This window comes from Amycolatopsis sp. NPDC031561, from assembly GCF_055580625.1.
Genome location: NZ_JBVILA010000009.1, coordinates 170,685 through 224,272 on the forward strand (window position 1 = coordinate 170,685; position 53,588 = coordinate 224,272).

At 68.7% G+C, this 53,588-nt stretch carries 56 protein-coding genes; 28 read left to right on the top strand and 28 right to left on the bottom strand.

The features are described from left to right. Positions 1–78: 78 nt before the first annotated feature. On the bottom strand, positions 79–1,005 hold the full coding sequence (locus ACZ5IK_RS20545) for a hypothetical protein (protein WP_465489099.1): 927 nt from the start codon (positions 1,003–1,005) through the stop codon (positions 79–81). 200 nt (positions 1,006–1,205) lie between these two features. Between ACZ5IK_RS20545 and ACZ5IK_RS20550 the strand changes: the two genes are divergently transcribed. Then, complete coding sequence (locus ACZ5IK_RS20550; protein WP_465489100.1) at positions 1,206–1,406, top strand: PspC domain-containing protein; 201 nt, start codon at positions 1,206–1,208, stop codon at positions 1,404–1,406. A gap of 22 nt (positions 1,407–1,428) precedes the next feature. Here the strand turns inward: ACZ5IK_RS20550 and ACZ5IK_RS20555 are convergent, their stop codons facing one another. The 6 genes from ACZ5IK_RS20555 to ACZ5IK_RS20580 all read right to left on the bottom strand — a co-directional run bounded on the left by ACZ5IK_RS20555 (position 1,429) and on the right by ACZ5IK_RS20580 (position 7,715). Beyond that, the gene (locus tag ACZ5IK_RS20555) at positions 1,429–2,607 is read right to left on the bottom strand and encodes an ABC transporter ATP-binding protein (protein WP_465489101.1); all 1,179 of its coding nucleotides are present in this window, start codon (positions 2,605–2,607) and stop codon (positions 1,429–1,431) included. Positions 2,608–2,610: 3 nt separating this feature from the next. Next, the gene (locus ACZ5IK_RS20560) at positions 2,611–3,453 is read right to left on the bottom strand and encodes a carbohydrate ABC transporter permease (RefSeq protein WP_465489102.1); all 843 of its coding nucleotides are present in this window, start codon (positions 3,451–3,453) and stop codon (positions 2,611–2,613) included. Beyond that, on the bottom strand, positions 3,453–4,403 hold the full coding sequence (locus ACZ5IK_RS20565) for a carbohydrate ABC transporter permease (protein ID WP_465489103.1): 951 nt from the start codon (positions 4,401–4,403) through the stop codon (positions 3,453–3,455). Before ACZ5IK_RS20565 ends, ACZ5IK_RS20560 begins: the two co-directional genes overlap by 1 nt. Further along, entirely contained in the window at positions 4,400–5,722 is a 1,323-nt protein-coding gene (locus ACZ5IK_RS20570; RefSeq protein ID WP_465489104.1) for an ABC transporter substrate-binding protein, read from the bottom strand. The genes ACZ5IK_RS20565 and ACZ5IK_RS20570 overlap by 4 nt, the downstream gene beginning before the upstream one ends. Before the next feature lie 226 nt (positions 5,723–5,948). Further along, entirely contained in the window at positions 5,949–6,458 is a 510-nt protein-coding gene (locus tag ACZ5IK_RS20575; RefSeq protein ID WP_465489105.1) for a YflT domain-containing protein, read from the bottom strand. A 60-nt stretch (positions 6,459–6,518) separates the two neighbouring features. Next, positions 6,519–7,715, bottom strand: a complete 1,197-nt coding sequence (locus ACZ5IK_RS20580) for an acyl-CoA dehydrogenase family protein (protein ID WP_410605431.1) — start codon at positions 7,713–7,715, stop codon at positions 6,519–6,521. A gap of 158 nt (positions 7,716–7,873) precedes the next feature. Here ACZ5IK_RS20580 and ACZ5IK_RS20585 point away from each other — a divergent pair, with 158 nt between their 5' ends. Genes ACZ5IK_RS20585 through ACZ5IK_RS20595 form a run of 3 tightly spaced genes read left to right on the top strand, consistent with a single transcriptional unit; the run spans position 7,874 to position 9,311 of the window. Beyond that, entirely contained in the window at positions 7,874–8,191 is a 318-nt protein-coding gene (locus ACZ5IK_RS20585) for a DUF4190 domain-containing protein (RefSeq protein ID WP_410663124.1), read from the top strand. Positions 8,192–8,224: 33 nt separating this feature from the next. Next, complete coding sequence (locus ACZ5IK_RS20590) at positions 8,225–8,599, top strand: DUF4190 domain-containing protein (RefSeq protein WP_465489106.1); 375 nt, start codon at positions 8,225–8,227, stop codon at positions 8,597–8,599. Positions 8,600–8,648: 49 nt separating this feature from the next. After that, positions 8,649–9,311, top strand: a complete 663-nt coding sequence (locus ACZ5IK_RS20595; RefSeq protein ID WP_465489107.1) for a DUF4190 domain-containing protein — start codon at positions 8,649–8,651, stop codon at positions 9,309–9,311. Between the two features lie 55 nt (positions 9,312–9,366). On the opposite strand, the gene ACZ5IK_RS20600 is transcribed toward ACZ5IK_RS20595, so the two are convergent. Further along, the gene (locus ACZ5IK_RS20600; RefSeq protein ID WP_465489108.1) at positions 9,367–10,290 is read right to left on the bottom strand and encodes a hypothetical protein; all 924 of its coding nucleotides are present in this window, start codon (positions 10,288–10,290) and stop codon (positions 9,367–9,369) included. 240 nt (positions 10,291–10,530) lie between these two features. Next, positions 10,531–11,376 (bottom strand): slipin family protein, encoded by an 846-nt coding sequence (locus tag ACZ5IK_RS20605; protein WP_465489109.1) that lies wholly within the window; start codon positions 11,374–11,376, stop codon positions 10,531–10,533. 90 nt (positions 11,377–11,466) lie between these two features. Between ACZ5IK_RS20605 and ACZ5IK_RS20610 the strand changes: the two genes are divergently transcribed. The 4 genes from ACZ5IK_RS20610 to ACZ5IK_RS20625 are packed head-to-tail and all read left to right on the top strand — an operon-like array spanning position 11,467 to position 15,387. After that, positions 11,467–12,378 carry an aminoglycoside phosphotransferase family protein gene (locus tag ACZ5IK_RS20610; protein WP_465489110.1) on the top strand — a complete coding sequence of 304 codons (912 nt, stop codon included), beginning with the start codon at positions 11,467–11,469 and terminating at the stop codon, positions 12,376–12,378. A gap of 44 nt (positions 12,379–12,422) precedes the next feature. Then, entirely contained in the window at positions 12,423–13,730 is a 1,308-nt protein-coding gene (locus tag ACZ5IK_RS20615; protein WP_101612483.1) for a magnesium transporter MgtE N-terminal domain-containing protein, read from the top strand. Then, positions 13,723–14,232, top strand: a complete 510-nt coding sequence (locus ACZ5IK_RS20620) for a DUF1003 domain-containing protein (RefSeq protein ID WP_465489111.1) — start codon at positions 13,723–13,725, stop codon at positions 14,230–14,232. The genes ACZ5IK_RS20615 and ACZ5IK_RS20620 overlap by 8 nt, the downstream gene beginning before the upstream one ends. Positions 14,233–14,241: 9 nt before the next feature. Then, positions 14,242–15,387 carry an Mrp/NBP35 family ATP-binding protein gene (locus tag ACZ5IK_RS20625; protein ID WP_465489112.1) on the top strand — a complete coding sequence of 382 codons (1,146 nt, stop codon included), beginning with the start codon at positions 14,242–14,244 and terminating at the stop codon, positions 15,385–15,387. Positions 15,388–15,471: 84 nt separating this feature from the next. On the opposite strand, the gene tatB is transcribed toward ACZ5IK_RS20625, so the two are convergent. Then, a complete protein-coding gene (gene tatB / locus ACZ5IK_RS20630; protein WP_465489113.1) occupies positions 15,472–15,891 on the bottom strand; it encodes a Sec-independent protein translocase protein TatB in 420 nt (139 codons plus the stop codon). 55 nt (positions 15,892–15,946) lie between these two features. Next, positions 15,947–17,488: a S1C family serine protease gene (locus ACZ5IK_RS20635; protein WP_465489114.1), complete on the bottom strand. Its 1,542-nt coding sequence runs from the start codon at positions 17,486–17,488 to the stop codon at positions 15,947–15,949. A 160-nt stretch (positions 17,489–17,648) separates the two neighbouring features. Between ACZ5IK_RS20635 and ACZ5IK_RS20640 the strand changes: the two genes are divergently transcribed. Continuing rightward, entirely contained in the window at positions 17,649–18,305 is a 657-nt protein-coding gene (locus ACZ5IK_RS20640) for an LppU/SCO3897 family protein (RefSeq protein ID WP_465489115.1), read from the top strand. A gap of 9 nt (positions 18,306–18,314) precedes the next feature. Here the strand turns inward: ACZ5IK_RS20640 and ACZ5IK_RS20645 are convergent, their stop codons facing one another. Continuing rightward, entirely contained in the window at positions 18,315–18,992 is a 678-nt protein-coding gene (locus ACZ5IK_RS20645) for an anti-sigma factor family protein (protein ID WP_101612478.1), read from the bottom strand. Then, a complete protein-coding gene (gene sigE, locus ACZ5IK_RS20650; RefSeq protein WP_410663119.1) occupies positions 18,989–19,609 on the bottom strand; it encodes an RNA polymerase sigma factor SigE in 621 nt (206 codons plus the stop codon). Before sigE ends, ACZ5IK_RS20645 begins: the two co-directional genes overlap by 4 nt. A 178-nt stretch (positions 19,610–19,787) precedes the next feature. On the opposite strand from sigE, the gene ACZ5IK_RS20655 reads away from it, so the two are divergent. Beyond that, positions 19,788–20,438 carry an O-methyltransferase gene (locus ACZ5IK_RS20655; RefSeq protein WP_465489116.1) on the top strand — a complete coding sequence of 217 codons (651 nt, stop codon included), beginning with the start codon at positions 19,788–19,790 and terminating at the stop codon, positions 20,436–20,438. A 13-nt stretch (positions 20,439–20,451) separates the two neighbouring features. Here the strand turns inward: ACZ5IK_RS20655 and ACZ5IK_RS20660 are convergent, their stop codons facing one another. After that, entirely contained in the window at positions 20,452–21,696 is a 1,245-nt protein-coding gene (locus ACZ5IK_RS20660; RefSeq protein ID WP_465489192.1) for an MFS transporter, read from the bottom strand. A 104-nt stretch (positions 21,697–21,800) separates the two neighbouring features. Here ACZ5IK_RS20660 and ACZ5IK_RS20665 point away from each other — a divergent pair, with 104 nt between their 5' ends. Next, positions 21,801–22,685, top strand: a complete 885-nt coding sequence (locus tag ACZ5IK_RS20665) for a LysR family transcriptional regulator (RefSeq protein WP_465489193.1) — start codon at positions 21,801–21,803, stop codon at positions 22,683–22,685. 69 nt (positions 22,686–22,754) lie between these two features. Next, positions 22,755–23,366, top strand: a complete 612-nt coding sequence (locus tag ACZ5IK_RS20670) for a phosphatase PAP2 family protein (RefSeq protein WP_465489117.1) — start codon at positions 22,755–22,757, stop codon at positions 23,364–23,366. Between the two features lie 150 nt (positions 23,367–23,516). On the opposite strand, the gene ACZ5IK_RS20675 is transcribed toward ACZ5IK_RS20670, so the two are convergent. Together ACZ5IK_RS20675 and ACZ5IK_RS20680 are read right to left on the bottom strand one after the other, a co-directional pair. Next, positions 23,517–24,992 carry a leucyl aminopeptidase family protein gene (locus ACZ5IK_RS20675; protein WP_465489118.1) on the bottom strand — a complete coding sequence of 492 codons (1,476 nt, stop codon included), beginning with the start codon at positions 24,990–24,992 and terminating at the stop codon, positions 23,517–23,519. Positions 24,993–25,083: 91 nt separating this feature from the next. After that, complete coding sequence (locus ACZ5IK_RS20680; RefSeq protein ID WP_005155393.1) at positions 25,084–25,251, bottom strand: DUF3117 domain-containing protein; 168 nt, start codon at positions 25,249–25,251, stop codon at positions 25,084–25,086. 196 nt (positions 25,252–25,447) lie between these two features. On the opposite strand from ACZ5IK_RS20680, the gene ACZ5IK_RS20685 reads away from it, so the two are divergent. Continuing rightward, positions 25,448–26,242, top strand: coding sequence for an enoyl-CoA hydratase/isomerase family protein (locus tag ACZ5IK_RS20685; RefSeq protein WP_465489119.1), 795 nt, complete (start codon positions 25,448–25,450; stop codon positions 26,240–26,242). 108 nt (positions 26,243–26,350) lie between these two features. Then, entirely contained in the window at positions 26,351–26,839 is a 489-nt protein-coding gene (locus ACZ5IK_RS20690) for a DUF6585 family protein (RefSeq protein ID WP_465489120.1), read from the top strand. Here the strand turns inward: ACZ5IK_RS20690 and ACZ5IK_RS20695 are convergent. From ACZ5IK_RS20695 to ACZ5IK_RS20725, 7 genes are read right to left on the bottom strand one after another with little or no spacing between them, the layout of a single operon-like run. After that, the gene (locus ACZ5IK_RS20695; RefSeq protein WP_465489121.1) at positions 26,836–27,405 is read right to left on the bottom strand and encodes a DNA-3-methyladenine glycosylase I; all 570 of its coding nucleotides are present in this window, start codon (positions 27,403–27,405) and stop codon (positions 26,836–26,838) included. The two genes, ACZ5IK_RS20690 and ACZ5IK_RS20695, sit on opposite strands and share 4 nt — an antisense overlap. Further along, a complete protein-coding gene (locus ACZ5IK_RS20700) occupies positions 27,398–27,847 on the bottom strand; it encodes an SRPBCC family protein (protein ID WP_101612469.1) in 450 nt (149 codons plus the stop codon). The genes ACZ5IK_RS20695 and ACZ5IK_RS20700 overlap by 8 nt, the downstream gene beginning before the upstream one ends. Continuing rightward, the gene (locus ACZ5IK_RS20705; RefSeq protein WP_101612468.1) at positions 27,844–28,146 is read right to left on the bottom strand and encodes a DivIVA domain-containing protein; all 303 of its coding nucleotides are present in this window, start codon (positions 28,144–28,146) and stop codon (positions 27,844–27,846) included. Before ACZ5IK_RS20705 ends, ACZ5IK_RS20700 begins: the two co-directional genes overlap by 4 nt. Then, positions 28,143–28,817, bottom strand: a complete 675-nt coding sequence (locus ACZ5IK_RS20710; protein ID WP_101612467.1) for a permease prefix domain 1-containing protein — start codon at positions 28,815–28,817, stop codon at positions 28,143–28,145. Before ACZ5IK_RS20710 ends, ACZ5IK_RS20705 begins: the two co-directional genes overlap by 4 nt. Next, positions 28,814–29,470: a permease prefix domain 1-containing protein gene (locus ACZ5IK_RS20715; protein WP_465489122.1), complete on the bottom strand. Its 657-nt coding sequence runs from the start codon at positions 29,468–29,470 to the stop codon at positions 28,814–28,816. The genes ACZ5IK_RS20710 and ACZ5IK_RS20715 overlap by 4 nt, the downstream gene beginning before the upstream one ends. Then, entirely contained in the window at positions 29,467–30,129 is a 663-nt protein-coding gene (locus ACZ5IK_RS20720) for a permease prefix domain 1-containing protein (RefSeq protein ID WP_465489123.1), read from the bottom strand. Before ACZ5IK_RS20720 ends, ACZ5IK_RS20715 begins: the two co-directional genes overlap by 4 nt. After that, the gene (locus ACZ5IK_RS20725) at positions 30,126–30,452 is read right to left on the bottom strand and encodes a helix-turn-helix transcriptional regulator (protein WP_005155407.1); all 327 of its coding nucleotides are present in this window, start codon (positions 30,450–30,452) and stop codon (positions 30,126–30,128) included. The genes ACZ5IK_RS20720 and ACZ5IK_RS20725 overlap by 4 nt, the downstream gene beginning before the upstream one ends. 140 nt (positions 30,453–30,592) lie before the next feature. Between ACZ5IK_RS20725 and ACZ5IK_RS20730 the strand changes: the two genes are divergently transcribed. Genes ACZ5IK_RS20730 through cydC form a run of 4 tightly spaced genes read left to right on the top strand, consistent with a single transcriptional unit; the run spans position 30,593 to position 35,886 of the window. Next, positions 30,593–31,771, top strand: a complete 1,179-nt coding sequence (locus ACZ5IK_RS20730) for a cytochrome ubiquinol oxidase subunit I (protein WP_465489124.1) — start codon at positions 30,593–30,595, stop codon at positions 31,769–31,771. 3 nt (positions 31,772–31,774) lie between these two features. Next, entirely contained in the window at positions 31,775–32,767 is a 993-nt protein-coding gene (locus tag ACZ5IK_RS20735) for a cytochrome d ubiquinol oxidase subunit II (RefSeq protein WP_465489125.1), read from the top strand. 9 nt (positions 32,768–32,776) lie between these two features. Next, positions 32,777–34,336, top strand: coding sequence for a thiol reductant ABC exporter subunit CydD (gene cydD / locus ACZ5IK_RS20740; protein WP_465489126.1), 1,560 nt, complete (start codon positions 32,777–32,779; stop codon positions 34,334–34,336). Positions 34,337–34,347: 11 nt separating this feature from the next. Continuing rightward, positions 34,348–35,886, top strand: coding sequence for a thiol reductant ABC exporter subunit CydC (gene cydC / locus ACZ5IK_RS20745; RefSeq protein WP_465489127.1), 1,539 nt, complete (start codon positions 34,348–34,350; stop codon positions 35,884–35,886). Here the strand turns inward: cydC and ACZ5IK_RS20750 are convergent. Continuing rightward, positions 35,872–36,777, bottom strand: a complete 906-nt coding sequence (locus tag ACZ5IK_RS20750) for a glucosyl-3-phosphoglycerate synthase (protein ID WP_465489128.1) — start codon at positions 36,775–36,777, stop codon at positions 35,872–35,874. The genes cydC and ACZ5IK_RS20750 overlap by 15 nt on opposite strands. A gap of 51 nt (positions 36,778–36,828) precedes the next feature. On the opposite strand from ACZ5IK_RS20750, the gene ACZ5IK_RS20755 reads away from it, so the two are divergent. Further along, complete coding sequence (locus tag ACZ5IK_RS20755; RefSeq protein WP_465489129.1) at positions 36,829–37,503, top strand: lysophospholipid acyltransferase family protein; 675 nt, start codon at positions 36,829–36,831, stop codon at positions 37,501–37,503. A gap of 410 nt (positions 37,504–37,913) precedes the next feature. Here ACZ5IK_RS20755 and ACZ5IK_RS20760 read toward each other — a convergent pair whose 3' ends face one another. The 3 genes from ACZ5IK_RS20760 to ACZ5IK_RS20770 form a co-directional block, all read right to left on the bottom strand. After that, a complete protein-coding gene (locus ACZ5IK_RS20760) occupies positions 37,914–38,492 on the bottom strand; it encodes an LOG family protein (protein WP_465489130.1) in 579 nt (192 codons plus the stop codon). Beyond that, entirely contained in the window at positions 38,492–39,277 is a 786-nt protein-coding gene (locus ACZ5IK_RS20765; protein ID WP_465489131.1) for an LOG family protein, read from the bottom strand. Before ACZ5IK_RS20765 ends, ACZ5IK_RS20760 begins: the two co-directional genes overlap by 1 nt. A 113-nt stretch (positions 39,278–39,390) precedes the next feature. Continuing rightward, positions 39,391–41,253, bottom strand: coding sequence for a glycoside hydrolase family 9 protein (locus tag ACZ5IK_RS20770; RefSeq protein ID WP_465489132.1), 1,863 nt, complete (start codon positions 41,251–41,253; stop codon positions 39,391–39,393). A gap of 142 nt (positions 41,254–41,395) precedes the next feature. On the opposite strand from ACZ5IK_RS20770, the gene ACZ5IK_RS20775 reads away from it, so the two are divergent. The 7 genes from ACZ5IK_RS20775 to ACZ5IK_RS20805 all read left to right on the top strand — a co-directional run bounded on the left by ACZ5IK_RS20775 (position 41,396) and on the right by ACZ5IK_RS20805 (position 50,747). Next, complete coding sequence (locus ACZ5IK_RS20775) at positions 41,396–41,599, top strand: DUF397 domain-containing protein (RefSeq protein WP_465489133.1); 204 nt, start codon at positions 41,396–41,398, stop codon at positions 41,597–41,599. Between the two features lie 38 nt (positions 41,600–41,637). Beyond that, entirely contained in the window at positions 41,638–42,960 is a 1,323-nt protein-coding gene (locus ACZ5IK_RS20780) for a helix-turn-helix domain-containing protein (protein ID WP_465489134.1), read from the top strand. Between the two features lie 278 nt (positions 42,961–43,238). Continuing rightward, on the top strand, positions 43,239–45,503 hold the full coding sequence (locus ACZ5IK_RS20785; protein ID WP_465489135.1) for a M4 family metallopeptidase: 2,265 nt from the start codon (positions 43,239–43,241) through the stop codon (positions 45,501–45,503). A gap of 86 nt (positions 45,504–45,589) precedes the next feature. Continuing rightward, positions 45,590–47,188 (top strand): M20/M25/M40 family metallo-hydrolase, encoded by a 1,599-nt coding sequence (locus ACZ5IK_RS20790; protein WP_465489136.1) that lies wholly within the window; start codon positions 45,590–45,592, stop codon positions 47,186–47,188. 203 nt (positions 47,189–47,391) lie between these two features. Beyond that, entirely contained in the window at positions 47,392–48,447 is a 1,056-nt protein-coding gene (locus ACZ5IK_RS20795) for a chitinase (protein WP_465489137.1), read from the top strand. Positions 48,448–48,606: 159 nt separating this feature from the next. Further along, a complete protein-coding gene (locus tag ACZ5IK_RS20800; protein ID WP_465489138.1) occupies positions 48,607–49,860 on the top strand; it encodes a helix-turn-helix domain-containing protein in 1,254 nt (417 codons plus the stop codon). Further along, entirely contained in the window at positions 49,857–50,747 is an 891-nt protein-coding gene (locus ACZ5IK_RS20805) for an aminoglycoside phosphotransferase family protein (RefSeq protein WP_465489139.1), read from the top strand. Before ACZ5IK_RS20800 ends, ACZ5IK_RS20805 begins: the two co-directional genes overlap by 4 nt. On the opposite strand, the gene dapE is transcribed toward ACZ5IK_RS20805, so the two are convergent. After that, positions 50,740–51,813: a succinyl-diaminopimelate desuccinylase gene (gene dapE / locus ACZ5IK_RS20810; protein ID WP_465489140.1), complete on the bottom strand. Its 1,074-nt coding sequence runs from the start codon at positions 51,811–51,813 to the stop codon at positions 50,740–50,742. The genes ACZ5IK_RS20805 and dapE overlap by 8 nt on opposite strands. A gap of 49 nt (positions 51,814–51,862) precedes the next feature. Here dapE and ACZ5IK_RS20815 point away from each other — a divergent pair, with 49 nt between their 5' ends. Together ACZ5IK_RS20815 and dapD are read left to right on the top strand one after the other, a co-directional pair. Further along, a complete protein-coding gene (locus ACZ5IK_RS20815) occupies positions 51,863–52,252 on the top strand; it encodes a hypothetical protein (RefSeq protein ID WP_465489141.1) in 390 nt (129 codons plus the stop codon). A gap of 28 nt (positions 52,253–52,280) precedes the next feature. Continuing rightward, positions 52,281–53,267, top strand: coding sequence for a 2,3,4,5-tetrahydropyridine-2,6-dicarboxylate N-succinyltransferase (gene dapD / locus ACZ5IK_RS20820; RefSeq protein WP_465489142.1), 987 nt, complete (start codon positions 52,281–52,283; stop codon positions 53,265–53,267). Positions 53,268–53,588: the final 321 nt, after the last annotated feature.

A 53,588-nucleotide genomic window follows, 5' to 3' on the forward strand; every position in this document is an offset into this window, starting at 1 on the left:
AGTGGGGTTGACCCGCGTTTTTTCTTTGGTTTGGGGGGGGGAAATGGAAAAGGACCGCAACGAGAGGACGAAACGCGGTCAGGGGAGCTTCGGGAACACCGCCACCGCGGCTTCCCGCGCCGCGGCGCACGTGGCGTCTCCCTCCGCCCCGTCGACGCCGACCACCGAGAGCATCGCCTGCTCGACCCGCTCCGGGGTACCCGGGATCGGCCGGTGCGTGGTCACCTGACAGAACGCGCCCGACGTGACGACCTGGGCCTGCCGTCCGCCCAGCGCCTCCGTCGCGCCCGGCGTGGTGTCCGCCCCCACCGACAGCGAGAAGCTGACCTTGCCGCGGATGCAGCTGTGCCCGGACAGCGCCGGGGCGGGTTTGGTCTCCGGCCCCGCGGCGGCGTCGAGTTCGTGCTGGTCGAGCGTCGCGCAGGGGGCGACGCGGCCCCACGAGCGCTGGTCGAGGTTCAGCCGCCCGACCTTCCGCGCGGTGATCGTCCCCGACGCGCTGCCGATCGTGGCGTCGGCGACCCGGCAGCGGTCGGCCTGATTGGCCGGGGCCGTGTTGTCGGAGGTGACGGCGACGGACAGCCGGATCCCGTCGGCGAAGGTCAGCAGCCGCGTACAGGTGGTGTCCTCGTTGAACGTCGACTGCTGGACGCTGACGCCTTCCGGCAACGGGCCGGCGTAGTCGTAGGGCTGGTTGTTCGGATCCTGCCCGGAAGTGATCGGGCCGGTGGTCACCGTGTAGCGATTGGCGCCCTCGACGAATTCGAGACGGCAGAACTCGAAAGAGGTCAGCGGCGGTTTGACGGCGTTTCCGCCGCCGATCACCTTTTTCTGGTCGACCAGGCTGCAGTAATCGAGGGACGAGTAGTCCCCGAGCGCTTCGGCGGCGGTCAGGGCCTCGTCGCCGGCCGTGGTCGGCGACGACGTCACCGCCGGTTCCGGCGCGGCACAGGCCGCGGCGAGGAACAGGCCACCGAGAACTGCGATCAGACTCTTCGGGCGCACCGGAGCAGTATCGTCAAAAGAGCCCGGAACACCACCCCTTACGGGCGAAGAACACAGGGTCCGCCGGGTTTCCGCAGGTGGTCACCTCACGGCGATTTCACGCCCTTAGGGGTCTGTTTCGTTCCGCGGTGGGATGCGGGAGCGGCGTCGCGCGACGAAAATGGGTTTCACACACCGCGACGACCGAGAGGGAAGAACCCGTGACCAACCCCGTAGCCGCCCGCCTGACCCGACCGCGCCAGGGCCGCATGATCGGCGGCGTCTGCGCCGGTCTCGCCAAACGCTTCGGCACCACGCCGGGCAAGGTCCGTCTGCTCGCCGTGCTGTCCTGCCTGCTGCCCGGCCCGCAGTTCATCGTCTACCTCGTGCTGTGGCTCGCCCTGCCCGAGAGCGACTACTGATCCCGGGCAGGACGAACCGGGGTCACTCGGCGTAGGTCAGGTTCTTGCCGCTGGCCCCGTCGAACAGCTTGATCTTGTCCGCGTCGAACCACAGCTCGACGTTCTGGTTCTCCGCGGCCGAGGACGCCGCCGAGAGGCGGGCCACGATCTGCGACTCGGAGCCGGGAACGTCCGAGGATCCGCTGTCGGCGGCCAGATCCGCGAGGTCGGACGACGACGCGGCCTCACCCTCGACCGAGAAGTGCGCGAACTTCTCGGAACCCATCGACTCGAGGACGTCCACGTGGGCGGTGAACGTCGCGCCCTGACGGGCGGACGCGTCCACCAGTGCGGCGTCCTCGAAGTGCTCCGGCCTGATGCCGACGATGACCTCACGCGGCGCGTCGGCGGCCTCGACCAGCTGCCGCACCCGGTCGGTGAGCGGGATGTCGCCCAGCGCGCTGCGGGCGACCCCGTTCTCCAGCGTCGCCGCGACGAAGTTCATCGACGGGCTGCCGATGAACCCGGCCACGAACAGGTTCGCCGGGTTGTCGTAGAGGAACTGCGGTGACCCGATCTGCTGCACGAAGCCCCCGCGCAGCACGACGACCCGGTCGCCGAGGGTCATGGCCTCGGTCTGGTCGTGCGTGACGTAGAGCGTCGTCGTGCCCAACTGCTTCTGGATCTTCGACACCGAGGTCCGCATCTGGCCGCGGAGCTTCGCGTCCAGGTTGGACAGTGGCTCGTCCATCAGGAACGCCTTGGGGTTACGGACGATCGCGCGTCCCATCGCGACCCGCTGGCGCTGCCCGCCGGAGAGGTTCGCCGGTTTGCGGTCGAGGTGCCCTGTCAGGTCGAGGATCTTCGCGGCCTCTTCGACCTTCGCGCGCACGGTCTTGTCGTCGACCTTGGCCAGCCGCAACGGGAACGCCATGTTCTCCCGCACGCTCATGTGCGGATACAGGGCGTAGGACTGGAACACCATCGCGATGTCGCGGTCCTTCGGCGCCTTTTCGTTGACGCGCTTGCCGTCGATGCGCAGTTCGCCGGAGGAGATGTCCTCCAGGCCGGCGACCATGTTCAGCGTCGTGGACTTGCCGCAGCCGGACGGGCCGACCAGGATGATGAACTCGCCGTCGGCGATGGTGATGTCCACTTCGGACACTGCGAGGGCGCCGTCGGGGTACTTCTTGGAGACTTTTTCGAGAACGATTTCAGCCATGGGTCAGCCCTTCACCGCACCGGACGTCAGCCCCGCCACGATGCGACGCTGGAACAACAACACGAACAGGATGATCGGGACGGTGATCACCACGGCGGCCGCGGAGATCGTCCCGGTGGGGTCTTCGAACTGCGAGGACCCGGTGAAGAACGACAGCGCCGCCGGGACCGTCCGCGAGGACTCGGTCGAGGTCAGCGAGATCGCGAACAGGAAGTCGTTCCAGCAGAAGATGAACACCAGGATCGCGGTGGTGAACACCCCCGGTGCCGCCAGGGGCGCGATCACCTTCCGGAACGCCTGCGCCGGGGTCGCGCCGTCCATCTTCGCCGCTTTTTCCAGCTCCCACGGGATTTCCCGGAAGAACGCGGAAAGCGTGTAGATCGACAGCGGCAGCGCGAACGTGATGTAGGGCAGGATCAGTCCCGGCCAGGTGTCGAACAGGCCCAGCTCACGTTCGATGTTGAACAGCGGCGTCACCAGCGACACCTGCGGGAACATCGCGATCAGCAGCGACATCCCGACCAGCAGCTGCTTGCCGGGGAAGTCGAGCCGCGCGATCGCGTACGCCGCCATCGTGCCGAGGACGACCGCGATCACCGTCGCGATGATCGCGATCCCGATCGAGTTCACCAGTGCCCGGATGAACTCCGTGGTCTCGAAGATGTCCGCGTAGTTCTGCCACGTCCATTCCTTCGGGATGAAGGACCCGTCGTCCAGGGTTTCCTTGGTCTTGAACGAAAGGGACACCACCCACAGCACCGGGAACAGCGCGAAAACCAGGACCAGGAGGTCTACCAGGCCCCACTTGAGTTTGCGGCCGGGAGTGACCGCTCCACCCATCACCATCAGCGCTTACCCCCGTTGTCACTACCAGGTGCGGCCGTGCCGAACACCTTGATGAAGATGAACGCGATGATCGCCACCGTGATGAAGATCAGCACCGCCATCGTCGACCCGATCCCGAGGTTCAACCCCTTGACCAGGTTGTTGTAGGTCTGCATCGACACCGACGACGTGTCCTGCGCGCCGTTGGTGAGCACGAAGATGTTGTCGAAGATGCGGAACGCGTCCAGGGTGCGGAACAGCAGCGCCACCAGGATCGCGGGCTTCATCACCGGCAGCATCACCTTGGTGAACCGCTGCCACGCGGTCGCGCCGTCCATCGACGCGGCCTTGAGGAGGTCGTCCGGCACCAGCGCCAGCCCCGCCATCAGCAGCAGTGCCATGAACGGCGTCGTCTTCCACACCTCGGCCAGCACGATGATCGCCAGCGAGGGCCAATACTCGGTCAGCGGCGCGGTGTCGGGGAAGAACAGATTCGCCAGGTAGCCCGTGTCCGGCGTCCAGGCGTAGTACCAGGAGAACGCCGCGACCACCGTCACGATGCCGTACGGGATCAGGGCGACCGTCCGCACGAGGCCCCGTCCGACCAGCGTCCGGTGCATGATCAGCGCCAGGCCCATGCCCAGCACGAACTCGATCACCACCGAAACGATGGTCAAACCCATCGTCGTCCCGAACGCCGTCCACCAGTAACCGTTGGACAGCACCGCGACGTAGTTGTCGAACCCGACGAACTCCTGCTGCGCCGGGAACCGGAGGTCGTAGCGCTGCAGCGAAAGCCAGATCGAGTAGATGATCGGATACCCGGTGACGGCGATCATCACGAACGCCGCCGGGGCGCACAGCCAGAGACCGAGCCTGCGCTCGGCCTTCTTTCCTTCACTGAGAACGGGTTTCGCCTTCTTGCCCGGCTCGCTCTTGGTCGCCGAGCCTGCGGTTTCCTGCACGGTCACGGGATCACTCCCTTCGACTGGAGCGCGTCGGCGAGTTGTTCTTTCAGCTTCTCCGCCGTCTTCTGCGGATCGATTTCAGAAGGCGGGGAAAGGATCTTCGACAGCACCGTCGAAGCGTTCTGGTACGCGGGCGTCAGCGGGCGCACCGCGGCGTTCTTGAGCGCGTCCAGGATCGTCTCCCGCATCGGGTACTTCGTGTCCATGCTCGGGTTGTCGTCGCTCACCCCGGCGGTCGCGTCGAGCGGGACCGTGTCGGTGTAAAGCGATTCGAGCGTCGGCGGGACACCGTCCTTGAGCGCGGAGAACTTCTGGTTCTTCTCGTTGCGCAGGCACAGCGCGACCTCGTAGGCCTCGGCCTTGTGCTTCGAAGTCGAGCTGACCGCCAGGTTGTAGCCACCGATCGTGGTCTTGGCCGGCTTGCCCGCTTCGAACTGCGGATAGGTGGTCCACTTGAAGTGCTGCAGTTCGCCCTTCTTCTCCTTGGCGTAGGAGGCGTAGACGAACGGCCAGTTCAGTTCGAAGGCGGCGTTGCCGCGCTGGAAGGACTGGCGGACCTCGTCCTCCTTCGAGTTGGTGAGCGACGCGTCGGTGATCCCGGCCGTGGTGACCTTCTTGAGCATCTCCAGCGCCTTGATCGCGCCCGCGTCCATCACGACCGATTTTCCGTCGTCGGACAGGATCTTGCCGCCCGCCGACTCGACGAGCGTGTTGTAGATGACCACGAGGCCTTCGTACTGGGCGCCGGTGAACACCACGTTCGCCGGTTTGCCCTGTGCCTTGAGCGCCTGGGCCTGCTGGATCATCTCGTCCCAGGTCTTCGGCGGATTCGGGGTCAGCCTGTCGTCGTACCAGAGCAGCTGGACGTTGGTGTTCTTGGTCGCCGCGTAGAGTTTTCCGTTCCACGTGGCGGTTTCGAGCGGCCCCGGCAGCACACCGGCGGTCGCCTCGGCCTTCGCTTCGCCCGTCCACTCGTCGGCCCAGCCCGCCTCGGCGAACTCGGAGACCCACGTGACGTCCAACCCCAGTACGTCGAGTGAATCGTCGCCGGCGGCCAGCCGGCGGACCATCTGTTCCCGCTGGCCGTCGGCCGGGCGCGGGAGCTTGTTGTAGACGACCTCGTACCGCCCGTTCGAGGCCTTGGTGCATTCGTCCACAACGGACTGGAAGTTGTCTTCGGGCGCGTAGTAGACGTTGATCTTGAGTCCGGCATCCGACCCACAGCCCGCCAGCAGGCCGACCGTCAGCGCTGTCGCGCCGAGTAGCGAGCCGGTGCGGCCTGGTGAGCGGCCCCTCCGGCTCGCGCTCATCCTCTTCCCCATGAGGCCTCCTCACCCGCGCACGGCCGGGGATTCGGCGGCACTAGGACGCGTTGAAGAAGCCGCGCGCCAGCACCCCGACGTGCTAGTGCTCGGGCGGGCCCCGCTGGAGTACGTGACCGCCCGACTGGTGTTGTGCAACCTATTCCGGGCGATCTACGCCCGCAAGCAGTATCGGTAACGATTCAGCGGATCGCACGACGAACAGGTGAACCAGTACCGCCGAATGTCACCGATGCGGTCGCAGCGCGAGCTGAGCGAGGAGCTCCCGGCCCCGTTCGGCCGAACGCGGCTGGCAGAGAACGTCGTAGCGGTTGGCGACCAGTTGGCTCGCCGACGAGAAGTCGCGGCGGGACATGCTGTAGCTGATGGCCGCGAAGACCGTCCACGCCAGAATCCCGAGCAGGAGCCCGCCGATCACCGGCTGCCAGGCGAAACCCTGGTTGTTGAACATGCCCAGCAGCAGGCCGATGATCAGGCCGAACCACGCGCCCGACACCGCGCCGGTGCCCAGCACCCGGCCCCAGCTCAGCCTGCCGAGAACACGCTCGACGAGCATCAGGTCGACACCGACGATCGTCACGTCGGTGACCCCGAATTCCTTCTCCGCGAGAAAATCGACGGCGTGCTGCGCTTCGCCGTACGTCGCGTAGGAGCCGATCGGCCAGCCTGAAGGCGGTGTCGGCAGCCTGGGCAACCCACCCGCGGCCCGGCCGCCTCCGCCAAAGGGAGCACTCACGTAATCACCTCTCGCCCGTCCGGGTCCATCTTCTCAAGGACGGGCGAAAGGCGCGAACGTTCAGGAGCGTGACTTGTATTCGCGGAGCAGGCCACGGCTGATGATGGTCTTCTGGATCTCGCTGGTGCCCTCGCCGATGAGCAGGAACGGCGCCTCGCGCATCAGGCGCTCGATCTCGTACTCCTTGGAGTAGCCGTAGCCGCCGTGGATGCGGAACGAGTCCTGGGTGACCTCGGCGCAGTACTCGCTCGCGATCAGCTTGGCCATCCCGGCCTCGACGTCGTTGCGCTCGCCGGAGTCCTTGAGGCGGGCGGCGTTGACCATCATCAGGTGCGCGGCCTCGACCTTGGTGGCCATCTCGGCGAGTTTGAACGCCACCGCCTGGTGCTCGGCGATCGCCTTGCCGAAGGTCTTGCGCTGCTGGGCGTATTCCACCGCCAGCTCGAACGCGCGGATCGCGATGCCGCAGGCGCGCGCGGCGACGTTGACGCGGCCGACCTCGACACCGTCCATCATGTACGCGAAGCCCTTGCCCGGCGCTTCGCCGAGGACCTTGTCGGCACCGATCTTGAAGCCGTCGAAAACGGCTTCGGTGGTGTCGACGCCCTTGTAGCCCATCTTGTCGATCTTGCCGGGGATGGTGAGGCCGGGAGCGACCTCGCCGAAGCCCTCGGGCTTCTCGACCAGGAACGTGGTCAGGTTCTGGTGGGCCTTCTCGGCACCCTCGTCGGTCTTGACGAGCAGCGCGATCAGGTTGGAGCTGCCGCCGTTGGTGAGCCACATCTTCGAGCCGTCGATGACATAACCGTCGTCGGTCTTGCGGGCGCGGGTCTTGATCGCGGCGACGTCGGAGCCGAGATCCGGCTCGGACATCGAGAACGAGCCGCGGACCTCACCGGTCGCCATGCGGGGCAGGAAGTGCTGCTTCTGCTCCGGCGTCCCGTGGCGGGAGATCATGTGCGCCACGATGAAGTGCGTGTTGATGACGCCGGAAACGCTCATCCAGCCGCGCGCGATCTCCTCGACCACGAGCGCGTAGGTCAGCAGTGATTCGCCGAGGCCGCCGTACTCCTCCGGGATGGTGAGCCCGAACAGGCCCATCTCCTTCATCCCCTCGACGATGTCGGTGGGATAGGTGTCGGAGTGCTCGAGTTCCTGCGCGCGCGGGATGACCTCCTTGTCCACGAACTGGCGGACCGTGGCCAGGATTTCGGACTGCACGTCGGTCAAGCCGGCGGTCTGGGCGAGGCGAGCCATCGCTGCTCCCTAAATTCGCGCGCACCGGGCTCCCGGCGCTGGGTTACCGGTGAGTATGACGCCTGTCCGGGGACCTCGCTATGAGCGCAGTCACGCGTACGCCATCCGTGACCATGGCACTACAGTGACAGGCCGATCACAGTCCGAGGGGGACGAAGATGACTCAGCAGCCTTTTGGTGGATTCCCACCGCAACAGCAGTACGGCTTTCCGAACCAGCCTCCGGCACAGAGCAAGGACTCCGGCCTGGCGATCGCCGCCCTGATCTTTTCACTCTTCGGGCTGATCGGGCTGGTGTCCGTGATCCCGGGGATCGTCCTGGGTCACGTCGCCTTCGCGAAGGCCAGGCGTGGCGAAGCGGGCGGCAAGGGCATGGCGCTGGCCGCGTTCGTCGTCGGCTACCTGATGATCATCCTGTACGCCATCGCGATCCCGGTCGTCCTGAGTATCGCCGCGAAACACGGGGCTTTCCGCTAGCGATACCGTCCTGAGCCGACGAGGGGATCCCGCATGACCAATCCGCACGACCCGTACGGGCAACAACAGCCTTCCGGGCAGTTCCAGCAGCCGTACAGCCTCCAGCCGTACCAGCCTTCGCAGCAGTTCTACGTCCAGCAGACCTACGTGCGACCGCCGGACCAGGGCATGGCGGTGGCGTCGCTGGTGTGCTCGCTGATCGGGCTGATCATGTGCTTCCCGGCGATCCTGGGGATCATCTTCGGGCACATCGCGCTCTCGAAGGCCAAACGCGGCGAAGCGGGCGGCAAGGGCATGGCGCAGGCCGGGATGATCATCGGCTACGTCGTCACCGGGCTGTGGCTGATCCCGGTCGTCCTGTGGTTCGTTTTCGTGGTGTTCGCGATCGGTGCCGCGGGCGTCTCGTGACCCGTGCCCGGATACGGTGGGGTCCCGCACGAACCAGGGGGCCAACCGGATGAGCAGCAGTTCCGACCCGCAGGACACGCCGTCGACGTCGTCCTACACCGACTCGAACACTTACTCGGATCCGACGTCCGCGTCGGAAACGGTGTCGAACCCGTCGCCCGCGGAACCGCAGCGGTTCGAACCGCCCGCGCCGTTCACACCGCCTCCGCCGTTCGAGCCGCCCGCGCCTTTCGGTGCGCCTGCTGACCCTGCCGCTGGTGCTTCTGATGCCGTTGCTTCTGATGCCACCGAGTCTCAGCCGTTCGGGCAGGCCATCGACCCGCTGACCGCCGAGCCCGTTCCGCCCGCCTTCGCGACTCCGGACGCGACGGCTCTTCCGGCCTACCCGTCCGCGCCTCAGCCGATGGCGTACCCGCCGCAGCCGTACGTCCAGCCGTACAACCCCTACGCGGGAACAGCGGCGCCGCGTTCGCAGGACAACGGGATGGCGATCGCCGGACTGGTGTGCTCGCTCGTCGGGATCTGCTCGTGCGTGACCGTGATCGTCGGGCTGATCCTGGGGCACATCGGGCTGGCGAAGGCGAACCGCGGCGAAGCGGGCGGGCGCGGTATGGCGCTCGCGGCGGTGATCATCGGCTACGTGGTGCTCGCGCTGTACGTCGGGTTCTTCGGGACGTTGATCATCTTGGGTGTCAACGGCGAGCTGGATTAGCATCTCGTGAGTGGTAAGGACGGTTAGAACCGTCCTTACCACTCACGAGTCCTGGTCAGCAGAGGTCGGCTGTGGTCGCCGCGTTCTCGAGCGAATGCAGGGAAACGTACCGCTGCCGCTGCACGAAGGCCGAGCCCCGACCAGTGCCGCCATGCGGCAGCGCCGCACGCAACTGCCGGTGGCCAGGATGTCCCGGACCGGTCAGCAGGAAGACCTGATAGCGACCATCTGTCCAAGTCGCGTCGGACGCTTGGATGACCTTGGCGATCTTACGGTCGAACCGATCATCCGAGACATTGAGCCGTGCCGCTTCTTCCGGGGACCACTCGACATTGTCCCGGCGGTGAAGCACGACGGGAACATCGAGCTTCACTTCACGGTCCGCGTAGAGCGCCACACGCTCGATCGGCCGAAACGCCCGCCCGGACTGGCACACATAGGCGGCACAGCTCTCATACAGCGGCCAAGCGTGTTTCGCGGCCACGACGACAGTGTCGTCGATCGTGACCGGTCGTTGCGCATAGACGGTCATCAATCCGCTGCATCGCTTCAGCCACCGCGCGGCGTCCGCGTCGATGTACGCGGCCAGGTCGAAGATCTGCCGAAGTTCGAACGGGATGTCGACGTTGATAGTCGAGTCGTGGTGCGCGAGCCGGTTCCGGAACTTACGGACCCGCTCGACCGCGACGGCGACCTGCTTACGCTTCCCCGACGAGTTCGGAAAGGCGCGATGAAGGCAGTCTCGCCAGAGCTCCTCGTACTTCGGACCGAGCAACCCGGACCAGAAGCCGAAGCTCAAACCGGCGATGATCTGATGCCGAGTTTCTTTCCGCTGTGGGAGGAGCCGCTCCCGCGCTGTGGCAACGGCCGCCGCGACGTGCTCTCCTCCCGGAGTGGGCAGCAAGAACCACGGAATGCCGCACTGCTCCTCGCGGAAGTGCTCCCGAAGGCACCGATCCAGAGCGTTACGAAGCAGCATCTCAAGGTGCCGACGACCTCGAAAGCGGCCGAGGAAGTTCGTGCACTTCACTCGTACAGTCGCAGAGCCGCGACCTTGTCTCCCGAAGCCCCTTCGAGGTAGGGAGCCATCCGGGGTTCGGACAGCAGGTTCCAGACCACGGACTCTTCGGTCTCGACAGACGGCACCCGAGAATGCTACCGTCAGTGACGAACGCCCCAGTGTCGCCTCTGATGCAAGCGCCTGGGGCTTCTTTATGTCTCAGGCGCGCGGAGCCGCGTCGTCCGGTGCACGAGGTGCAGGCGCCACTTGTCCATTGGCCTCCTCTGCCGGAGGAGCCGAAGCGGGATCCTTCTTGGGTGTGTTCGCGTCGAGGAAGCGCAGCAGTTCCACCGGGAACGGCAGGACCAGCGTCGAGTTCTTCTCCGCCGAGACCTGCACGACTGTCTCCAGCAGCCGCAGCTGCATCGCCGCCGGAGTGTCGGCCATGGTCGCGGCCGCCTGCGAAAGCTTGTACGACGCCTGCAGCTCACCATCGGCCGAGATGACCCGCGCGCGCCGCTCGCGTTCGGCTTCGGCCTGGCGTGACATCGAGCGTTTCATCGATTCCGGCAGCGCGACGTCCTTGATCTCGACCCGGTCGATGTGGATGCCCCAGTCCAGCGCCGGGCTGTCGATCATCAGCTCCAGGCCCTCGTTGAGCCGTTCGCGGTTGGACAGCAGGTCGTCCAGCTCGCTCTTGCCGATGATGGACCGCAGCGACGTCTGCGCGACCTGGCCGACGGCCGAGCGGTAGTCCTGCACGTTCACCGCGGCCAGTACCGGGTCGACCACCTTGAAGTACACGACCGCGTCGACCCGCACGCTGACGTTGTCGCGGGTGATGCCGTCCTGCGCGGGGATCGGCATCGTGATGATCTGCATGTTGACCTTCTGCAGCCTGTCCGCGAACGGGATCAGCAGCGCGAGACCGGGCTCCCGGATCGTCGCGCGCACCCGGCCGAACCGGTAGACGAGGCCGCGTTCGTACTGCTTCACCACGCGGAGGCTCGTCGCGAGCCAAGCACCGCCCGCGACGGCGATCGTACTGAGAATCTCCACCACCATGACTGCTCCCGGGGTTGTGTTCTCCCTGTTGACGGTACGCCCGGTGGGTCACGGGCGAAACACGGTGGACACGCCTGCCAAGGTGGGTTCGTGACCGGTTTCAAGATCCCGCCCAAGTTCCTCGACCGCGCCGCCGGCCTCGGCCCCGGAGCCGCCGAATGGCTCGACTCCCTCCCGTTCCTCGCCGAGAAGTACACAGCCAAGTGGAATCTCGAACTCGACGGCGAGGCCATGCACGGCTTCGTCGGCGTCGCCCAGCCCGTGCGCCGGGCGGACGGCTCCCCCGCGATCCTCAAGCTCGGCTGGCCGCACGAGGAATCCGACGACGAACCCCTGGCACTGTCCACTTGGGCCGGTCAGGGCGCGGTCCTGATGTACGACAACGTTCCTGAGGACGGCGTGCTGCTTCTGGAGCGCCTCGACGCCACCCGGTCGCTCGAAACGGAGCCGATCCAGGAGGCCGTCGAGACCATCGGCGCGATGGCGCGACGGCTGGCCGTCCCTGCTCCCGAAGCGCTGCAGCGGTCCCTTCACAAGGAGGCCGCGGAGCTGGTCGCCGAACTCCCGGAGTCCTGGAGCGAGCTGGGCGAACCATTCGACCGGAAGTACATCGACGCGGCGGTCGAGATCTGCGCGGACCTCGGTCCCACGGCCGGCGAGCTGATGGTGAACGAGGATCTGCACTTCGAGAACGTCCTGGCGGGTGAGCGCGAACCCTGGCTGGTGATCGACCCGAAGCCGCTTTCGGGCGACCTCGAGTTCGGTGCGATCTCGATCCTCTGGAACCGTGCTGACGAGTCCACAATGGACGACAAGATCGCGTGGTTCACCAAGGCGGCCGGGGTGGACGCCGAACGCACACGCGCGTGGACTCTCGTCCGTGCGGTGGAGAACTGGATCTGGCTCCACGAAGACCTCGCCGAGGGCGCCTCGCCCGAATCCCTCGCGGAAGACCCGGCCTACGCCGCCGTCCCCGGAATCGCCGCCTGGGCATTGCGGTGATCACACGAATCGTCTCCCGGCCCGGGAGCCGATAACCTTCGGGCATGGCCGCCTTGAACAGGGTATTCGCAGCTCAGCTGGCCGGTTTGCCGGTTTTCGGACCCGATGGTGAATCGATCGGCAAGGTGCGGGACCTGGTGGCGGGTCTCCGGCTCGACCAGCAGCCGCCGCGGATCCTGGGCATCGTGGTCGAGCTGACGACGAGGCGCCGGGTGTTCGTCCCGATGTTGCGCGTGACCTCGATCGAGCCGACCGCCATCACGCTCGCCACCGGTTCGGTCAACATGCGACGGTTCCACCAGCGGCCCAACGAGGTGCTGGTGGTCGGGCAGCTGTTCGACGCGTACGCCACGCTCGCGGGCTCGGACACCCGGGTCACGGTCGTCGACGCCGCCATGGAGCCGACGCGGACCCGGGACTGGGTGCTCGCGAAACTCGCGATCCGCGAGCGGTCGAGCAGGCTCGGCCTCGGCAGGCGCCGCGCGCCGATGCAGGTGCTGCCGTGGTCGGAGGTGTCCGGCCTCGGGCTCACCGACCTGACCGGCCAGACCCAGGGCGCGGCGCAGCTGCTGATGCTGTTCGACACCATGCGCGCGGCGGACGTGGCCGCCACCGTGCGGGACCTGCCGCTGAAACGGCGGCACGAGGTCGCCGACGCGATGGACGACGAGCACCTCGCCGACCTCCTCGAGGAGCTCCCCGACGACGACCAGAAGGAACTGCTGTCCTACCTCGCCGAGGAACGGGCCGCCGACATCCTCGAGACGATGAACCCCGACGACGCCGCCGACCTGCTGGCCGAGCTGGCGCCCGCCGAACAGAGCCGCTTCCTGGAACTGATGGAACCCGAGGAGTCGGCGCCGGTGAAGCGGCTGCTGAAGTACTCCTCCGACACCGCGGGCGGGCTGATGACGCCCGAGCCGGTGGTGCTGACGCCGGACGCCACTGTCGCGGAGGCGCTCGCGCACATCCGCAACGCCGACCTCCCGGTGGCGCTGGCGAGCATGGTGTTCGTCTGCCGTCCGCCGACGGAAACGCCGACCGGGCGTTTCGTCGGCGTCGTCCACTTCCAGCGTCTGCTGCGCGAACCGCCCGCGGAGATGGTGGCGAGCGCCGTCGACAGCCAGTTGCCCGCGCTGCGGCCGAACGCCACCTTGTCCGAGGTCACCCGCTACTTCGCCGCCTATAACCTCACCTGCGGGCCGGTGGTGGACGCCGAAGACCACCTGCTCGGCGCGGTCACCGTCGACGACGTGCTCGACCATCTGCTCCCGGAGGACTGGCGCGAAACCGGGCTGCACGACATCACCGGCGATATCACTGTCGACACAGAGGAGGCCGAACGTGCCTGAGCTGACGTCCGGGCGGCGGCTGGACCAGCCCCGCGGCCAAGGCCGGTTCAGGCTGAACATGGATCCGGACACCTTCGGCAGGCTCACCGAACGGGTCGCGCGGTTCCTCGGCACCGGCAAGTACCTGTTCTGGCAGACCCTGACCGTCATCGTCTGGATCGTGCTGAACCTGGTGGCGGTCTCACTTCAGTGGGACCCGTATCCGTTCATCCTGCTGAACCTGGCGTTCTCGACACAGGCCGCGTACGCCGCACCGCTCATCCTCCTGGCGCAGAACCGGCAGGACGACCGCGACCGCGTCTCGCTGGAGGAAGACCGGAATCGGGCCGAGCAGACCAAGGCGGACACCGAATACCTCGCCAGGGAGCTCGCGTCACTGCGGATCGCGGTCGGCGAGGTCGCCACGCGCGACTTCCTGCGGAGCGAGCTCGACCGCCTCCGGGAGGATCTTGATGCCAAGCCCCGCAAGGGCAAACCCGACCGTGCCGCTACCGGTACGTAACATGGAGGCGTGACCAGTACGCAGCAACTCCCCAGCGTCGACGATGTCCGCACCGCGCTGAAGGCCGTGTACGACCCGGAGATCAAAAAACCGATCACCGACCTCGGCATGGTCAAGGGCGTGGAGGTGGGCTCGGACGGTGTGGTCACCGTCGGGATCTACCTGACGGTCGCCGGTTGCCCGTTGAAGGCGACGCTGACCAAGGACACCACCGATGCCGTCGCGAAGCTCCCCGGCGTCAGCGACGTCAAGGTCGAGCTCGACGTCATGAACGACGAGCAACGTACGGAACTGCGAAAATCGTTGCGCGGTGACGCCACCGAACCCGTGATCCCGTTCGCGCAGCCGGGTTCGCTGACGCGGGTCTACTGCGTCGCGTCCGGCAAGGGCGGGGTCGGCAAGTCCTCGGTGACGGTGAACCTCGCGGCCGCGATGGCCGAGCGCGGGCTCTCCGTCGGCGTGGTCGACGCGGACATCTACGGCCACTCGGTGCCGCGGATGCTCGGCACGCACGAAAAGCCGACCAAGGTCGACACCATGATCATGCCGCCGCAGGCGCACGGCGTGAAGGTCATCTCGATCGGCATGTTCACCCCGGGCAACCAGCCCGTCGTGTGGCGCGGGCCGATGCTGCACCGCGCGCTGCAGCAGTTCCTCGCCGACGTGTTCTGGGGCGACCTGGACATCCTGCTGCTGGACCTGCCGCCGGGCACCGGCGACATCGCGATCTCGGTGGCGCAGCTCATCCCGAACGCGGAGATCCTGGTCGTCACCACCCCGCAGCAGGCGGCCGCCGAGGTGGCCGAGCGCGCGGGCGCGATCGCGCTGCAGACGCGGCAGCGGGTCGCCGGGGTCATCGAGAACATGTCGTGGCTGGAAACGCCCGACGGCGGGCGGATGGAGATCTTCGGCTCCGGCGGCGGGCAGTCCGTGGCCGACTCGCTGTCGAAGTCGGTCGGCTCGACCGTGCCGCTGCTCGGGCAGATCCCGATGGACCCGCGCGTGGTCACCCTCGGCGACGCGGGCACGCCGATCGTGCTGGCGGAGCCGGAAGCGCCGGCGTCGCTCGTGCTCAAGGAGGCGGCGAAGAAGCTCACCGTCCGGGCGCGCGGGCTGGCCGGGATGATGCTGAACGTGACTCCCGCGGGGCGCTGATCTCGGGCCTCACCACGCAACTAGAGGACTGGTTGCGGTACTTGCGCGTGCAAGGACCGCAACCAGAGGACTAAACGCGGGAGATCAGGTGGCGTCCGGGTCGACCGGAGGGCGCTCGCCCGGCTTCAGGGGCTCGGGCTGTGCGGCGGTCGCCGGGTAACCGTTGGGCTTGGCCGCGCCGTTGGTCCCGTTGGTGCCATTGGTGCCGTTGACGTCCTTGAGCCCCAGCGGATCCGAGTCACCGTCGAACAAATGCTGGGTGACGACCCGCTTCGGGTCGAAGTTCCGCAGGCCTCGCAGGTCCTCCAGCGGCTTGCGCAGCTGATCGAACTCCGGGCCCATCTCCTCACGCAGTTGCGTCTTGGCCCCGGTCGCGAACTCTCGGACCTTGCGGACGCTCTTCGCTATCCACGCCGCCGCTTCAGGGAGCCGCTCCGGACCGAGAATGAACAGACCCGCGACGATGATGATGAGGATCTCGCCCCAGCCGACACTTTCGAACACCCGTGTGAACCTCCGCCTCGGCGTCTTCCCCGTTCAGGGTACCCGTCCGAACTTGCTAGTCCGAGGCCAGTTTCACGTCCACGACAAGTGAAGACCCATCCCGGACAAGGCGGACAGGGACCATCTCGCCGACTTCGCGCGCGCGGACCGCGACGAGCAGTTCCGCCGAGTCGCGCACGAGCCGTCCGCCGACCTCGGTGATCACGTCGCCTTCCTTGATCCCGGCCGACGCGGCCGGGCCGCCGGGGGCGACATTGCGCACCTGCGCGCCCATGGTGCTGGAGCCCGCGACGGTCGACGAAGCGTTGATGCCGATATCGGGGTGGACGACTTTTCCGTCCTTGATCAGTGTTTTCGCGATCTTCACCGCGTAGTCGCTCGGGATGGCGAAGCCGATGCCGATGCTGCCGCCCTCGGCGCTGGACGAGCGGATCGCCGAGTTGATCCCGACCAGCGCGCCGGTCGCGTCGACGAGCGCGCCGCCCGAGTTGCCGTGGTTGATCGCGGCGTCGGTCTGGATGGCTTCGTAGATCACCGGTGCGCTGCCGCCGTCGCCGCCCGCGGTCACCGGGCGGTTGAGCGCGCTCACGATGCCGGCGGTGACCGAGTTCTGCAGTGCCAGCGGCGAACCGACGGCGATCACCGAATCGCCGACGGCGAGGTCCGCGGACTTCCCGACCTGCAGTGCGGTCAGGTTCTTGACGTCGACCTTGACCACCGCCAGGTCGGTTTTGGCGTCGGCGCCGACGACCTTCGCCTCGACGCGCCTGCCGTCGAAGAACACGGCGGTGACCTTGGTGGCCGTGTCGGCCGTCGCGGCGGAGATCACGTGCTCGTTCGTGAGCACGTAGCCTTGGGTGTCGATGACGACGCCGGAGCCCTGCTGGCCGGAGTCCGCGCCGGGTTTGAACACCTCGAGCGAGACCACGGCGGGCGCCACCCGGTGGGCGATGTCCGCGATCGAGCCGGCCGGGCGCTCCTTGGCCGCGTCGGCCTCGGAAATGCTGGCCTGCCCTGTCAGCTCGGTGCCGGTGTCGGCGAACCACCAGCCGATCAGCCCGCCCGCGGCACCGATGACCAGTGCGACACCGGCGAGGATCGCCAGCGCCTTCGTCTGCACGCGGCGCCCGAAGAGGACCTCCGGAAGGCTCAGCAGCGCACCCTGCGGGCGCTTCGCGTCCTTCTCGGCTTCCGACTCCTGCTGCACGGCGGGCCCGGCGAGCACCGCGCCGGAGGAGGGGTCGCGCCACGGGTCCGACGTGGTGGTCCAGAGCGGGCTTTCCGCGCCGTTCGTGGAGGCTTCGGAGCCGTTGCTCCCGTGCGGCCGCTCCAGCACGACGCCCTCGGCGCCCGGCGGGCGGCGGAAGGCTTCGGCGAGCGATTCCGGCGTCGGCGGCGCCAGGTTCATCCCCGGCGCGGCCTGCCCGTTCGTACCGGGCTGGTACAGCTTGTCGAAGGCGCCGTCGACGCCACGCGGCCTGCCGAACGTGGCCGCCTGCGCCGGATCGACGGCGGGCCTGGCCAGCGGGCGCGGTGCCAGCCGATCCCCCGCCGGGTCACCAGGCTGCTGCGGATTCGCGTTCGGCTGCTCGGTCATCATTCCCCGGGGCTGAGATCAGGTTGGCCGGACGCGAGAGTACGCCAGGCCTTGCCCTGGATTCTGCCGTGACCACGGTGAAGTGCGCGTTGATTCCCCGGATCGGCCAGAAATGTGACACTTGAAGCAACCATGTCTCACGTCTGGCAGTCTAACCGGCATGTCGGAAAATCACGGGGGACAATTCCCGCCTCACCAGCAGTGGTCCCAGCAACCGCAGCAACAGCAGCAGTGGCCCCAGCAGCAGGGCTGGCCGCAGCAGCCGCCCAAGAAGAAGGGCTTGTCCACCAAACTGAAAGTCCTGCTGCTCGTCGGCGCGCTCGTCGTGGTCGGCGGCGGGATCGGCCTGATCTTCGTGCTGAAGGCGGCCGTCGGGCCGGAGAAACAGGCGAAGGGCCTGACCGAGGGCAACTGCGTCGTGCTGACCGGCTCCGGCAAGGAGGCGGACGCGGTCAAGACGTCGTGTGATTCCCCGCAAGCGCCCTACGCGGTGAGCCTCACCGGCGTCGCCAAGGGCGACTGGAACTGCAAGGACGGCTTTTACCAGTACACCGTCCCCCGGCCGGGTCGCGGCGACGGCGTCGCCCTGTGCCTGGCGATCAACGCCAAGGTCGGGCTGTGCTTCGACGACATCGAGAGCAAGACCCCGCCGCCGCTGAAGGACTGCGGCTCGGCGCGGCTGAGGATCAGCGAGGTCTTCCCGCAGATGAGCGTGGTGAACAGTCCGTGCGCCGAAGGCACGGCGGAGGTCATCTCCTACGCCAGCTACGGGACTTCGAACTTCAAGAGCGCGACGATCTGCTTCGTCAAACCCTGACGAAGCGGATCAGCGGGCCGAGATGGGCACGGGCAGGCTCGACGTGCTCGGGCTCGGCGCGGGGCTGTGCGACGGTTCCGGTTTGGTGCCGCCGCCCAGCTGCGCGGGCAGCAGACCGGCGTTGACGCCCTGCGGGGGTACGAACGCGGGGCTCGGCTGGTCTTCGACGCCCTCACCCGAGGTCGCGACCAGGGCCAGGGCACTCAGCACCAGACCCGAAACGACGACGCCGGCGCCCTGCGCGTACTTCCGCCGTGCGAGGCCGAACTTTCCACCACCGAGGACATTCGGGGACTGGCCCAGTGGCGCCGACGAGCCCAACGGGGCTGTCCCGCCCAGCACTCCGGTGTCACGAAGGCCGGCGACCCTGTCGGGCCGCTGGATGGCCACCAGCTGACCGTCGGCCGTCATCGCCAGGTTGTCCGGCGCGCCGGGAAGTTCGGTGTTCTGCGGGATGGAGCACAGACTGGCCAGGAAACCCGCCGACATCGACGGGGCTCCCGCCTGCTTCACGGCGGTGACGGCCTGGCGCTGCGCGGTGACCTCGGCCGCACACGACGGGCAGCGGGCGATATGCGCCGATGCCCTGTCCTGGGCGCCGAGGGTCAGCTCGCCGTCCACGAAGGCGACGATGGCGTCCGGAAGCAGATGCGACTCGGGGAGTCCCCAGCCTCGCGGTGCGGTCATACCCCCACCTTCGCAGACTCCTGCGCCGCGGCGCGACGACGCTCCAAAGAAGCGCGAAGCGCCTGGCGGCCACGGTGGATCCGGCTGCGCACGGTGCCGAGCTTGACACCGAGAGTGGCGCCGATCTCCTCGTACGAGAGGCCTTCGACGTCACACAGCACGACCGCGGCACGGAACTCGGGCGGCAGCTCGTCGAGCGCGGCCTGCAGGTCCGGGTCGAGATGGGTGTCCGAGTAGACCTGCTCCGGGCTCGGGTCGTCACCGACGATGCGGTCGGTGTCCTCGGGGAGGCCTTCCATCCGCACGCGTGAGCGGCGGCGGGCCATGTCGAGGAAGAGGTTCGTGGTGATGCGGTGCAGCCAGCCCTCGAACGTGCCGGGCTTGTAGGACGCGAGGGAACGGAAGACCCGGATGAAGGTCTCCTGCGTCAGGTCCTCGGCGTCGTGAGCGTTACCGGTCAGGCGGTACGCCAGGCGGTAGACGCGGTCGGCGTGTTCACGCACGACCTCGTCCCACGAGGGTGGCGTCCATGCGGTCTCGTCCACGGTCACCGGCGTGACCTGGTCCGCGTGCTGGTCCTGCATCGTCTCCTGCATCGGGGAAGTAGGCACCTCCATCAGCGTCTTCTCCCAACTACTCCACCCAACGCGGGCGATGTGCACGGTGTTCCCGTTGTCGAGACCCAGTCTGTCCGGCCTGCTTATGTTTCTAGTGAGACAGGACTGAGAAGAGGCTGAGAAGTCGGTACCAGGGAGTCTTCGCTGTTTTGTCCACAGGCAGCGCTAACCTCCGCGTGTGAATTCCGGGACGCATGCGGGCTCGCCAGCCGAGGCCGCCGACGCCGACCTCGTCGACGGGTACCTCCCCGACGACGAGGTACTGGCCACCGCGCGGGCGCGGTCGGCCGATCTGGGGTGCGGTCCGCTGAGCGCGGGCGCGGGCGCGACGCTGCGTTTTCTCGCCACGACACTGCGCGCGAAAGCCGTCGTCGAGGTCGGGACCGGGGCGGGCGTGAGCGGGTTGTGCCTGCTCAGGGGCATGGTCGACGACGGGATCCTCACCTCGATCGACATCGAGCCCGAGTACCACCGGGCGGCAAGGTCCGCGTTCCGGGAGGCCGGTTACCCGCCGGGGCGGACCCGGCTGATCATGGGCCGCGCGCTCGACGTCCTGCCCCGGCTCACCCCCGGCGGCTACGACCTGGTGTTCGTCGATTCGGCGCCGGTCGAGTACCCGAGTTGCTACGAGAAGGCCGTCGCGCTGCTCCGGCCCGGCGGGATACTGGCGTTCCACAACGTCTCCGGCGCCCGGGTGACGGATCCCTCACGACGCGATCCGGACACGCTCGCGCTGCGCGAGGTCGCGCGGGCCTTCCGCGAGGACGAGCGGCTGGTCCCGGCGCTGCTGCCGGTGGGTGGCGGGCTGCTGGTCGCCGCGATCGCGTAGCAGGGGACCTTTGCTATCGCCGGGGGCTGAAAGACGCTTTCACCGCATCGGACGCGGCGAAGGGCGCTTTCACCACGTGCGACGCGGGGAAAGTCCCCTTCAGCACGGCGACCGCCGCGATGGCGAGCCAGGCGGCGGTGAGCACGATCAGCCAGGTCCAGCCCGCGTGCCCGTAGACGGTCGCGCCGACGGCGCCACCGATGCTGCTGCCGAGGTAGTACGAAAGCGTGTAGAGCCCGCCGACCTGGCCTCGGGCGTTCTCGGGCGCCTCCGCGGCGGCCCAGCCGTTGGCGACCGCGTGCGCGGCGAAGAACGCGCCGGTCAGCACCACGAAACCGAGGATGACCAGCGACAACGAGTCGGACAGCGTCAGCGCGGCGCCCGCGATCGTGAGCAGCAACGCGCCGATGAGCGACCGGCGGCGCCCGAACCGGCCGACGAGCCTGCCCGCGGTCGCCGACGAGACCGAGCCCATCGCGTAGGCGAGGAAGACGAGCGACGCGATCGCGGGCGAGAGGTTCAGGGGCTCGCCGGTCAGGCGGAATCCGGCGGCGTTGTACAGCGCGACGAACGAGCCCATCGCCAGCAGCGCGACCGCGTACTGGACCAGCAGGACCGGCTTCCGGACGGCCGCTCCGAGACCGGCCAGCACTGCCCGACCCTGCTCGCGCAGCCGCTCTGACCTGCGACGATCCTTGGAAGTGATAGCAAAGGTCCCTTGCTCCCCCGGCGGTAGGGCCAGCACCGTGACCACCGCGCAGACCAGCCCGATCACCGCGACGACGAGCAGCGCGCCGTGGTAGCCGAACGGACCGGCGGTGAACCCGGCCGCGAGCCTGCCGACCATGCCGCCGACGGTGTTCCCGGCGATCATCGCGCCCACCGCCGCCGCGAGCCCGGCCTTGCCGAGCCGTTCCGCGAGGTAGGCCGCGGCCACTCCGGGGAACCCCGCGATGGCGATCCCCTGCAGTGCCCGCAGCACCAGCAGCGCCGGGTAGCTGGGCGCCAGCGGCAGCAGGAAGCCGAACACGACCGACGCGATCACCGAGGTGACGATCACCGGACGCCGTCCCACGACCTCGGAGAGCGCCGCGATCGGCAGGACGGCGATCGCGAGCGCGCCGGTCGCGACGCTCACCGCGAGCGAGGCACCGCCGGGGTCGAGGTGGTACTGCTCGGCCAGCTGCGGCAGCACCGGCTGTGGCGCGTAGAGCAGGGCGAACGAAGAGATCCCGGCCGCGGCGACGGCGATCGTCACCCGGCGGGTGGTTCCGGTGGCAGGCACGATCTGAAGCTAAGCCGGGCTAATCAATACGTCTAATACGCTCATCTGCCACAATCGATACCGTGCTGAATGAAAGGATGACCGCCCAGCTAGCCCCCCAGCTCGCGCTGCTCACCGCACTTCGCCGCACGACGAACGTCACACGCGCGGCCGAACTGCTCGGTGTCCCGCAGCCCACGGTAAGCCGCCGGATCTCGGCGCTCGGCGAGGCACTCGGCGCTCCGCTGACGATCCCCGACGGCCGCGGCATCCGGCTCACCCGGGCCGCCGAGCTGCTGGCCGACGCCGCCGAACGGGCCCTCGCCGCCGTCGACGCCGGGGTCCGCCAAGCCCGCGAAGAGGTCGACCCGGGATCCGGGCACATCGTCCTCGGCTTCCTACACCTGCTCGGCCGGTCGCTGGTCCCCACCCTGCTCCGCGGCTACCGCGCGGACCATCCCCACGTGCGGTTCACGCTGGTCCAAGGCTCACGTCAGGACATGGTCGACAGGTTGACCAGCGGCGAACTCGACCTCGCACTGCTCGCGCCCGCCCCGGTCGACGATCCGCTTCTCGACACCGCCGTGCTCGCCGAGCAGGAGATCTTCCTCTCCGTCCCGACGTCACACCGCCTCGCCGACCGGCCCAGCGCGGCCATCGAAGATCTCAAGGACGAGGAATTCGTCCTCCTCGAAACCGGCTACGGCCTCCGCACCATCACAGACGACCTGTGCGCCGAAGCGGGCTTCGAGCCGAAGATCGCCTTCGAGGGCCAGGAGTCCGACACCGTCCGAGGGCTGGTCGCGGCCGGGCTCGGCGTGGCGCTGCTCCCCCGGTTCGAACCCGGCAGCCCGGCGGGTGTCGCCGAAGTCCCGCTGGTGCCGCCGGTCGGGCGGACCATCGGGCTGGCGTGGCGGAAGGACGTCGTCCTGACGCCCGCGGTCATGCGGTTCCGGGAACGGGTCCGCGCTCAGCAGTGGTGACGATCGTCAGGGTGGTCCTTGACGATGGTGCAAGGCGGCGCCGATGTCGTTTTCGCTAACTTAGGGTGAATGTACGACGACATCGTGGAGATGGCCGGCGAGAGCCCCAGCTGGCTTCAGGCCTCAGGCGTCCTCTTCACCGACGCGGGAATGCTGATCTTCGCCGCCTTGATGGTCTGGGTCGCCTGGCGGGCCCGTACCTCGCCCACCCGGCTCGCGGTGTCGCTGCTGGTGCCCGGCGCGAGCGCGATCGCGTACCTGATCAGCGAAGGGGCGAAGAGCGTGATCCGCGAGGACCGGCCGTGCCGAGGCCTCGTCACGCTCGTCGACTGCCCGCCGATCGGTGACTGGTCCTTCCCGAGCAACCACTCCACGGTCGCGGCGGCGGCCGCCGTCGGACTCGCCCTCGCCTGGCGGCGGCTCGCGCCGTGGGTACTTCCGGGCGCCCTGTTGATGGGCTTCTCCCGGGTTTTCGTGGGCGCGCATTACCCGCACGACGTCCTCGCCGGTCTCGTCCTCGGCTCCGTGACGGCGTGGCTCGTGTTCCGGTACCTGAAGGGCCCCGCGACCGGCATCGCCCGCCGGCTCACCGCGCATGCCGGTGACGCGCCGACCCAGCCCATGCCCCGGGTGCGCCCGCGGGACGACAGCAAAGGTCCCTTGCTACCGCCCCGTCGGTGAACCGCAGGTCAGGCCTGGCGCGAGGACGTCGTCCTGCCACCGGCGGTCCTGCGGTTCCAGGAGCGGGGTCCGCGCACAGCGCATGTCATGAAAGGGTCTTTCAAGACGAAAAATGTCCTGAAAGACCCTTTCATGACACCCGTGCGGGCGTCAGGCGTAGGAAGCGACCAGTTCGACCAGCGTCCGCGCGGCGAAACCGGTGGCTCCCGGCACGACGTCGGCGTAGGTCTTGTCGGCCCGCGCGGGGCCGGCGATGTCGAGATGCGCCCACGGTACGTCGCCGACGAACTCCCGCAGGAACAGCGCCGCGACGATGCCGCCCGGGCCACCGGGCGCCTGCCGGACGTCACCGAGTGAGCCCTGCACGGTCTCGGCCAGATCCTCCAGCAGCGGCATCCGCCACCACGCCTCGCCGACTCGCTCGCCCGCCTTCGTGACCCGCTCCGCGAGCGCGTCGTCGGTGGCGAACACGCCGCCGGTCCGGACGCCGAGCGAGACCTTCATGGCTCCGGTCAGCGTCGCCGCGTCGATCACGGCGTCCGGTTTGTGCTTCTTGATGCCGTAGACGAGCGCGTCGGCGAGGACCATGCGGCCTTCGGCGTCGGTGTTGCCCACCTCGGTCGTCTTGCCACCGTAGTGGCGGACGATGTCGCCGGGCCGGTACGACGAACCGGACACGTGGTTCTCGGCGGCGGGCACCAGCCCGGTCACCTTGACCGGCAGGCGCAGCGCGGCGATCGCGCGGACGGCGGCGATGATCGCCGCGCCGCCCGCCATGTCGGTGCGCATGAGGTGCATGCCGTCAGCCGGTTTGATCGAAAGGCCGCCGGTGTCGAAGGTGATGCCCTTGCCGACCAGCAGCAGATGCGTCGCCGCCCCGCGCGGCCGGTACTCCAGCTCGATCAGCCGCGGCGGGGCCGCCGAACCGCCGCCGACGGCGAGGACGCCGCCGAAGCCCTGCTCCGCCAGCCACTTCTCGTCCCGGACCGAAACGGTCAGGTTCGGGATGCCGCCGGCGGCGCGCGCGGCGGTGTCGGCGAGCCAGGCGGGGGTCTTGATGTTCGAAGGCGCGTTCGCCAGGTCGCGGGCGAACGAGGCGGCCGCGGCGAGTTCGCGGATCCGCTCGATCGCCTTGTCGTACGCGGGCACGGCGCGTTCGTGGCGAGTGAGCAAGCGCACGGTCCGCAGAGTCGGCTTCGGCTCCTCGGCCGTCACCGTGAACCGGTAGCCGCCGAGCAGCAGCCCGAAAGCCAGCTCCTCGAGGTGCTCGGCGCCGACGTCCTCGGGCAGTTCGACGGCGAAGCCGCGGAACGCCTTCTCGCCCGCCTTGACGTCTTCGTCCAGCGCCGCCGAGACGGCGCGGACCAGCGCGGCACCGGCCTTGCGGTACTGCCGTGGTTCACCGTCGCCGACGCCTGCCAGCCAACGGGTGCGGCCGGTCGGCACGGTCTGCACGTCCCCGGCCTTGCCGGTGGGCCGCACGCCGCCGATCTCCGCGAGTCCGGCGTCACCGTCCTCTTCGGACGGCGCCGCGATCAGCGTGGCCAGCGGCGTCCCCCGCCGCAGGTCGTCCGAGACCTCTAGTTCGAGCAGCTTCCCCGGAACGGGGGGTAGCGGGTTACGCACAGTGAGCGACCTCCGGGCGCAGATGAACCGCGACCCCGGCCTCCGAACGGAGACCGGGGTGCGGGTGGTTGAACGTAGGTGCGGTCCGGGCTCAGCCGGTGACCTCCTGCAAGGCCGCGCCGAGATCCTTCGCTTCTTCCGCGGAGAGTTCGACGACGAGGCGCCCACCACCCTCGAGTGGTACGCGCATCACGAGGCCCCGCCCCTCCTTAGTCACTTCGAGGGGACCATCTCCGGTCCGGGGCTTCATGGCCGCCATAGCGTGCTCCCTCCGTCTCAACCGGCGCGCCCGGGTCGCGCTCGTCAAAGCCAGCCGGGTCTACTGTCCATTGTCCCTCATCAGCGGCCGAGCGCGAACGCGGACCGATCTTTTGCCGCCGTATCGGTGCTGGTATGCGGCTCGCGAGGCTGAAAGACTTCGTCTCAGACCGCAGTTTCGCCGACTAGGAGATCCCGTGACCACATCCGACGTTCTGCTGACCGCCGACGCCGATGGCGTGCGCACCTTCACGCTGAACCGGCCGCAGGCGTACAACTCGCTGACCGTCGAACTCAAGGAACTGCTGCTGGCGGGGCTGCGCGAGGCCGCGGCCGACGACAGTGTCCGCGCGGTCGTACTGACCGGTTCGGGCAAGGCGTTCTGCGCCGGGCAGGATTTGAAGGAGCATGTCGGGCTGCTGCAGGCGGGTGACCCGGCTCCGCTACACACGGTCAAGGAGCACTACAACCCGATCGTCAAGACCATCGTCGGGATGCCGAAGCCGGTCATCGCCGCGGTGAACGGCCCGGCGGCCGGCGCCGGTGCCGCCTTCGCCTACGCGAGCGACCTCCGTATCGCGGCGACGTCGGCGAACTTCCTGATGGCGTTCGCGAACGTCGGCCTCGGCCCGGATTCGGGCGCGTCGTGGACGTTGCAGCGGCTGATCGGACTCGGCCGCGCGGCCGAGCTGATGCTGCTGGCACGCACCGTCGACGCGGCCGAAGCGCTGACGCTCGGCCTCGTCAGCGAGGTCGTCCCGGACGAGGAACTGGCGGCCCGCGCGCAGAAGGTCGCCGCGAAGCTCGCGGCCGGCCCGACGGTCGCGTACGCGAAGATCAAGAACGTGCTGTCCGTCGCCGCCGAGTCCTCTCTCGACGAGGCGCTCGCCGCCGAGGACGACGCTCAGGCCGCGCTCGGCGCGACCGCCGACCACACCGAGGCCGTCGAGGCCTTCGTGGGCAAGCGCAAGCCGACCTTCCAAGGCAAGTAAGCGCCCCCCGAGATGTCAGGAAAGGGGCTTTCAGGACGAAAAACGTCCTGAAAGCCCCTTTCCTGACACTCGGGACCGGTACCGAGCCTGAGCGGATAAAGTTCGGCGGTGACCCCGATCCCGGCCCACCTCCAGGCGAGAGCCGCGGAGCACGACCTCGGCGAATGCCTCCGCCGTTATCGCCGCAGGCCGGGCGTCGTCGGCACCTTCTTCGCGTTCGTCCCGCTGGTGGGCGGGATCCTCATCGGCACGCTCGACGGCGACCTGGTGAAGACACTGGCCATCCTGTTGTTCGTGTGGCCACTGCTGTTCGTCCCGTGGTGCTACTCCACGTGGAAACGCCTCGACGGCGGGGTCTACGTCTTCACCGGTGGCTTCGCGGAGGTCTACGGGCGCAAGATCCCGCACGCGATCACCTGGGACGAAGTCCGCGCGGTGCGCTACGAGAGCGTCGAGCACTGGCTGAACTTCATCCCCGTCGCCTACGTCGCGAAGTGCGTGATCGAGCTGTGTGACGGCGGAACGATCGAGTTCGACGGCAGCTACCGGAAGCTGCAACGGCTGTCCGAAGACCTCCACCGCCGCAGCAGCGCCTAACCCGCCCGGAAGCACTCCTTCACGTGGTCGTCGACCATCCCCGTCGCCTGCATCAGCGCGTAGCAGGTCGTCGGCCCCAGGAACGCGAAGCCGCGCTTCTTGAGTTCCTTCGCCATCGCCTTCGACTCGTCGGTGATCGCCGGGACGTCCGCCATCGTGCGCGGCCGCTTCTGCCGTGACGGCGCGAACGACCACAGCAGGTCGTCCAGCGAACCGTCCAGTTCCTCGATCGCCCTGGCGTTGTTGATCGCCGCCAGGATCTTCGCCCGGTTCCGCACGATCGACGCGTCCTGCATCAGCCGTTCGACGTCGTCGTCGGTGAAGACGGCGACCTTCTTCGGCTTGAACTTCTTGAACGCCTTCCGGAACGACTCCCGCTTCCGCAGGATCGTGATCCAGGAAAGCCCGGACTGGAAGGACTCCAGGCACAGGCGTTCGTACAACTCCTCGTCACCGTGAAGCGGCACGCCCCATTCGGTGTCGTGGTACTCGATGTAGTCCGGGGCGGAGTTGCCCCATGAGCACCGCTTGATCCCGTCCGCGCCCAGCAGACCCGCCTCAGCCAACCCGGTACCCCTCCGCGTACTTCACGAATTTCTGCAGGCACAGCCGCAGTCCCAGCTCGAATCCCGGTTTCGCGACCGGCCAGCCGAGCCGTCCGACGACGCCGAACGGCGGCCGCAGATGCTCCGCCCAGACGAACGTCGACGAATGCGGCCCCTTCTCGATCACCTGGAAGACCCCGGTGCCCTGCACGATCTTGCCGAGATGCCGCACGACGCAGCGCAGCGGCGGCTCCCAGCTGGTGATCTCCATGGTGTCGGTGAACCCGATCCCGGCGACGCCGGTGAAGGCCGACAGCTTCGAGCCGACACTGCGCCCGTTGCCCTCGACGACCTTGACCTCGGTGCCGAGCATCCATTCGCCTTGGCGTTCCCAGTCGGTCAGGGCGAGCCAAGCCGTCCCGGCCGGTACCCCGACGTCGACGGAGACGACGACATCGGTCACCTGGCGCCCTCGCGCTCGGCTTCCAGTTCGGCCACCCTGGACCGCAGTTCCTCGAGCTCGACGCCGAGCCGCCGCATCACCCAGTCCACTTCGGACATCTTGTACCCGCGCAGCACCATCTGGTAGCGGACGGCGTAGACGTCCTCGGCGGTGATGTCCTCGGCGGGCAGCCTGGTCGGCGAGCCGCCCGGGGGCAGCGGGGCCAGTTCCTCACCCCTGCCGAACACCACGGCGGCCAGCAGGAACACCACCGCGGCCACCAGCAGCATGACTACGAGATAGATCAGGGCGGTCGTCACGGCACGATCGTGGCACACGAACGCCACGATCGTCTCGCCAGCAGCGCGAGTCGCACGCTGACCACCACCCAAAGCACCATCAGGATCCCGCACGGCACCGACAGGAACAGCCGTGACGCGTCGATGAGCCCGGTGGCGAACACCAGCAGCGCCACCGAAAACAGGTTCAGCCCGACGGCCTCGCCGATCAGCACGCCCGCGGTCCTGACCAGCCGTCTCCCGTCCATCCGCCGGGAGAGCCAGCGCATGCAGACGAGCGCGAACACCCCCAGCAGCGGCACGACGAACACCGAGCCGTGGGTGAACTGGGCGACGTACTTGTACCAACCCGGTGTCGGCGTCGCGAGCTGCGACCAGTCGCCGAACGTCCACTTGCGGGCGAACTCCCAGGCCAGCTGCATCAACGGCACCCCGAGGATCAGCTTCCACAGGGTGCGGGTCCCGCTGTTCATGCCCAGTTCGGCCTGGTAGTCCCGCGCGATCAGGTGCACCGGCCCGAAGTCGTCGACGGCACGCCGTTGCGCGTCGTGCTCGCTCCAGCCGCCCTCCCGGTAGGCGTCGGCGGCGTCGTTGAGCCCGTCCCGCGCCTCGCGCAGCAGATCCCGCTTCGCCGACGCCGGGCCGTCCAGCCGCGTGCGCAGCTCACCGAGGTAGGCCTCGATCACCGTCATGCCGTGATTCTCCGGCTCCGCGCGGCGACCGTGAGCCGCAGGCTGAACAGGATCCACGTTCCGGACAGGACCGCGCACGGCACGCTGACGAGCAGCCGGGCGGGCTCCAGGAACCCTGTCGCACCGCCGTACGTCGTGACCGCGAGAAGGTTCAGCCCCACCGCCGCGGCCAGCGACCACGAGACCACGCGAGCGATGAACGGCCCTTCCCGCCGCCGCGAGAGCAGCCGGGCGACGATCAGCCCGCCGATCGCGACGATCGGGGACAGCGCGGCCAGCACGTCGGCAAGGCCGATCGCGCGGTAGTACCAAACCGGCGGCTGCCCCAACCGCGACCAGCCGCCGGAGCTCAGCACGCGCGCGAGATCCCACGCGAGGATCAGCAGCGGGACACCGACGATCAGCTCCCACAGGACGCGGATGTCGCGCCGTAGTCCCAGTTCCGCCTGGTAGTCCCGGGCGATCAGGTCGGCCGGGCCGAAGTCGTCGACGGCACGGCGTTCCGCGTCCGCCTCGTCGAAGCCGCCCGTGCGGTAGGCCTCGGCCGCGTCGATCAGACCGTCTCTCGCCTCGGTGAGCAGATCGGCCTTGGCCCCCGCGGGCCCGCTCAACCGCCTGTCCAGGTCGCCGACGTAGGCCTCGATGGCGCTCATGCGACGGCCAGGGGCCGGGACCGGAAGACCGCCGGGAGCAGCCAGAAACTGAACACCGCCCAGCCGATCGCCAGGACGTTGCACAGCAGGCTCATGTTCATCCTGGACGGGTCGAGGACCGAGGTGCCCACGGTGAGCAGTAGCAGCGCCACAAGGTTCGTGATCGTCGCGGCGCCCACCGTCCACCGCGTCACCTTCCCCAGCCGCACGCTGTCGAGCCTGCGCCCCAGCCGTCGGGCGCCGAACAGCGCGACGGCTCCGACCAGGGGCGAAACGATGACCAGGATGCCGAAGAGTTCGATGACGGACAGGTACCACTCCGGGGGCATTCCCAGGTTGTCCCAGTCCCCGTAGGTCCAGAGCCGTGCCAGCTCCCAGCTCACCTGGAACAGCGGGACACCGACGATGACCTTCCACAGAGTGCCGATGTCGCCGCGCAAGGCCAGTTCGGCCTGGTAGTCACGGGCGATCAGGCCGGCCGGGCCGAAGTCCGCGACGGCGCGCCGCTCGGCGTCCCCCTGGCAGGCACCGCCCTCGCGATAAGCCTCGGCCGCGTCGGAAAGACCATCTCTCGCTTCGGTGAGCAGATCGGCCTTGGCCCCCGCCGATCCGCTCAACCGTCTGTCCAGATCGCCGAGGTAGGCCTCGATGGCGCTCATGCCGTGCTCCCCCCGAGGACACCACCGATCACGGTGGTGAACTCCTGCCATTCGGCCCGTTCCGCCGCCAGCGCCTTCTGCCCGGAGCGGGTGAGCTTGTACGTACGACGTTTGCGCCCGGACACGACGTCCCATTCGCTGGCGAGGAACCCGGCGCGCTCCAACCGGCGAAGCGCCGGGTAGACGGTGCCCGTCGGCAGGTCGAGCGCACCGTCACTGCGGAGCTGGAGCGCCTCGATGATGGCGTACCCGTGCAGCTTCCGGCCGTCGAGGACGGCGAGGAGCAGCGCGTCGAGGTGCCCGCGCAGGCTGTCGGCCTTCATAGATAGACAGTCTACACATCGCCGCCTACCAGGGTAGCCGGGTCTTTCCGGGGGCCACCTCAGGGAATGTCCCGGAGATCACCCTTAAATCATAGATTTCGTGCCTACATGTAGCCAGCCTACGTATACAGTGCATCGGCATGGACGCACTCCCGATCGCGAGACTCCAGTTCGCGACGACGACCTCGTTCCACTTCCTGTTCGTTCTGCTCACGCTGGGGCTCGTGACACTCGTCGCGGTGATGCAGACACGCTCCGCATTCGGCGGCAAGCCGGAACTGATGCGGATGACCCGTTTCTGGGGCAGACTCTACGTGATCAATTACGCGCTGGGAATCGTCACCGGAATCGTGATGGAATTCCAGTTCGGGCTGACCTGGACAGGCTTGTCCACGGTCGCGGGCGATGTCTTCGGCGCCCCGCTGGCCATCGAGACGCTGGTGGCGTTCTTCGCCGAATCGACCTTCCTGGGGCTGTGGATCTTCGGCTGGGGGCGGCTGAACAAATGGGTCCACCTGACCCTGATCTGGCTGGTCACGCTGACCGCGTACGCCTCGGCGCTGTTCATCATGGTGGCCAATTCGTTCCTGCAGAACCCGGTCGGCACACATGCCGAGAACGGTGTACTGAAACTCGACGACTTCGGTGCGCTGTTCACCAACCCGGCGCTGGCGATGTCGCTGCCGCACGTGCTGAGCGCGGCGCTCATGACCGGCGGTTTCTTCGTGGTCGGCGTCAGCGCGTACCACTTCATCAAGCGCACCGAGGAGATCGAGTTCTTCCGGACCTCCATGCGGATCGGCGTGCTCACCTCGCTGGTCGGCAGCACGATGGTGATCGGCTTCGGCTTCGCCCAGTTCGGCCCGCTCGGGGAGTACCACCCCGGCAAGCTCGAATCACCGGAACCGCTGGTCGGCGCCCCGCTGGGGCTCATGATCCAGATCGGCTTCATCGCCTTCCTTGCCTCGATCCTCGGCACGCTGCTGTTGTTCCGGAACTGGATCACCAAGGTGCGGCCGTTGCTGTACCTGATGGTGCCGGCCATTCCGCTGCCGTTCTTCGCCGCGATCTCCGGCTGGCTGGTGCGGGAGATCGGCAGGCAGCCGTGGCTGATCCGCGGGCAGCTGACCACCGCCGACGCCGTCGCGTCGATCCCGGCGGGCCAGATCCTGTTCTCCTTCATCGCGTTCACGGTGCTGTTCGCGACGCTCGCGATCGCCGACTGGGTGCTGATGTCACGGGTCGCCAAACGCGGCCCGGAACCCGAAGAAGAGGCGGCGCCGCCTCGTGCCGAACTTCCCGTCCTGAGCGGAGTCTGACCCATGGTGATCCTGTGGTGGTGTGTGCTCGGTTTCCTGATCTCCGGCTATTTCGCGCTGGCGGGGTACGACTACGGCGTCGGGATGCTGCTCGGCAGGCTCAGCCGTGACGAGGAAGGACGACGGCGCGTCCTCGGCGCCTTCGGCCCGTTCTTCCTGGCCAACGAGGTCTGGCTGGTGGCCGCGGTCGGCGTCCTGTTCGGCGCATTCCCGCATCTGGAAGGAAAAGTGTTCTCCGGGGCTTATCTCCCGGTCGTCACCCTGTTGCTCGGGCTGGTCGCGTTCACCGCGGCGGTGCAGTTGCGCAGCAGGCGGCCGGACGCCGGCCGCGGTGCCTGGACGCTGGCGATCACCGTCGGCGCCTGGGTGACGGCGGTGTCCTGGGGCGTGTTCCTCGGCAACCTCGTCCTCGGGCTCCCGCTCGACGCCGCCGGGCGGCCGACCGGCGGTGTCCTCGCCGTGTTCGATCCGTACGCGCTGGTCTGGGGTGCCGGGTTCGTCGCGCTGTTCGCCTTGCAGGGAGCGGCTTTCCTCGCCGTCCGGGCGCCCGCCGACTTCACCGCCCGCGCGAACCGGATCGCCAAGGCCCTGCTCGCGCCCGCGCTCGCGTTCCTGGTCGTGGCGGTCGGCTGGGGCGCCGTCGAAACCACCGCGTCGTGGACCGTGCTGCCCGCGATCGTGCTGGCGTTCGGCGCGTGGGGTGTCGCGTCCGCGGCACTGCGCGCGGGTCGGCACAAGGCGGCGCTGATCGCGACGATGGTCCTGTCCGCGTCGCCGGTGCTGACCGTCGGGACACTGCGCTTGCCGGACGCGCTTGTGTCCTCTATGGACGGAGGGTTTTCGCTGAGCCTGACGGAAGCGGCCACCAGTAGCGAGATGCTCGGTCTGCTCACTTTCGTCCTGCCGCCCGCGCTGGTCGCGATCGCCGCCGTGCAGTGGGTGACCTGGCGCAGGCACGGCGACCGGGTCGACCAGCGCTCGTTGCTGCACTTCTAGGAGCCTGAGATGCCTCCCCTTCCCGGACTGCGACGCCATTTCGGCGTGCTGGCCGTCCTCGGAACACTGACCGCCGCGGCGATCCTCGTCCAGGCGGACGGCCTCGCGACACTGCTGACCGGCGGCGGTGTCACCTGGACGCTCGCGGCCGCCGTCGCGGTCCGGGTGCTGCTCGCGGGCGTCCAGGGTTCCATCGGCGGCCGGTTCGCGGCGACGGTCAAAGCCGGGCTGCGCAAACGGCTTCTCGGCGCGGAAGCGGAAAAGCCCGGTGAAGTCGCGACGCTGGTGACCAAAGGAATCGACGCGGGCGACGCCTACCTGACGGGCTATCTGCCGACGGTGGTGCTGTCGGCGATCGTGCCGGTCGCGGTGCTCGTCCGGCTGTTCGCCGCGGATCTGGCGTCGGCGCTGATCATCACCGCGACGCTGCCGCTGATCCCGGTGTTCGCGATCCTGGTCGGCCAGCACACGAAGACGAAGACGGCCAAGCAGTGGGCGCTGCTTTCCAAGCTGGGCGGGCATTTCCTCGACGTCGTCCGCGGGCTCGGCACGCTCAAGGTGTTCGGCCGCGCCGAGGCGCAGGCCAAGACCGTGCGGGCGATGGCGGACGCGCATACGGACGCGACGATGCGCACGCTGCGGGTCGCGTTTCTGTCCGCGCTGGTGCTGGAACTGGTGGCGACGCTGTCGGTGGCGCTCGTGGCGGTGCCGATCGGGTTCCGCCTGCTGGAAGGCGGGATGGTCGTGCACACCGCGGTGCTGGTCCTGCTGCTCGCGCCCGAGGCCTATCTGCCGTTGCGGGCGGCCGGGGCGAAGTTCCACGCCAGCGCGGAAGGGCTCGCGACGCTGAAGGAGGCGCTGGCCGTTCCCGCGGAGGAGATCGTCCGGGGTTCGCAGGCGGCCCGCCGGGGTGCGCCGCGGATCGTGCTGGAGAAGGTGGGCGTCGCGTACGGCGAGGAGACCGTTCTGTCCGAAGTGGACATGACGATCGAGGCGGGCGAGCACGTCGCGCTCGTCGGTCCCAGTGGTTCCGGGAAGAGCACGTTGCTGGCGGTGCTGCTGGGCTTCGTCACGCCGACGTCCGGCCGGGTCCTCATCGACGGCGTCGACCTGCGCGAACTGGATCCGGCGCCGTGGCGGGCCGGGATGACGTGGGTGCCGCAGCGGCCGACGTTGTTCACCGGCACCGTGGAGGAGAACATCGCCATGGGCCAGGTGCCGGACGTCCAGGCGGCGGCCCGCGCGGCGGCGTTCGACGAGGTCGTGCGGGGCCTGCCCGACGGCTACCGGACCCGGATCGGGGAACTGGGCGCGCCGCTTTCCGCCGGGCAGCGGCAACGGCTCGGCCTCGCCAGGGCGCTGGCCCGCACGGAAGCGGGGCTGGTGCTGCTCGACGAACCGACCGCCCGGCTCGACGCGGAAACCGAGGCGGCCGTGCTGGCCGCGACCCGCGAACTGCTCACCGGCCGGACCGCGGTACTCGTGGCGCACCGGCCCGCGATGGCCGCGCTGGCCGTCCGCGTCCTCGAAGTCCGCGATGGCGCCGCAAGAGAACGGGAACTGGTGTGAAGGTCTGGGGTGTGTCCGCGAAGGACGTCGTCCGGCTGGTCCGCGCCGGGCTGATCGCGGCCGGTGCGGAACTGGCGGGCCTGGCGCTGATGGCCACCGCCGCGTGGCTGCTGCTGAAGGCGGCCGAGCAGCCGCCGCTGGCGTCGCTCACGGTGGCGATCGTCGCCGTCCGGACGCTGGCGTTGCTGCGCGGCGGGCTGCGCTACGCGGAACGGCTCGCCGGGCACGAAGTCGTCCTGCGGTATCTCGGCGCCTTGCGGACCCGCGTGTACACGTCGTTGCTGCCGCACCGGGTTTCCCGGCATTCCGGCGGTGACCTCGTCACGCGTCTGGTGTCCGATGTGGACGCCGTGCAGGACGCGATCCTGCGCTGCCTGCTGCCCGCCGGGGTCGCCGCCTTCGTGGGCATCGTGTCGACCACGTTCGCCCTGATCGTCAGCCCGACGGCCGGTCTGGTGCTGGCGCTCGGGCTCGTCGTCGCGGGGATCGGGCTGCCGTGGTTGTGCGTGCGGATCACTCGCGCGGCGGCGGAGGAAAGCGCTCCAGCGCGAGCCGATCTCGCCGAACGCGCGGTCGAGCTCGTCACCGGGCGACGGGAGCTGATCGCCTACGGCGTGCACGAGTCCACTGTGGACGCCGCGCACACCGCCGTCGACGCGCTCGCCGTCCGGGACCGGGCGACGGCGAACCGGACCAGCCTGCTGACCGCGTCCGGGATGCTCGTCCAGCTGCTGACCTGCGTCACGATCGCGCTGACCGCCGGGGTTTCGCCGCCGCTGACCGCCGCGCTGGCCCTCGGCGCGCTGACCGTGTTCGAGCTGGTCCTCCCGCTGACCGCCGCCGCCCAGCGCTGGGTCGAGGTCCGGGCGTCGGCGGGCCGGGTGCGCGCGCTGCTGACCGAGCCCGCTCCCGCGCGCGGGACGCTGGTGCCCGAACCGGGACACCTGCGGCTCGAAGGCGTCGGCGTTGTCTTTGAAGGCAGGGCTCCGGCGCTGGACGGCGTCGACCTCGATCTGCCACCGGGCAAACGGGTCGGGATCCTCGGGCCGAGCGGCGCCGGGAAGACGACGCTGCTGAACGTGCTGCTGGGATCCGTGGCGCCGACCTCCGGGCGCGCTCTGCTGAACGGAAAGCCGCTGGACGGCTACGACCCGGTGCTGCTGCCGTCGGTGGTTTCGGGCGCGCTCGCGGACGCGCACGTCTTCCACACGACGGTCCGGGAGAACCTGCTGCTCGCGAAGCCCGGTTCTTCGGACGCCGAGTTGCTCGCCGCCTGCGCGACGGCGGGTTTCGACCTGCCGCTGGATCGCGAAGCCGGTTCCGACGGCGACGCTCTGTCAGGAGGGCAACGCCAGCGGCTCGTGCTCGCGCGGGCGGTGCTGGCCGCGCCGCCGGTCCTGGTGCTGGACGAGCCGGTCGAGGGGCTGGACCCGGAACACGGCGACGCCGTCCTGGCGGACGTGCTCGCGGCCGCGCGCGGCACCGTCGTCCTCGTGACGCATCGTGAAGCGCACGTGGAGGGCTTCGATGAGGTGCTACGACTCGGTTAGGCCGCGCACTTCCCGCATCGGTGGCCGGTCGCTGATCGACACCTCGGCCACCTCCGGCAGCCATTCGTCCTCTACTTGCACGAATTGGGTGAGCTGGGCCGGGTCGTCCGACTTGACGCCACAGCGCGCGAGCGCCGTCCCGAGGATCTGCCGGGCCATCACGCCCAGCTGGAGCAGCGAACGGTTGCGATGCTTGCGTACGCCGAGGTTGACCTGCGCGAGCCCTTCGAGGCCGTAGCGCGCTTCGGCGTCGAGGATGAGCCCGATCTCGACGCCGTACCCGGCCGCGAAGGGCACGGACTCGAGGAACTCACGCGTCGCGGCGTACTCGCCACCCAAAGGCTGGATGAGCGCCGACAGCGACGGGCGCAGCGCCGAAAGGACCGGCCGCGCCAGCAACTCGGTGACCCGGCCGCCGCCGCTGCTCTCCAGCCGCAGCGGCCGCCGGTAGAACCCCTTGACCAGGTGGACGCCGTCTTCACAGAGCAGCGGCCCGAGCAGGGTCGGCACGAAGGCCGGGTCCGGGTCGACGAGGTCGGAATCGAGGAACACGACGACGTCGCCGGTCGTCGCGGCCAGCGACCGCCACAGCACCTCGCCCTTGCCCGGCACCGGCGGCAGCCCGGGAAGCACGTCCTCGCGGTGCACCACCCGCGCGCCGGCGCGGGCGGCGAGCTCGGCGGTGGCGTCGGTGGACCCGGAATCCATCACGACCAGCTCGTCGACGACCGTGCCCAGCAACGGGCGGACCGTGCCGACGACCTCGGCGACGGTGTCCTGTTCGTCGAGTGCCGGTAGCACGACCGAAACCGTCCGGTCACCCTTCGCAGCGACGATGTCGTCGAGCGTCCAACCGGGGTTCTGCCACGTACGCCGTTCGAACCAACTCATGAGTAGTGATCGTGCCATGCTGGAGTCCGACACCCCGTCGATGGAGGAACCTTGCTACCGCTACTCGTCCGTTTCGTACTCGGTCCGCTGGTCAGGGCCCTGTACCGCCCCGAGATCCGCGGCGTGGAGAACATCCCCGCCGAGGGGCCGGTGCTCCTGGCACCCAACCACCGGGCGGCCCTGGACACCGGCGTGATCACTTTCACGGCGATGCGGCAGGTCAAGTTCCTCGGCAAGGCGGAGTACTTCACCGGCCGCGGGCTCAGGGGCAAAATGATGGCCGGTTTCCTGGGCGGCCTCGGCTACGTCCCGGTCGAACGCGGCAACGCGCAGGCCGGTCTCGCCGCGCTGGAAGCGGCGCGGAAGGTGCTCGACGCGGGTGGCGCGTTCGCGATCTACCCCGAGGGCACCCGCTCGCTGGACGGACGGCTGCACCGCGGCCACACCGGTGTCGCGGCCCTGGCGCTGGCGACCGGCGCGAAGGTCGTCCCCGTCGCCCTGGCCGGCACCGAAGACCTGCAGCCCGCCGGGAAACGGATCCCGCGGCGCGCGAAGATCACGGTCACCTACGGCACGCCTCTGGACTTCTCGCGGTACGAGGGGCAGGACTCGTCACCGGCGATCCGGCGCTCGGTGACCGACGAGATCATGTACGCGATCCTGGAGCTTTCGGGGCAGGAGTACGTGGACTCGTACCACAAACGCCCTGACCAAAGCGCCGCCTGAGGCTGGGATTTCCTGCTCATGTGTCATGAAAGGGGCTTTCAGGACATTTTTCGTCCTGAAAGCCCCTTTCATGACACTCGCTGCGGCGCCCGGGCCCGGCGATAGCAAAGGCCCCTTGCTCCCCCGCGGCCCTCGGTGAGTAGCGGTCCGGTGCGAGCGACGGGCGTCTGAGGCCTTCACGGACTTGCGGATCGCCACGTTCGCCCCAGGCGCATCAGCAGTCACAAAGGCCGCGCGTGAAGGACCCCTTCCCTCGGCTCAGCCGAAGAAACTCGACCTTCATACCTTCCCAAGTACGTGAAGGCCCCCTTCACGTACTTCAAGGGCGAGGCGCGGCAGTGACACAGCCTCGGAAGTCCCTTAAGGAGTCCCTCACGGACCCTAGGTCCCTCAAGGGGCCCTTCACGGACTTACTTAGCCCACTTAGGGCGTGGAGGAGCGACGTAGTCCGCGAAGCCGTCCAGAAGCGAAGAAGCGTCCGAGTCGATCGAGAGCATGTCCCGGTACCCCGCCGACAGGAAGCCTTCCGACACCATGTGGTCGGCGAACTTCAGCAGCGGCGCGTAGTACCCGCCGACGTCGACCAGCCCGATCGGCTTCTCGTGCAGCCCGAGCTGCGCCCACGTCCAGACCTCGAACAGCTCCTCCAGCGTCCCCGCCCCACCGGGCAGCGCGAGGAAGCCGTCGGACAGCGCGGCCATCTTCGCCTTCCGCTGGTGCATGTCGGCGACGACGTGCAGTTCGGTCAGGCCGGCGTGCGCGATCTCGACGCTGCCGAGCGCCTCCGGGATCACGCCGATCACCTCGCCGCCCGCGGCCAGCGCGGCGTCCGCGACGACGCCCATGGTCCCGACCGAGGCGCCGCCGTAGACGAGCCCGATCCCGCGCGAAGCCAGCAGAGTGCCCAGCGCCCGTGCCTCATCGGCATAGCGCGGGTCGAAGCCCATCGAGGAGCCGCAGAAAACGCATACCCTGCGCGGAGCAGCCATCAGTGGGTGTCCTCCCATGCCTGGTACGAGTCCTGGACGACCTGCACGGCGTCGTCGATGTCGTCCGTGACGTGCAGCAGGTCGAGGTCCTTCTCACTGATCTTGCCCTCGGCGACCAGCGTCTTGGCGATCCAGTCGTACAGGCCACCCCAGTAGTCCTTGCCGAACAGCACGACCGGGAACTTCGTGACCTTCTTCGTCTGCACCAGCGTGAGCGCCTCGAACAGCTCGTCGAGCGTGCCGAAGCCGCCGGGCAGGCAGATGAACGCCTGCGAGTACTTGATGAACATCGTCTTGCGCGCGAAGAAGTACCGGAAGTTGACGCCCAGGTCGACCCACGGGTTCAGGCCCTGCTCGAACGGCAGTTCGATGCCGAGGCCGACGGAGAACCCGCCCGCCTCGTTCGCGCCGCGGTTCACCGCTTCCATCGCGCCGGGGCCGCCGCCGGTCATCACCGCGAAGCCCGCGTTCGCGAGCGCGCCGCCGATCTTGCGGCCGAGCTCGTACTCCGGGTGGTCCCGTTTGGTCCGTGCCGAACCGAACACGGTCACCGCGCGCGGCACCTCGGCCAGCGCGCCGAAGCCCTCGACGAACTCCGCCTGGATCCGCAGCACGCGCCACGGGTCGGTGTGCACCCAGTCACTCGGTCCCCGCGAGTCCAGCAGGCGCTGGTCGGTGGTGCTGCCCTGGTCACGGCGATCCCGCCGCAGTACGACCGGGCCCTTGTGGCGTTCGATCGGACGTTCCGGGTACTGGCCGTCGGGGAACTCGCTTGTCTCACTCACCCAACCAAGACTACGACGTCGTCACCGTCCGGAGCGGCAGCATCGCCGCGAACAGGAGTTGTCGGATTCGCGAACGCGGGGCCCGCCCGAGAGAGCGGGCCCCGCGAAAGCAGTTAGGAGCGTCCGGTCAGCGCGAACGCGAGCATGGCCGTCGAGGTGAAGTCGATGGCGGGCTCGTTGCTCGGCCAGGAGGCGAGGTCGTCGGTGTAGCGGGACTCGGTCGTGTCGAAGGCGTCGTACGGCTTCGTGCACTCCTTCGCCCCGGCCGGGAACGGCAGGTCCGCGAAGTGTTCCGCCCCGTTCGGTCCATTCACGACCGCGCCGTAGAGCACTTTCTGCTCACCCGCGAGGTTCGCCGCCTGGTGGTGCGGGCACTTCGGCGACGTCGTGCCGACGCCGACGACCAGCGAGACACCCCACGCGTTCGCGCCGAGGGTGAAGTTCCGCTGCTGTGAACCGAACGCCGCGTACTTCCGGTCACCGGTCACGTCCGCGTACAGCCGCTCGGTCGCGGCGAACCCGAAGCTCTTGCTGGCGGCGTCGAAGTCCTTGACCGAGACAGCCGTCCGGAAAGGACTCTTCGCCGCGTTCGCGACCCCCTCGTCGAGCTGACGCCGCAGGTCGCCGATCAGGTCCTTCGGGCCGAGCGCGGCACCCGGGACACCGTGCCGCAGGAGCTTCGCCAGTTCGGCGTGCGCCAGCGCGCTGGTGTCGTACAGGTTGAGCGTGCTCTTCTCTTCGAGGTCGATGTACGCCTTGGCCCAGTGCGCCGCCTGCCGCGTCCATTCGACCGACCTCGGATCCCGCAACGCCTTGCCCGCCAGGGCGAGCTGCGTCGCGCCGAGTTCCATGTCGTCCCGCCAGGACGATTCCGGGTAGTACGCGTGCGGGAAGGCGGTGACGAGTTCGCCGACGTCCTTCGTCTTGGCCTGCGCGAACACCGAAGCCGCTTCGGCGAGGTACTTCCGCGCCAGTGCCGGGTTCCGCTTCGCCTCGACCTGCGCGCCGAGCGCGAACGCCGCGGCCACCCGGCCTGCCAGGTTCGGGCTGAGCGCCGAACCGCCGGGGTTCGCCGGGAAGACGGGCCGGTGTTTGACGAAGTACTTGGGGTCACCGGGTTTCACGTCGAGCGGGTCGTCGTCGTGCGGGTTCCGCCAGACGTCGTGGTCGCCGAGGAAACCGAACTTGTCGCTGCCCGTCCCGATCCCGACCTGGGCGTACAACGTCTTGCTCTGCTGGTCCCACATCTTGTCGAGCCAGTCGAGGCCGAGTTTGACCTCCTTGGCCAGCACCGGGTCGTAGCCCTCGCGGAGCACGTATCCCAGCTCCGCCAGCGAATACGCCGTGTTCGAGGTGAACTTGACGAAGTCGCCCGCGTCGACCCAGCCGCCTTCGACGTCGATCGGCCCGCCGATCGGCTTGAGCGGTTCGGCGATCTCGTCGCCGCCCTCGCCGACGAACACCGGCCAGTCGTACACCGTGGCCTGCTTGTCGGCCAGATGCGACGGTTTGCGGTCGAGACGGCCGGGGACGATGTCGTCGCCGTCGCGCTGTGCCTGGAAGAACTCGTTGGTGGCGCGGACGAGCGGCGTGAAGAGCCGGTCCTTCGTGTCCACCCGGAACGTCGGCGACGTCGCCTTGGTCTCGCCGTTGACCTCGATCCGGTACTTGCCCGGCAGCCAGACCTTCGAAAGGTCCAGCTGGTACACCGCCGGGTACTTCGCGTTCCAGGCGCCGAGCGACTGCCCCGTCCGTCCACGATGGACGGTCCGGCCGCGTTCGTCGACCACCGAGAACGACCCCGGCGCACTGGACAGCAGGTAGGCGTACTTGGTCTCGGTGAGGCCGTAGCCGACCTGATCGACCCGCACCTCGCCTCGCACCGCCGCGACGGCCGAAACCACCGGAACCGTCAAACCCCCGAGGACCAGTGCCGACACCGCGGCCACCGCCCGGGACCAGGAACTCACCATCATCGGCGCCCCGCTCGAATTAGTTAAGAAAGTTTCCTTTTTATTGCGCAAGACGCTAGCCGCCGGGACCCGCGCCGTCAATATGTCCGATTCGCCGGGCAAAAGTCACACGATTCGACACCCGGTCAGTGGGTATCCCACCGGGATGAACTGGAACGAGCACCTGAGCGGCTGGCACAAATCCAGCTACACCCACTGGGAGGAGAACGCCTGCGTCGAAGTCGGCACCGACGGTGACCTCGTCGGCATCCGCGACACCAAACAGCGTGAGCTCCCGTCCGAGATCAGACCGGTTCTCGTGGTGCCCGCCACCGGATTCGCCGCGTTGCTCACCCACTTGATCGGCTGACCCCGGAAACCGCCGGGAAATCGTCTACCGTTGGCCCGGTGCCGTCGTTGCCGACCGAGGCCGAACCACTCGGCGCGCGGATCCGGCGGTTGCGCCAGGCCCGCGGGCTGACCCAGCGTGAGCTCGCCAAGCCCCGCTACGACCGCGGCTTCCTCGCCAAGGTCGAATCCGGCACCCGCGCGCCCTCGGACGACGTGCTGACCCATCTCGCGCGGCGGCTCGGCCTGACCGCGGACGAACTCCGCTTCGGCAGGCCGCCGGGCGCGGCCGAGGAACTCACCGACGCACTGGAAAGTGCATATCGGGAATTGCAACAAGGCGGGCTCGAAGCCGCCGAGCGCGAATTCGCGCGGATCGAACAGTGCGCGGCCGCGTACCGGCTGCCCGACGTCCAGTGCCACGCGCGGTTCTATCTCGGCGAGGTCGACTGGCAGCGCTACGACATCCCGCTGGCGGACAAAGGGTTCGCGCACGCCATGGAACTCGCCGAGGCCGCTTCACCGAGGTTGCGCGCGATGATCGTCAACCGCGTCGCCGCCTGCCGCGCGCTGTCGGGCGACCTGGGCGCGTCGGTCGCGCTGACCGAAACCGCGCTCGCCGGACTCCGCGCCGCCGGCCCCGTCGACCCCGACGCCGAACTCGCACTGGTGACCGCGCTGATCCACCCGCTCATCGAAATGGGCGCGCTCCGCCGCGCGCGGCGGGCCGCCGAAGAAGGACGCCGCGCGCTGGCTTCCGCCCGTCGCAAGGACATCTCCGCCCGGTACCACCGGCAGGCCGCGCAGTTGTGGCAGGCGATCGGCCTCGCCGACCGCGCCGAAAAGGACCTTTCACGGGCACTGCGGCTGTTCACGTCCATCGGGTACGACCGGGACGCCGCCCGGAGCCGGTGGGCCCGCGGCTTCCTGTGGCGACGACTGGGCAAACTCGACGACGCGCACGCCGAACTCCTGCTCGCCCGCGACCTTCTGGCCAAGGCCGGTTCGCGCGAAGGCGTCCTCGGTGCGACCATCGAACTCGCCGACGTCCGCCGCCGTCAAGGCGCACTCGACGAAGCCGCCGAACTCGCCGAGGGGATCCGGCCGCTTCTGGATCGATCCCCCGACATCGAAGCCAAGGCGGAGGTTCTCCGGCTACTGGGACTCATCGCCCGCGCCCGCGGAGATCTGCCCGAAGCGACCGCGTTGCTCGAAGAAGCCGCCACCGCACAGGAAAAGTCGGAATTACGCGGCGCGCTCATCGCCACTTCACTGCATCTGGGTGACACGTTGCGGGCCCGCGGATTAATCGACAAAGCGGCGGACGCCTATCAGCGTGGCGTACGCGCGGCCGCTATGTCCGATTCCGGGCCGTCGGACTGAAAACCATACGAAAGTCGCCATATATCGCGGCCGGCGGCAAAAGCCTTACTACACAGGGATTTTATTCCTCGCATATTGATCTTCACCCACCCCGCTAGGCCATCCGGCCCATTGACGCCCCCCGTGACCGGCTCCTTTACTCGGACGTGTCCGTCGAGATAACTCCAGTTATCCGAATGGACACGCTCCCCGTCCCCGCCGTGCTCCCCGACTCGGTCGAATTCCCCGTCGCGCCTAAGGCCGTCCGGGTGCACGGTCCTGCCCATGGAAGGTTCCACATGACCGTTCAGCAAGGGCTCAGAACAGGGTTGGCGGCCATCGCCGGCCTTGCCCTGAGCGCCGCACTTCCGGTGATCCCGGCAAGCGCGGCCACCGCGACCATCCAACCCGCGAGCCCCGACGCCGTCGCCGCGAGCGCCGCCGACCAGGCCGCCGCAGCTGGTGTAGACCAGTTGCGGAAGGGTGCCGACGAAGGCTTCCACCGTGTCGGGCTGACCCCGGGGGGCGGCGGACTCTTCTACGCCGCTTACGAACGGACCTACCGTGGCCTGCCGGTCGTCGGCGGGGACGCCGTGGTGGTCACCGACGGCGCCGGGCGCGTCCGCGGCACCACCGCCGCGGAGACCGCGACGATCTCGGTCGACACCAAGGCCAAGATCACCGCGGCGAAGGCGGCCGAGGTCGCCCGTGGGCAGCTGTCCAAAGTAGACAACGCGGCCGCGCCGAAGCTCGTCGTGCTGGCGGGGAACACTCCCAAGCTCGCCTACGAGGTCGTCGTCACGGGCACCAAGGCGGCGACGCCGAGCAACCTGCACGTCTTCGTGGACGGCGCCACCGGCGCGATCCTCCAGACGCGTGACGACGTCAAGATGTCGAACTTCGCGACCGCCCCGAAGGCCACGTCGGGCGAGGTCAGCACGCTGGGCGCCGGGAACAGCTACTACGTCGGCAACGTCACCATCGATACGACGAACTCCGGTGGCACCTACTCCATGCGCGACCCGCAGCGCCCCAACATCAGCTGCAAGCCGCAGAGCGGCGCGATCTACAGCGGACCCGACGACAACTGGGGCAACGGGTCCGGCACCAACCTCGAAACCGCTTGTGTCGACACGCTCTTCGGCGTCCAGACCGAGTGGAAGATGCTCAGCGAGTGGCTGGGCCGCAACGGCATCAACGGCAACGGCGGCGGCTTCCCCGCCTCTGTCGGCCTGAACCAGGTCAACGCGTACTGGGACGGTTCCTCGACCACCTTCGGGCACTCGCAGGACAACCAGCGCCAGGCCACCCCGATGGACGTCGTCGCGCACGAGTACGGCCACGCCATCTTCCAGACCACGCCGGGCGGCGCGGGCAGCGGCAACGAGAACGGCGGCCTCAACGAGTCCACCGGTGACATCTTCGGCGCCATCACCGAGCACTACGCCAACAACGCCAAGGACACCCCGGACTACGACGTCGGCGAGGGTGTGAACCTGGTCGGCCAGGGCCCGATCCGCTACATGAACCAGCCGAGCCGTGTTTCGGGCAACCCGAACTGCTACTCGTCCTCGATCCCGAGCACCGAGGTGCACGCGGCGGCCGGTCCGCAGAACCACTGGTTCTACCTGCTGGCCGAGGGCACCGCGCCCGTCGGCAAGCCGGCGAGCCCGACCTGCAACAACACCTCGATCACCGGCATCGGCATCCAGAAGGCCGCGAAGATCTTCTACAACGGCCTGCTGAAGAAGACCTCCGGCTGGAACCACAAGGCCGCCCGCAAGGCGACCCTGGAAGCGGCGCTCGCGCTGTACCCGGCTTCCTGCACCGAGTTCAACACCACCAAGGCGGCATGGGACGCGATCAGTGTCACCGCGGCCACCGGTGAGCCGACCTCGTGCACGCCGTCCGGTCCCGACTTCTCGGTCGGCATCACCCCGGCTGCCGGCACCGTCAAGCCCGGCGAGTCGGCCACCGCCACGGTGAACACCGGGACCGTCAGCGGTGCGGCGCAGACCGTGGCGCTCACCGCCTCCGGCCTCCCCGCCGGGGCGACCGCGACGTTCAACCCGGCTTCGGTCCAGTCCGGTGCCTCCTCCACGCTCACCATCGCGACGTCGGCGAGCACCCCTGAGGGCACCAGCACCATCACGGTGACCGGCACCGGGACCAGCGGCGCGCACACCGTGCAGTACAAGCTGACCGTCGGCACCGGCACCAACATCCGCACGTTCAGCAACGAAACCGACTACCCGCTGAACGACTACGCCACGGTGAACAGCCCGATCACCTCGAGTGCGACCGGCAACGCCGTGTCGCCGGTGAAGGTGACCGTCACCGGTACCCACACCTGCTCCGAGGACCTTCGCATCAGCCTGAAGGCCCCCGACGGCAGCACGTACTCGGTCAAGGCCACCGGTTCGCTGCCCTGCACCGACCTCGGTACCCGGAACTACTCGGTCCCGGTGACCAACGAAGTCGCGGCAGGCACCTGGACCCTCGTGGTCTACGACGCCTACGCGCAGGACACCGGCACGCTCTCCAGCTGGTCGATCACTCTCTAGCTCTCTCGCGTGAAGGACTCCTTCTCCCGGCTCAGTCGGGGGAAGGAGTCCTTCACGCAAACCCCTCCAGGAAGGAAAACCCCGGCATGAAGTGGGGAAAGCGAATAGGAGCGGCCGTCGTCGGTATGGCCGCCGTACTGGGTGTCGTCGTGACACCCGCACAGGCCGTCACGGCCGCGAACCTCAACGCCGCACCGGACATCTCCCTCGCCAACGTCAAGGCGCACCTGAGTTCGCTGCAGACGATCGCCAACCAGAACGGCGGCAACCGCGCCTCGGGACGGTCGGGTTACACGGCGTCGGTGTCCTATGTGGCGCAGAAGCTGCGCGACGCGGGCTACAACGTCACACTGCAGACCTGCACGAGTTGCGCGGGCCAGAGCCAGAACATCATCGCGGAATGGCCGCAGGGTGACGCCAACCAGGTCCTCATGCTCGGTTCGCACCTCGACAGCGTCGCCGCCGGCCCCGGCATCAACGACAACGGTTCGGGCTCGGCCTCGATCCTCGAAGTCGCGCTGACCCTGGCCCGCGAGAACCCGACGATGGCCAAGCGGGTCCGCTTCGGCTGGTGGGCCGACGAGGAGTCCGGCCTGAAGGGTTCCAAGCACTACGTCGCCAACCTGCCCGCCGCCGAGCGCACGAAGATCAAGACCTACTTGAACTTCGACATGATCGGCTCCGACAACTGGGGCTACTTCGTCTACGACGACGTCGCTTCGGTCAAGTCGGTGTTCGACGAGTACTTCAGCTCGATCGGCATCCAGACCGAGGGCGACACGGAGGGCGACGGCCGATCCGACCACGCGTCGTTCAAGAGCGCGGGCATCCCGGTCGGCGGTCTCGCGACCGGCGCCGGATACACGAAGAGCGCCGCGCAGCGCACGAAGTGGGGCGGCACCGCGGGTGCGCCGTTCGACAGCTGCTACCACCGCGCTTGCGACACGCTTTCCAACATCCCGGACACCCCGCTGGAGAAGAACAGCGACGCGATCGGCTACGCGGTCTGGAAGCTCGCCGTCGGCACCTCGACGGGTCCCGACTTCTCGCTGGCCCTCTCCCCGTCTTCCGGCACCGTCCAACCGGGACAGTCGGCGACCGTCACGGTCAACACCGCGACGACTTCCGGTGCGGCGCAAGCGGTTTCGCTGAGCGCCAGCGGCCTCCCCGCCGGGGCGACCGCGACGTTCAACCCGGCTTCGGTGCAGTCCGGCGCTTCCTCGACGCTCACCATCGCGACGTCGGCGAGCACTCCCAACGGCACCAGCACGATCACGGTGCTCGGTGACGGAACCGCGGTGGACCGCACGGCCCAGTACACGCTCACCGTCGGCAACGTCAGCGTGCGCACGTTCAGCAATGGCACCGACTTCGCGCTGAACGACTACGCCACGGTGAACAGCCCGATCACCTCCACCGCGACCGGCAACGCCGTCTCCCCGGTGAAGGTGACCGTCACCGGTACCCACACCTGCTCCGAGGACCTTCGCATCAGCCTGAAGGCCCCCGACGGCAGCACGTACTCGGTCAAGGCCACCGGATCCCTGCCCTGCACCGACCTGGGCACCAAGACCTACTCGGTCCCGGTGACCAACGAAGTCGCTTCCGGCACTTGGACGCTCGTGCTCTACGACGCCTACGCGCAGGACACCGGCACGCTCGACAGCTGGTCGATCACCGTCTGACCATCTGAATGAGAAGGCCATCTCACGAGGACACCCGGCCTCGTGAGATGGCCTTCGTGCGTGGAAGAGAATTTCGGACAACTCTTCGATATCTGGTCTAGACCACCCGATCGTCGGTAGCGCCACTCATGCACGGCGACCTATGTTGAGCCGAACGGCCGCTTCCTGTTCGTTCACAACCGCTTTCGAGATGGGAGCTGGGTATGTTCGGTCGCGTCTCACGACTGCTCGCAATCACCGGCGCGGCGGTACTCGCCGTCACCACACTCGTCGTCCTGACCCCGGCGCAGGCCTCGGTGGACGCCGAAGTCTGCGCGGTCAAGTCGAAGCCCGCGGGCAAGGTCCTGCAGGGCTATTGGGAAAACTGGGACGGCGCCTCGAACGGCGTCCATCCGCCGATGGGCTGGATCCCGATCACCGACGCGCGGATCAAGGCCAATGGGTACAACGTGATCAACGCTGCCTTTCCGGTCATCCTGTCCGACGGAACGGCCAAATGGGAGGATGGGATGGACGCGACTGTGAAGGTCGCGACCCCGTCCGAAATGTGTGCCGCGAAGGACGCGGGCGCGACGATCCTGATGTCCATCGGCGGTGCCACCGCGGGCATCGACCTGAACTCGACGACGGTGGCGGACAAATTCGTCGCGACCATCGTGCCGATCCTGAAGAAGTACAACTTCGACGGGATCGACATCGACATCGAGACGGGCCTCGTGGGCAACGGGAACATCAGCACGCTTTCCGCGTCGCAGAAGAACCTCATCCGCATCATCGACGGCGTGCTCGCCGCGATGCCGCCGAACTTCGGGCTCACCATGGCACCCGAGACCGCCTACGTCACCGGCGGCAGCGTCGTCTACGGCTCGATCTGGGGCGCGTACCTGCCGATCATCAAGAAGTACGCGGACAACGGCAAGCTGTGGTGGCTGAACATGCAGTACTACAACGGAAGCATGTACGGCTGCTCCGGCGATTCGTACCAGGCCGGGACGGTTCAGGGCTTCGTCGCGCAGACCAACTGCCTCGACAAGGGCCTGGTGATCCAGGGCCAGACGATCCGCGTTCCTTACGACAAGCAGGCCCCGGGTCTGCCCGCGCAGGCCGGTGCCGGTGGCGGCTACATGTCGCCGAGCCTGGTTTCCCAGGCGTACCGCAGCATTCCGGCGCTGAAGGGCCTGATGACCTGGTCGATCAACTGGGACGGCTCGCGGAACTGGACCTTCGGGAACAACGTGAGGTCGTTGCAGGGCCGCTGAGCATCTCGTGCGGCGCCCCGGCGCAAGTAGTCCCGGCGCAAGTAGTCCTCTAGTTGCGGTCCTTGCACACGCAACTACCGCAACTAGAGGACTACTTGCGGTCGGTCGGCGGGCCGCGCGCGCGGTCTTTCGGCGCGTTCGGCCGTATCGTTCTCGGTCATGGGCGAGGAGGTCGGCGGACGACTGCGGCGGCTGCGCGCCGAACGCGGCCTCACCCAGCGCGAACTCGCCGAACCGCACTACACCGCCGCGTACGTCTCGTCCGTCGAAACGGGTGCGCGGACACCGTCCGGCGACGCCTTGCGCCACTTCGCCGCGCGGCTCGGGGTGGACACCGGCGAACTGCTCGGCGTGACCTCGCCGCGCGACGACGTCCGGCTCGACCTGGACATCGCGGCCGCCGCGGCGGAGTTCCTCGCGGGGAACGGGTCGGCTCCCAGGATGCGACGGCTCGCGCGGCGGGCGGAGAAGATCGGGCGCGATCGTCAGGCCGGACTCGCCTGGCTGTGGCTCGCGCGGTTCACCGACGGCGACGCCCGGTCGCGGCTGGTGGCCGCCGCCGAAGCAGCCCTGGGCGACGACATCCCGCCGTACCGCGAAGTGGCCGCCGCGCTGCGGGCGAACGTCTTGATCGGCCGCGGCGAACCCCACCACGCGATGCATCTGCTCCGGACAGCGCTCGACGCGAGCCTCGACCGTCACCCGCATCCGGTGCTCCTGCTAACCCTGCACGCGTACCTCGCCGACGGCAGGCTCCGCCTCGGCGAGACCGCCCAGGCCGCGCACCACGCGGGCGAGGCACTGCGACTGGCTCGCGGCGACGGGGAGATCCTGGCCGAACTCACTGCGAACCAGCACCGGCTCGCCGAGACCTATCTCGCCGACGGACGGGTGGCCGACGCCGTCGCCGCCGTGTCGGTCTTGCACGACCTGCTCCACGAGCGCGCCCTGCGGCCGGTGCTGGCCCGGTGCCTGTTCGCGCGGGCGCTGGCCCGGCGTGCCGACGATCCCGAAGGCGCCCTCGCGGACCTTCGCGCGTCCCGAACGGCCGCGCCCGACCACGCCGTCACCTTGGAACTCGCCGACGTCTGCCGCGATCTCGGTCGTCTCGACGACGCCGCCGCGCTGCTCGCCGAAGCGGCCGAAGCCATCCCGGCGGACTCACCGCACTCCGCGTCACTCACGTTCCAGCAGGGCTCGCTGGCCCTGGCGCGCGGAGACCTCGAATCAGCCGAAGCGGGCTTCGCGCACGCCATCGACGTCGCCGCCCTCCGGGACGCTCGCGGCGTCCTGGCTGCTTCAATCGACAAGGCGGGAGAACTGCTTCGCGACCAGGGGCGCTCCGAAGAGGCCGCGGATCTGTTGCGGCGGGGACTCCTCCTGCTCGGCGCCGAGGAGGACGTTCCGAAATGACCGAAGTGGACCTGGAAGACGTCGGCGCCCGGTTGGCGAGCCGATTCGGCCCGGACGCCGAAGGATGGCTCGCCGAGGTTCCGGCGCTCGCCGCGCGACTGGCCTCGCGATGGGGCTTCGAGCTCGGCGAGTTGTTCGAAAGCGGAGCGTCGTCCGTCGTCCTGCGCTGCCGCTGGGCCGACGGGACCCCGGCGGTGCTCAAACTCAGCCCGGACGGGGCGCTGCTGGCCAAACAGGTCGAGATGCTGCGCGTGTTCGCGCCCTCGGGCCGGGTTCCCACCGTGCTGGCCGCCGACGCGGACGCCGGCGCGATGGTGCTGGAGGAGATCCAGCCGGGCACCCCGGCCGAGGACCTGCCGGCGGAGACCTTGCCACGTCTCTGGGGTGATCTGCTCACCTCGCTGCACGCCGTGGCCCCGCCCGCGGGCTGGCCGTCGAGTCTGCGCGGCCGGTTCGAGGAGTCCTTCGCCCGGATCGGCAAGAGGCTGGCCGAACCGGCCATCGGCGCCCGCATCGGCCAGGGCACCTGGCAACGAGCGATCGACCGCTGTGCGGCGCTGCTGGACACCCAGGCAGGCGTCGTCCTGCTCCACGGTGATCTGCACCTCGGCAACGCCCTGGACGGCGGCACGTCGCGCGGCCTGATCGCGATCGATCCGAAGGCTTGCGTGGGCGATCCGTGCTTCGACGCCGTGGACTACGTCGTGTCCGGCGCCGAGCACGAGGGTGTCGAGGCCCGGTGTCACGTGGTGGCGGACGCGTGCGGACTCGACGGAGACAGGCTCTACGCCTGGAGCCGGGTGGTCGCGCCCATGTTCGCCATCTCGTTCCTCACCTACGGCGGTCCGGAACGGGCGATCGACGAACTGCTCGGCCTGGCTAGCTGAGGAACTCGCGCAGCACCGCGGCGACCTGCCGGATCTCGCCCGCCCGCACGTTCTCCTGCCGTGTGTGCGCGAGCGTCGGGTCGCCGGGACCGAAGTTCACCGCCGGAATCCCGAGAGCCGCGAAGCGCGCGACGTCGGTCCAGCCCAGCTTCGCGACCGCTTTGCCGCCTGCCGCGGCCACCAGCTCGGCCGCCGCGGGCGCGCTCAGCCCGGGCAACGCGCCTGGCGACAAGTCGACAATCTTGACGTCGTAGCCCTCGAAGACCTCGCGAAGGTGCGCCTCCGCGGCGTCGGCGCTGCGGTCGGGAGCGAACCGGTGGTTGACCGTGAGCACGGCCTCGTCCGGTACGACGTTGCCCGCGACACCGCCGCCGATCTTCGTGGCCTGCAGGCCTTCGCGGTAGGTCAGGCCGTCGATGTCGACCACTCGCGGCGTGTACTCGGCCAGCCTGCGCAGCGGTTCGGCGAGGCCGTGGATCGCGTTGACGCCCATCCAGCCGCGCGCGGTGTGCGCCCGCACGCCTTCGACGCGGATCTCGATCCGCATCGTGCCCTGACAACCACCCTCGATACCGCCGTTCGACGGCTCGCCGAGGATCGCGAGATCGGCGTGCAGCCACTCGGGCAGCTCGCGCTCGATCCGGCCGAGACCGTTCTTCGTCGCTTCGATCTCTTCGCAGTCGTAGAACACGAAGGTGATGTCGTGCTTCGGCTCGCGCAGGGCGGCGGCGAGGTGCAGGAAGACGGCGTCGCCGCTCTTCATGTCGACGGTGCCCAGACCGTGCAGGATCTCGTCGTCACCGGTCCCCTCGCGGCGCACGGGCATGTTCTCGTTGACCGGCACGGTGTCGAGATGCCCGGCCAGCAGCACCCGCGAAGGGCGGCCGAGGTTCGTGCGGGCGAGGACCGCGTCACCGTTGCGGATCACCTCGAGATGCAGGGCCTGCGTTTCCAGCGCGGACTGCACGGCGTCCGCGATGACCTTCTCCTCTTCCGAGACGCTGAAGATGTCCACCAGCGCGGCGGTGAGGTCGACGGGGTCGGCGTGCAAATCCAGCGAAGGCATGCCAGCACCGTACCGGCGAAGCCGCAGGGCTACCGTGAAAGGTGTGCGCATGAGAACGATCTTGGTCGCCCTTCTCCTGGTGGTCAGCGGCTGCGGGGCGAACGAGGTCCCGGTCGCCGTGAAGCCCACCCGCAGCACCGGGCCGGACGTGCTGCCGATCAAGCTCAAGGCGCTGACCACGGACCGGTGTTATCTGGCGCCGGGGACCGAATCGCCCAAGGGCTGCCAGAAGTACGTCACCGAACTCTCCGGCGCGGCGGGCAACGTCCGCAAGCGCAGGCCGGACCTGGTGCCGAACGCCGAGGCGCTCGACCGGCCGATCTCCGTCTTCCGCACCACGAACTGCCAGGACCAGGCGGCGCCCGGCGGGCCGTGCACTCAGGCGCTCACCGACATGTCGGCGGCGCTGACCGCGGTGCAGAGCCTCGTCGGCGGTTGACGCAGGTCACTGGGTTACCGTTCAGGGCGTGAGCGAGCAGACCCCTGATCCCGAAACGACCGGCGCCACCGGCGTCGGACTGGCCACCGTCACGAGCGACGGCACGGTGCTGGACACCTGGTTCCCGCTGCCCAAGCTGACCAGCGGCGCCGAGAGCAAGGCCGGCACGGTCCGGCTGACCGCCGAAGAGGCCACCGAGGCCCTCGGCGAGGCCGCCGCCGCCCAGCTCGGCCCGGACACCGATCGCGGTGTCGAGGTCGTCGCGGTCCGCACGACCATCGCCCGTCTCTCCGACGCCCCCGGCGACACGCACGACGTCTACCTGCGCCTTCACCTGCTGTCGCACCGGCTGGTCCGGCCGCACGGCGCGAGCCTGGACGGCGTCTTCGGCCTTCTGGCGAACGTCGTGTGGACCAACCACGGGCCGTGCCCCGTCGAAGGTTTCGAGGCGACCCGGCTGCGGCTGCGGGCGCGCGGCAACGTCACCGTCTACAGCGTGGACAAGTTCCCGCGGATGGTGGACTACGTCGTGCCCACCGGTGTCCGCATCGGCGACGCCGACCGCGCGCGTCTCGGCGCGCACCTGGCCAACGGCACCACGGTCATGCACGAGGGCTTCGTCAACTTCAACGCCGGCACGCTCGGCGCCTCGATGGTCGAAGGCCGCATCTCGGCGGGCGTCGTCGTCGGTGACGGCTCCGACGTCGGCGGTGGCGCGTCGATCATGGGCACGCTGTCCGGCGGTGGCAAGGAGACCATCTCGATCGGCGAGCGCTGCCTGATCGGCGCGAACGGCGGCGTCGGCATCTCGCTCGGCGACGACTCGGTCGTCGAGGCGGGCCTCTACGTCACCGCGGGCACGAAGGTGAGCTTCGAGGGCAAGGTCGTGAAGGCGCTGGAGCTGTCCGGCATCTCGGGCGCGGTTTTCCGGCGGAATTCCGGGACCGGCGCCGTCGAGGTCGTCGCGCGCACCGGCGTCGGCATCGAGCTGAACGCGGCCCTGCACGCCAACTGACCTGCCGCGAGGCATGACCGGGCGGACGACAGGAGGGTGTGTGGAAATAGAGACGTTGAGTGTCCCTATTTCCACACACCCCTCACCCCGCGTAGCGACGCTGACTGACCGTGTGGATTTTGGGACGCCAGATGTCCCGAAACCCACACAGTCACCTGAGGTGACCTGGGGCCGCTTCGCGCGCGGTAGCAAGGGACCTTTGCTACCGCTTGGGTCTCCCGGGTGTGGGGGGGGGGGGGGGGGGGGGGGGGGGGGGGGGGGGGGGGGGGGGGGGGGGGGGGGGGGAGGGAGAGAAAAAAGGAAAGGGGAGGGGGGGGTGGG

What these genes read in the sequence shown, in the direction of transcription:
- cydD (WP_465489126.1), top strand. Translation starts at nt 32,777, where the DNA reads ATGCCTCCCCTTCCCGGACTGCGACGCCATTTCGGCGTGCTGGCCGTC.
- ACZ5IK_RS20560 (WP_465489102.1), bottom strand. Translation starts at nt 3,453, where the DNA reads ATGGTGATGGGTGGAGCGGTCACTCCCGGCCGCAAACTCAAGTGGGGC.
- ACZ5IK_RS20715 (WP_465489122.1), bottom strand. Translation starts at nt 29,470, where the DNA reads ATGAGCGCCATCGAGGCCTACGTCGGCGACCTGGACAGGCGGTTGAGC.
- ACZ5IK_RS20815 (WP_465489141.1), top strand. Translation starts at nt 51,863, where the DNA reads ATGAGAACGATCTTGGTCGCCCTTCTCCTGGTGGTCAGCGGCTGCGGG.
- ACZ5IK_RS20770 (WP_465489132.1), bottom strand. Translation starts at nt 41,253, where the DNA reads ATGATGGTGAGTTCCTGGTCCCGGGCGGTGGCCGCGGTGTCGGCACTG.
- ACZ5IK_RS20570 (WP_465489104.1), bottom strand. Translation starts at nt 5,722, where the DNA reads ATGGGGAAGAGGATGAGCGCGAGCCGGAGGGGCCGCTCACCAGGCCGC.
- ACZ5IK_RS20735 (WP_465489125.1), top strand. Translation starts at nt 31,775, where the DNA reads ATGGTGATCCTGTGGTGGTGTGTGCTCGGTTTCCTGATCTCCGGCTAT.
- ACZ5IK_RS20775 (WP_465489133.1), top strand. Translation starts at nt 41,396, where the DNA reads ATGAACTGGAACGAGCACCTGAGCGGCTGGCACAAATCCAGCTACACC.
- ACZ5IK_RS20805 (WP_465489139.1), top strand. Translation starts at nt 49,857, where the DNA reads ATGACCGAAGTGGACCTGGAAGACGTCGGCGCCCGGTTGGCGAGCCGA.
- ACZ5IK_RS20580 (WP_410605431.1), bottom strand. Translation starts at nt 7,715, where the DNA reads ATGGCTCGCCTCGCCCAGACCGCCGGCTTGACCGACGTGCAGTCCGAA.
- ACZ5IK_RS20790 (WP_465489136.1), top strand. Translation starts at nt 45,590, where the DNA reads ATGAAGTGGGGAAAGCGAATAGGAGCGGCCGTCGTCGGTATGGCCGCC.
- ACZ5IK_RS20585 (WP_410663124.1), top strand. Translation starts at nt 7,874, where the DNA reads ATGACTCAGCAGCCTTTTGGTGGATTCCCACCGCAACAGCAGTACGGC.
- ACZ5IK_RS20670 (WP_465489117.1), top strand. Translation starts at nt 22,755, where the DNA reads ATGTACGACGACATCGTGGAGATGGCCGGCGAGAGCCCCAGCTGGCTT.
- ACZ5IK_RS20640 (WP_465489115.1), top strand. Translation starts at nt 17,649, where the DNA reads ATGTCGGAAAATCACGGGGGACAATTCCCGCCTCACCAGCAGTGGTCC.
- ACZ5IK_RS20555 (WP_465489101.1), bottom strand. Translation starts at nt 2,607, where the DNA reads ATGGCTGAAATCGTTCTCGAAAAAGTCTCCAAGAAGTACCCCGACGGC.
- ACZ5IK_RS20760 (WP_465489130.1), bottom strand. Translation starts at nt 38,492, where the DNA reads ATGGCTGCTCCGCGCAGGGTATGCGTTTTCTGCGGCTCCTCGATGGGC.
- ACZ5IK_RS20645 (WP_101612478.1), bottom strand. Translation starts at nt 18,992, where the DNA reads ATGACCGCACCGCGAGGCTGGGGACTCCCCGAGTCGCATCTGCTTCCG.
- ACZ5IK_RS20750 (WP_465489128.1), bottom strand. Translation starts at nt 36,777, where the DNA reads ATGAGTTGGTTCGAACGGCGTACGTGGCAGAACCCCGGTTGGACGCTC.
- ACZ5IK_RS20785 (WP_465489135.1), top strand. Translation starts at nt 43,239, where the DNA reads ATGACCGTTCAGCAAGGGCTCAGAACAGGGTTGGCGGCCATCGCCGGC.
- ACZ5IK_RS20615 (WP_101612483.1), top strand. Translation starts at nt 12,423, where the DNA reads ATGGCCGCCTTGAACAGGGTATTCGCAGCTCAGCTGGCCGGTTTGCCG.
- sigE (WP_410663119.1), bottom strand. Translation starts at nt 19,609, where the DNA reads ATGGAGGTGCCTACTTCCCCGATGCAGGAGACGATGCAGGACCAGCAC.
- ACZ5IK_RS20665 (WP_465489193.1), top strand. Translation starts at nt 21,801, where the DNA reads ATGACCGCCCAGCTAGCCCCCCAGCTCGCGCTGCTCACCGCACTTCGC.
- ACZ5IK_RS20725 (WP_005155407.1), bottom strand. Translation starts at nt 30,452, where the DNA reads ATGAAGGCCGACAGCCTGCGCGGGCACCTCGACGCGCTGCTCCTCGCC.
- ACZ5IK_RS20595 (WP_465489107.1), top strand. Translation starts at nt 8,649, where the DNA reads ATGAGCAGCAGTTCCGACCCGCAGGACACGCCGTCGACGTCGTCCTAC.
- ACZ5IK_RS20590 (WP_465489106.1), top strand. Translation starts at nt 8,225, where the DNA reads ATGACCAATCCGCACGACCCGTACGGGCAACAACAGCCTTCCGGGCAG.
- ACZ5IK_RS20605 (WP_465489109.1), bottom strand. Translation starts at nt 11,376, where the DNA reads ATGGTGGTGGAGATTCTCAGTACGATCGCCGTCGCGGGCGGTGCTTGG.
- ACZ5IK_RS20635 (WP_465489114.1), bottom strand. Translation starts at nt 17,488, where the DNA reads ATGACCGAGCAGCCGAACGCGAATCCGCAGCAGCCTGGTGACCCGGCG.
- ACZ5IK_RS20600 (WP_465489108.1), bottom strand. Translation starts at nt 10,290, where the DNA reads ATGCTGCTTCGTAACGCTCTGGATCGGTGCCTTCGGGAGCACTTCCGC.
- ACZ5IK_RS20710 (WP_101612467.1), bottom strand. Translation starts at nt 28,817, where the DNA reads ATGACGGTGATCGAGGCCTACCTCGGTGAGCTGCGCACGCGGCTGGAC.
- ACZ5IK_RS20680 (WP_005155393.1), bottom strand. Translation starts at nt 25,251, where the DNA reads ATGGCGGCCATGAAGCCCCGGACCGGAGATGGTCCCCTCGAAGTGACT.
- dapE (WP_465489140.1), bottom strand. Translation starts at nt 51,813, where the DNA reads ATGCCTTCGCTGGATTTGCACGCCGACCCCGTCGACCTCACCGCCGCG.
- ACZ5IK_RS20730 (WP_465489124.1), top strand. Translation starts at nt 30,593, where the DNA reads ATGGACGCACTCCCGATCGCGAGACTCCAGTTCGCGACGACGACCTCG.
- ACZ5IK_RS20720 (WP_465489123.1), bottom strand. Translation starts at nt 30,129, where the DNA reads ATGAGCGCCATCGAGGCCTACCTCGGCGATCTGGACAGACGGTTGAGC.
- ACZ5IK_RS20795 (WP_465489137.1), top strand. Translation starts at nt 47,392, where the DNA reads ATGTTCGGTCGCGTCTCACGACTGCTCGCAATCACCGGCGCGGCGGTA.
- ACZ5IK_RS20800 (WP_465489138.1), top strand. Translation starts at nt 48,607, where the DNA reads ATGGGCGAGGAGGTCGGCGGACGACTGCGGCGGCTGCGCGCCGAACGC.